40 protein-coding genes, 1 tRNA gene and 2 pseudogenes are annotated in these 44,367 nt (G+C 71.1%); 15 read left to right on the top strand and 28 right to left on the bottom strand.

All coding sequences use genetic code 11. The features are described from left to right. Positions 1-165: 165 nt before the first annotated feature. From ACGF2Y_RS32815 to ACGF2Y_RS32895, 17 genes are all read right to left on the bottom strand, one after another. A complete protein-coding gene (locus ACGF2Y_RS32815; RefSeq protein WP_392954992.1) occupies positions 166-1,371 on the bottom strand; it encodes a cytochrome P450 in 1,206 nt (401 codons plus the stop codon). Positions 1,372-1,454: 83 nt separating this feature from the next. Beyond that, entirely contained in the window at positions 1,455-2,123 is a 669-nt protein-coding gene (locus ACGF2Y_RS32820) for a response regulator (protein WP_392954994.1), read from the bottom strand. Further along, entirely contained in the window at positions 2,120-3,568 is a 1,449-nt protein-coding gene (locus tag ACGF2Y_RS32825; RefSeq protein WP_392954996.1) for a sensor histidine kinase, read from the bottom strand. The genes ACGF2Y_RS32820 and ACGF2Y_RS32825 overlap by 4 nt, the downstream gene beginning before the upstream one ends. Before the next feature lie 130 nt (positions 3,569-3,698). Further along, positions 3,699-4,526, bottom strand: a complete 828-nt coding sequence (locus tag ACGF2Y_RS32830; protein WP_392954998.1) for an SDR family oxidoreductase — start codon at positions 4,524-4,526, stop codon at positions 3,699-3,701. Positions 4,527-4,641: 115 nt separating this feature from the next. Continuing rightward, complete coding sequence (locus ACGF2Y_RS32835; protein WP_392955000.1) at positions 4,642-5,547, bottom strand: alpha/beta hydrolase; 906 nt, start codon at positions 5,545-5,547, stop codon at positions 4,642-4,644. A 123-nt stretch (positions 5,548-5,670) separates the two neighbouring features. Further along, positions 5,671-6,933, bottom strand: a complete 1,263-nt coding sequence (gene kynU / locus ACGF2Y_RS32840) for a kynureninase (RefSeq protein ID WP_392955002.1) — start codon at positions 6,931-6,933, stop codon at positions 5,671-5,673. After that, positions 6,926-7,774 (bottom strand): tryptophan 2,3-dioxygenase family protein, encoded by an 849-nt coding sequence (locus ACGF2Y_RS32845; RefSeq protein WP_392955004.1) that lies wholly within the window; start codon positions 7,772-7,774, stop codon positions 6,926-6,928. The genes kynU and ACGF2Y_RS32845 overlap by 8 nt, the downstream gene beginning before the upstream one ends. Positions 7,775-7,913: 139 nt before the next feature. After that, positions 7,914-8,327, bottom strand: a complete 414-nt coding sequence (locus ACGF2Y_RS32850) for a DUF3151 domain-containing protein (protein WP_392955006.1) — start codon at positions 8,325-8,327, stop codon at positions 7,914-7,916. A 226-nt stretch (positions 8,328-8,553) separates the two neighbouring features. Continuing rightward, a complete protein-coding gene (locus ACGF2Y_RS32855; protein WP_392955008.1) occupies positions 8,554-10,071 on the bottom strand; it encodes a DHA2 family efflux MFS transporter permease subunit in 1,518 nt (505 codons plus the stop codon). Between the two features lie 113 nt (positions 10,072-10,184). Beyond that, positions 10,185-11,348 carry a MalY/PatB family protein gene (locus ACGF2Y_RS32860; protein WP_392955010.1) on the bottom strand — a complete coding sequence of 388 codons (1,164 nt, stop codon included), beginning with the start codon at positions 11,346-11,348 and terminating at the stop codon, positions 10,185-10,187. A gap of 96 nt (positions 11,349-11,444) precedes the next feature. Then, complete coding sequence (gene fbaA, locus ACGF2Y_RS32865; protein WP_392955012.1) at positions 11,445-12,476, bottom strand: class II fructose-bisphosphate aldolase; 1,032 nt, start codon at positions 12,474-12,476, stop codon at positions 11,445-11,447. A 239-nt stretch (positions 12,477-12,715) separates the two neighbouring features. Further along, complete coding sequence (gene pyrE / locus ACGF2Y_RS32870; RefSeq protein WP_392955014.1) at positions 12,716-13,255, bottom strand: orotate phosphoribosyltransferase; 540 nt, start codon at positions 13,253-13,255, stop codon at positions 12,716-12,718. A gap of 43 nt (positions 13,256-13,298) precedes the next feature. Then, a complete protein-coding gene (locus tag ACGF2Y_RS32875; RefSeq protein WP_392955016.1) occupies positions 13,299-14,093 on the bottom strand; it encodes an aldose 1-epimerase in 795 nt (264 codons plus the stop codon). Positions 14,094-14,132: 39 nt separating this feature from the next. Beyond that, positions 14,133-15,134: an SRPBCC domain-containing protein gene (locus ACGF2Y_RS32880; protein WP_392955018.1), complete on the bottom strand. Its 1,002-nt coding sequence runs from the start codon at positions 15,132-15,134 to the stop codon at positions 14,133-14,135. A 135-nt stretch (positions 15,135-15,269) separates the two neighbouring features. Next, the gene (locus ACGF2Y_RS32885) at positions 15,270-16,868 is read right to left on the bottom strand and encodes a polyamine aminopropyltransferase (protein ID WP_392955020.1); all 1,599 of its coding nucleotides are present in this window, start codon (positions 16,866-16,868) and stop codon (positions 15,270-15,272) included. Between the two features lie 66 nt (positions 16,869-16,934). Then, positions 16,935-17,456: a DUF2617 family protein gene (locus tag ACGF2Y_RS32890; RefSeq protein WP_392955022.1), complete on the bottom strand. Its 522-nt coding sequence runs from the start codon at positions 17,454-17,456 to the stop codon at positions 16,935-16,937. Positions 17,457-17,777: 321 nt separating this feature from the next. After that, positions 17,778-18,074, bottom strand: coding sequence for a hypothetical protein (locus ACGF2Y_RS32895; RefSeq protein WP_392955023.1), 297 nt, complete (start codon positions 18,072-18,074; stop codon positions 17,778-17,780). Between the two features lie 138 nt (positions 18,075-18,212). On the opposite strand from ACGF2Y_RS32895, the gene ACGF2Y_RS32900 reads away from it, so the two are divergent. After that, a complete protein-coding gene (locus ACGF2Y_RS32900; RefSeq protein WP_392955025.1) occupies positions 18,213-19,469 on the top strand; it encodes a pyridoxal phosphate-dependent aminotransferase in 1,257 nt (418 codons plus the stop codon). A gap of 66 nt (positions 19,470-19,535) precedes the next feature. Here ACGF2Y_RS32900 and ACGF2Y_RS32905 read toward each other — a convergent pair whose 3' ends face one another. Both ACGF2Y_RS32905 and clpB read right to left on the bottom strand, forming a co-directional pair. Beyond that, positions 19,536-20,105, bottom strand: coding sequence for a YbjN domain-containing protein (locus tag ACGF2Y_RS32905; protein ID WP_392955027.1), 570 nt, complete (start codon positions 20,103-20,105; stop codon positions 19,536-19,538). Positions 20,106-20,308: 203 nt separating this feature from the next. Next, positions 20,309-22,894 carry an ATP-dependent chaperone ClpB gene (clpB, locus tag ACGF2Y_RS32910; protein WP_392955029.1) on the bottom strand — a complete coding sequence of 862 codons (2,586 nt, stop codon included), beginning with the start codon at positions 22,892-22,894 and terminating at the stop codon, positions 20,309-20,311. A gap of 187 nt (positions 22,895-23,081) precedes the next feature. Between clpB and ACGF2Y_RS32915 the strand changes: the two genes are divergently transcribed. Beyond that, entirely contained in the window at positions 23,082-23,483 is a 402-nt protein-coding gene (locus tag ACGF2Y_RS32915) for a pyridoxamine 5'-phosphate oxidase family protein (protein WP_392955031.1), read from the top strand. Between the two features lie 124 nt (positions 23,484-23,607). Here ACGF2Y_RS32915 and ACGF2Y_RS32920 read toward each other — a convergent pair whose 3' ends face one another. Next, positions 23,608-23,928: a hypothetical protein gene (locus ACGF2Y_RS32920; RefSeq protein ID WP_030588701.1), complete on the bottom strand. Its 321-nt coding sequence runs from the start codon at positions 23,926-23,928 to the stop codon at positions 23,608-23,610. Next, positions 23,925-24,236, bottom strand: a complete 312-nt coding sequence (locus ACGF2Y_RS32925; protein WP_392955033.1) for a 5'-nucleotidase — start codon at positions 24,234-24,236, stop codon at positions 23,925-23,927. Before ACGF2Y_RS32925 ends, ACGF2Y_RS32920 begins: the two co-directional genes overlap by 4 nt. Positions 24,237-24,337: 101 nt before the next feature. On the opposite strand from ACGF2Y_RS32925, the gene ACGF2Y_RS32930 reads away from it, so the two are divergent. After that, the gene (locus ACGF2Y_RS32930; protein WP_392955035.1) at positions 24,338-25,348 is read left to right on the top strand and encodes a helix-turn-helix transcriptional regulator; all 1,011 of its coding nucleotides are present in this window, start codon (positions 24,338-24,340) and stop codon (positions 25,346-25,348) included. A gap of 170 nt (positions 25,349-25,518) precedes the next feature. Beyond that, entirely contained in the window at positions 25,519-26,043 is a 525-nt protein-coding gene (locus ACGF2Y_RS32935) for a hypothetical protein (RefSeq protein WP_392955037.1), read from the top strand. Positions 26,044-26,143: 100 nt separating this feature from the next. Here the strand turns inward: ACGF2Y_RS32935 and ACGF2Y_RS32940 are convergent, their stop codons facing one another. The 4 genes from ACGF2Y_RS32940 to dnaK form a co-directional block, all read right to left on the bottom strand. Then, complete coding sequence (locus ACGF2Y_RS32940) at positions 26,144-26,596, bottom strand: heat shock protein transcriptional repressor HspR (protein WP_007452885.1); 453 nt, start codon at positions 26,594-26,596, stop codon at positions 26,144-26,146. Position 26,597: 1 nt separating this feature from the next. After that, positions 26,598-27,782 carry a molecular chaperone DnaJ gene (gene dnaJ / locus ACGF2Y_RS32945; RefSeq protein ID WP_392955038.1) on the bottom strand — a complete coding sequence of 395 codons (1,185 nt, stop codon included), beginning with the start codon at positions 27,780-27,782 and terminating at the stop codon, positions 26,598-26,600. 96 nt (positions 27,783-27,878) lie between these two features. Then, positions 27,879-28,529 carry a nucleotide exchange factor GrpE gene (gene grpE / locus ACGF2Y_RS32950; protein ID WP_392955040.1) on the bottom strand — a complete coding sequence of 217 codons (651 nt, stop codon included), beginning with the start codon at positions 28,527-28,529 and terminating at the stop codon, positions 27,879-27,881. Beyond that, positions 28,526-30,379, bottom strand: coding sequence for a molecular chaperone DnaK (gene dnaK, locus ACGF2Y_RS32955; RefSeq protein WP_392955042.1), 1,854 nt, complete (start codon positions 30,377-30,379; stop codon positions 28,526-28,528). Before dnaK ends, grpE begins: the two co-directional genes overlap by 4 nt. A 659-nt stretch (positions 30,380-31,038) precedes the next feature. On the opposite strand from dnaK, the gene ACGF2Y_RS32960 reads away from it, so the two are divergent. The 4 genes and pseudogenes from ACGF2Y_RS32960 to ACGF2Y_RS32975 all read left to right on the top strand — a co-directional run bounded on the left by ACGF2Y_RS32960 (position 31,039) and on the right by ACGF2Y_RS32975 (position 36,087). Then, positions 31,039-31,692, top strand: coding sequence for a sugar transferase (locus tag ACGF2Y_RS32960; protein ID WP_392955062.1), 654 nt, complete (start codon positions 31,039-31,041; stop codon positions 31,690-31,692). A 96-nt stretch (positions 31,693-31,788) separates the two neighbouring features. Beyond that, complete coding sequence (locus ACGF2Y_RS32965; RefSeq protein ID WP_392955044.1) at positions 31,789-34,056, top strand: (Fe-S)-binding protein; 2,268 nt, start codon at positions 31,789-31,791, stop codon at positions 34,054-34,056. 345 nt (positions 34,057-34,401) lie between these two features. Next, positions 34,402-34,809 (top strand): annotated as a pseudogene (locus ACGF2Y_RS32970) (hypothetical protein); the annotation flags it as partial. Positions 34,810-35,052: 243 nt separating this feature from the next. Beyond that, the gene (locus tag ACGF2Y_RS32975) at positions 35,053-36,087 is read left to right on the top strand and encodes a Yip1 family protein (protein ID WP_392955046.1); all 1,035 of its coding nucleotides are present in this window, start codon (positions 35,053-35,055) and stop codon (positions 36,085-36,087) included. 107 nt (positions 36,088-36,194) lie between these two features. Here ACGF2Y_RS32975 and ACGF2Y_RS32980 read toward each other — a convergent pair whose 3' ends face one another. Together ACGF2Y_RS32980 and dcd are read right to left on the bottom strand one after the other, a co-directional pair. Beyond that, positions 36,195-36,695, bottom strand: coding sequence for a phosphoribosyltransferase (locus tag ACGF2Y_RS32980; RefSeq protein WP_392955048.1), 501 nt, complete (start codon positions 36,693-36,695; stop codon positions 36,195-36,197). 6 nt (positions 36,696-36,701) lie between these two features. Beyond that, positions 36,702-37,277, bottom strand: a complete 576-nt coding sequence (gene dcd, locus ACGF2Y_RS32985) for a dCTP deaminase (RefSeq protein WP_007452873.1) — start codon at positions 37,275-37,277, stop codon at positions 36,702-36,704. A gap of 552 nt (positions 37,278-37,829) precedes the next feature. On the opposite strand from dcd, the gene ACGF2Y_RS32990 reads away from it, so the two are divergent. Then, positions 37,830-37,900: transfer RNA gene (locus tag ACGF2Y_RS32990), tRNA-Gly, on the top strand. An 85-nt stretch (positions 37,901-37,985) separates the two neighbouring features. Here the strand turns inward: ACGF2Y_RS32990 and ACGF2Y_RS32995 are convergent. After that, positions 37,986-38,828: a DUF1932 domain-containing protein gene (locus tag ACGF2Y_RS32995; RefSeq protein ID WP_392955050.1), complete on the bottom strand. Its 843-nt coding sequence runs from the start codon at positions 38,826-38,828 to the stop codon at positions 37,986-37,988. A 300-nt stretch (positions 38,829-39,128) separates the two neighbouring features. Here ACGF2Y_RS32995 and ACGF2Y_RS33000 point away from each other — a divergent pair, with 300 nt between their 5' ends. From ACGF2Y_RS33000 to ACGF2Y_RS33025, 6 genes and pseudogenes are all read left to right on the top strand, one after another. Continuing rightward, a complete protein-coding gene (locus ACGF2Y_RS33000; protein WP_392955052.1) occupies positions 39,129-40,358 on the top strand; it encodes a helix-turn-helix domain-containing protein in 1,230 nt (409 codons plus the stop codon). A 283-nt stretch (positions 40,359-40,641) separates the two neighbouring features. Next, a complete protein-coding gene (locus ACGF2Y_RS33005; RefSeq protein WP_392955054.1) occupies positions 40,642-40,860 on the top strand; it encodes a hypothetical protein in 219 nt (72 codons plus the stop codon). Beyond that, a complete protein-coding gene (locus tag ACGF2Y_RS33010) occupies positions 40,857-41,066 on the top strand; it encodes a hypothetical protein (RefSeq protein ID WP_097931949.1) in 210 nt (69 codons plus the stop codon). Before ACGF2Y_RS33005 ends, ACGF2Y_RS33010 begins: the two co-directional genes overlap by 4 nt. A gap of 97 nt (positions 41,067-41,163) precedes the next feature. Next, positions 41,164-42,395, top strand: a pseudogene (locus ACGF2Y_RS33015) (hypothetical protein). Between the two features lie 108 nt (positions 42,396-42,503). Continuing rightward, the gene (locus ACGF2Y_RS33020; RefSeq protein ID WP_392955056.1) at positions 42,504-43,826 is read left to right on the top strand and encodes a UDP-glucose dehydrogenase family protein; all 1,323 of its coding nucleotides are present in this window, start codon (positions 42,504-42,506) and stop codon (positions 43,824-43,826) included. Positions 43,827-43,852: 26 nt separating this feature from the next. Continuing rightward, positions 43,853-44,182 carry a MazG-like family protein gene (locus ACGF2Y_RS33025; protein ID WP_392955058.1) on the top strand — a complete coding sequence of 110 codons (330 nt, stop codon included), beginning with the start codon at positions 43,853-43,855 and terminating at the stop codon, positions 44,180-44,182. Positions 44,183-44,367 lie beyond the last annotated feature (185 nt).

A 44,367-nucleotide genomic window follows, 5' to 3' on the forward strand; every position in this document is an offset into this window, starting at 1 on the left:
GGGCGGGGGGGGGGGGGGGGGGTGTGGGGGTGGGGGGGGGGGGGGGGGGGGGGGGGGGGGGGGGGGGGGGGGGGGGGGGGGGGGGGGGGGGGGGGGGGGGGGGGGGGGGGGGGGGGGGGGGGGCCCGCCCCCCCCCCCCCGGCACCTCCGCCCTGCGCCTCCGCCCTACACCTCCGCCCGCAGCTCCGTCAGCCCCCGGATCACATACCCCGGCTGCCACTCCGGCTCGGCGGTCATCCGCAGCGCGGGCGCCTTCCGCAGCAGCTCGCCGAAGGAGGCGGTCAGCTCCAGCCGGGCCAGCGGGGCGCCCAGGCAGAAGTGGATGCCCGCGCCGAAGGTGATGTGCGGGTTGTCCTCCCGGGACAGGTCCAGCGTGTCCGGGCGCGCGAACCGCTCCGGGTCCCGGTTGGCCGAGCCGAACAGCAGCGCCACCTCCGACCCCCGCCCGATCACCTGGCCATCGATCTCGATGTCGTCCAGCACCCAGCGCTCGAACATCTGCAACGGGGTGTCGTAGCGCAGGAGTTCCTCGATCGCGGTGGGCAGCAGCGCGGGGTCGGCGCGCAGGGCGGCCAGCTGTTCCGGATGGTGGAAGAGCGTGCGCCAGCCGTTGACCGTGGTGTTCACCGTCGCCTCGTGACCCGCGTTCAGCAGGAGCACACAGGTCGAGATCATCTCCTGCTCGGTCAGCCGCTCGCCCTCGTCGTGGGCGGCGATGAGGGCCGAGATCAGGTCGTCGCCCGGGTCCGCGCGCCGCTCGGTGATGAGCCCGCGCAGATACGCGGAGAAGTCGACGGACGCGCGGACGGCGGCCTCCGCGGTGGCCTCGGAGGGGTTCAGCTCGAACATCCCGCAGATCGCCGCCGACCAGGGCCGCAGCAGGGCCCGGTCCGCCTCCGGGACGCCCAGCATCTCGGCGATCACCGCGACCGGCAGCGGCTCCGCGACATCGGCCAGCAGGTCCCCGCCGCCCTTCGCCACGAACGCGTCGACCAGCTCGGCCGCCAGCCGCCGTACGGTCGGGGCGAGGTTCTCGACCGTACGCGGGGTGAACGCCTTGGAGATCAGCCGCCGGATCCGGGGATGGTCGGGGGCCTCCAGATCGAGGATGCCCTGCCCGTTGAGCGTGGTGAACGGCTCGTGCGCGGCGGGCGGCGGGGTGCGGCCGAACTCCTCGTGGCTGAAGCGGTGCAGATACGTCCGGCCGAGCCGCCGGTCACGCAGCAGAGCCGATACGTCGGAGTGGTGCGGGATCAGCCACTGCCCCGTCGGCTCGAACCAGTGCGCCCGGCCGGCGGCGCGCAGCGCGGCGTAGGCGGGGTAGGGATCGGCGACGAACGCGGGCGACCAGGGATCGAAGGACACGTGCATGTCCTGACGCTACCCGCGCCCGCGCGCACCGCAAAGGGGTCGGCCCCTGTCCCGTAGTCGGCCCCTGTCCCGTATCCCGGCCGCTACCCCGGGGTGACCAGCCGTGCCTCGTACGCGAAGACCGCCGCCTGGGTCCGGTCGCGCAGCCCCAGCTTCACCAGGATGCGGCTGACGTGCGTCTTGATCGTGGACTCGGCGACGATCAGGTGCGAGGCGATCTCCGCGTTGGAGAGGCCCTGCGCGATCAGGACCAGCACCTCCGTCTCGCGTTCGGTGAGATCCCCGATCCGGGCCAGGGCGGGCGGCCGCGGGGCCTCCGCGAGCTTGGAGAACTCGGTGATCAGCCGCCGGGTCACCGTCGGGGCGAGCAGCGCCTCGCCCGAGGCCACCACCCGTACCCCGTCGGCGAGCTGCCGGGCGGAGGCGTCCTTGAGGAGGAAGCCCGAGGCCCCGGCCCGCAGCGCCTGGTAGACGTACTCGTCGAGGTCGAAGGTCGTCAGCACCAGGACCTTCGCGTCGGCGTCCCGCGCGACGATCTCGCGGGTCGCCTCGATGCCGTTCATCTCCGGCATCCGGATGTCCATCAGGACGACGTCCGGGCGCAGGGCGGCGACCTGGGCGAGGGCCTGGTGCCCGTCCACCGCCTCGCCCACGACGGTGATCCCCGGCATCGCGTTGAGCAGGACGGAGAAGCCCTCGCGGACCATCATCTGGTCGTCGACGATCAGGACCCGGATGTCGGTGTCGCTCATGCGCGGCCGTCCCGTTCGATGACGACCGTGTCGGCGTTGCTGCCGGTCGCGCCCGTGTGGCGGCCGGTCGTGTTGCTGCCGGTCGCGCCCGCGTCCGTGTTCGCGTCCGTGTGGCCGCCGGTCGTGTTGCGGCCGGCCGCGTCACTGCCGGTCGCGTCACCGCCCGTCGCGTCCCGTGTCTCCCGCTCCTCGGACAGCGGTACGGGCAGGAACACCGCGATCTCGTACCCGCCGTCCGCCGTCGTCCCGGCCGTCATCTCGCCGTTCAGCATCGCGACCCGCTCCCGCATCCCGGTGATCCCGTGCCCGGCCCCCGGCGAGGGCTTGACCAGGCCGCGCGGGGGTCCGTTGACCACCCGCAGTCCGAGCCCGCCGAGGACATAGCCGAGCTCGACCTTGGCGGAGGCGCCCGGCGCGTGCCGCAGGCTGTTGCTCAGGGCCTCCTGGACGATCCGGTACGCCGACAGCTCGACGCCCTGCGGCAGCTCGCGGACGGCCCCGGTGATCACCTTCTCCGTCTCCAGGCCCGTCTCGCGGACGTTGTCCAGGAGCCCGTCGAGCGCGGCGAGGGTGGGCTGCGGGGCGTCCGGGGCCTCGTAGTCCTCCGCCCGTACGACTCCGAGGACGCGGCGCAGCTCGGTGAGGGCGGCCACGGCGTTCTCCCGGATGGTGACGAAGGCCTGCTCCAGCTCCGGCGGCGGGTTCTCGACCCGGTAGGGGGCGGCCTCGGCCTGGATCGCGACGACCGACATGTGGTGGGCCACCACGTCGTGCAGCTCCCGGGCGATGGTGGTGCGCTCCTCCAGCAGGGTGCGCCGGTCGCGTTCGACGGCGGTGACGGTGCGCTGCACGGTGACCTCGCGCTCGGCGTCGCGCCGGATCTGGACCACGGCGACGACGAGCAGCGCGAAGGCGGTGAGGGTGGTCAGGGGCGCGGTGACGGACGGGTCGCCGCCCTCCGCCAGCATCCCGAACAGCAGAGTCAGCAGCCACATCCAGGCGGCGGTGCGGGGCCGGGTCCGGGCGGCCACGACCACCATGACCGCCATCTGCGCCCCGATGGTGCCCGCCCCCCACAGCTCACCCGTCAGGATCCCGCAGAAGACGGTCGCCAGCATCGAGCCCCAGAACGCGGCGACCGGCCTGATGAGGGTCATCACCACCGGAACCGCGGGCACCAGGCCCATCAGGAGGCGGAACTCCCACTCGGCGAAGCCGGCCATCATCACCAGGAAGGCGGCGAACAGCACCAGGGCGTGCGGGGTCCAGACAACGACCTTGCGCAGCCCCTCGGGCAGCCGCCGGACCATCCGTCCGTCGGGGTTCAGGGGCGGCAGGGGGCGGTAGTCGAGCGCCTGGCGGAAGAGGTCCTCCCGCAGGCCGTCCATCGCCCCTGCGGCCGCCCGGTACTCCGGGCCCTTGGTCTTTGTCTGGGTCTCGGTCACGCTCCCACGGTAGGCGGCGCCGGAGCGCGGGTCGTCAGCATCGCTACGGATTCCGGGGCGTCCCTCTCAGGGACTACCCGGCTCCGCCATGCCGCGTCAGGGACCGTGAAGCCCCTGTTCAGCGGTCTCTTCAGGCCTGCGCGCGGAAGTGGTCCGCGTGCTCCTCGGCCCACTGCGCGAAGGTCCGCGCCGGCCGCCCGGTGACCTTCTCCACTGTGTCGAGCACGGTCCGGCCCTCCGGCGGCGTGTCCCGGTAGACGTCGATCAGGAACGCGATCACGTCCTCCGGCATGCCCTGGCCCCGCCAGCTCTCCAGCGCCTGCTCCTCGGTGAGCTCGACCAGCCCGACGTGCGCGCCCCGTGCCGCGCCGATGGCCGCCGCCTTGTCGCGGACGGTCAGCACCTGCGGGCCGGTGACCAGGTACGCCTGGCCGCCGTGGCCGTCCTCCGTGAGGGCTGCGGCCGCCACCGCCCCGATGTCCGACTCGTGGACCATCGCGCTCAGCCGGTCGACGAAGGGCTCGCGGACCACGCCGTCACTCCTGATGCCTGGCGCCCACTCCAGGGCGTTCGCCATGAACTCCACCGGCATCACGACGGTCCAGTCGAAGTCGCTCGCGCGCACCGCCGTCTCCATCGGGGTGTCCCCGCCGCCGTGGAGCACGGTCACCCGGCGCACGCCCGCCTTCCGGGCCAGGCCGAGGATCTCCTCACCGGTCTCCAGCGGGGCGAAGTAGTCACCGCCGAAGGTGATGAGGTGCAGTCCGCTCACTCCGTCCAGCGCGGGCTCCAGCGACGCCGGATCCGTGAGGTCGCCGCGTACGACGTCGACGCCGGCCGGAAGTTCCGCACGCGCCGGGTCGCGGGTCAGCGCCCGGACGTGCTCGCCGCGCTCCAGCAGCTGCTCGACCACACGGCGGCCGACCGTTCCCGTGGCTCCGGTCACCAGGATCGTCATGCGGTTCTCCTTCGTCGGTTCCCACTCCGTCCGAGCGGCACAGGACCAACGTAGAGACCCTTGCGGACAGGTTCGGTCCGCAATTGAGGCCGGGGCCGATGGAAGCCGGCGGAACTCACCAGGCGAGCTGGGTGATCTCCTCGGCCACGACGGCGCAGGCGTCGGCGGCCGGATCGATCAGCGGGAAGTGTCCGACGCCGCCGAGCAGCGTCAGCCCGACCATCTCGCCGGACCTGGCCGCCGCGTCGACGTACGCCTCGGACAGGGCCTGCGGGACGACGATGTCCTCGACGCCCTGCACGATCGCGGTGGCGATCCCGGTCGGCAGCAGCACCCCGGGGTCGGCGTGCGCCGCCCGCTCCTCGAAGTCGACCTCCCCGCCCAGGAGTTGACTGACCGCGCCGCCGCACACCCCCCGCTCGACGGCCGCCGTGAAGTCCGCGATCGGGGCCAGTGCGACGACCCCGCGCAGCGGCGGCGGGGCGGGCAGCCGCCACGGCGACCCCTCGGGCAGGACGTGTCGCGCCGCCGCCCACAGGGCGAGGTGCCCGCCCGCCGAGTGCCCGGTGACCACGATCCGCCGCACATCGGCGCCCGGCAGCTCGCGGGCGGCCAGCGCGGGCATCGCGTCCAGGGCCGCGGCCACGTCGTCGAAGGTCTCCGGCCAGCGCCCCGCGACCGGATCGGCACCGCTGGGCCGGGTGTTCTCCTCGCCGCCGCGCTGCTGCGGGATGCCGTCGCCGCCGCGCCGGTACTCCACGCTCGCCACGGCGAAGCCCCGGCGGGCCAGGAAGTCCGCGAGCGGAGAGACATGGGCCCGGTCGTACGGGGCCCGCCAGGCGCCGCCGTGCAGGAGGACGACGAGCGGGGCGCCGGTGCGGCCGTCGCGCGGGGCGAAGAAGTCGACGACCTGGTCGGGGTGGTCACCGTAGGCGGCGGACCGGTCGGGGGCGACCTCCGGATGCGCGAACGCCGACTCCATCTCGGCGACGTCCTGATCACGCGCGGCAGAATCCGACATGCTGCTCAACCGTCCTATGCCTGTGCCTGTGCCTGTGTCCTGTGCCCAACTGGGCTGACCTGCGGGGACGGTACCAGGCACACGGCACCGCCCCCGCCCGGCCGAACAGACGGTGACGACCCGTCAGCCGACGGTGTCCCCCACCGGATCCCCGGCCGGATCCCCGACCCGGTCCCCGGCGGGCACCTCGGCCAGCACCTCGGCGAGAATCCGCGCCGCCCGTTCCGTGTCGGCGAATCCGACGTACAGCGGGGTGAATCCGAAGCGCAGCACGTCCGGCCGCCGCAGATCGCCGACGACGCCCCGCTCGATCAGCCGGCGCATCACGGGCTCCGCCGCGTCACAGCCAAGGGCGACCTGGCTGCCGCGTTCGGCGTGCGGGGCCGGGGTGACGGAGGTGACCCGGCCCGCCGGCGCGTACGCCTCGACGCACTCCAGGAAGAAGTCCGTCAACGCCAGCGACTTGGCCCGCACCGCGTCCACCGACACCCCGTCCCACACGTCCAGCGCCGCTTCCAGCGTCAGCATGGAGACGATGTCGGGCGTGCCGACCCGGCCCCGTACGGAACCGTCCGCCGGGGCGTAGCCGGGGGTCATGCCGAACGGGTCGGCGTGCGAGTTCCAGCCCGGCAGGGGCGAGTCGAAGGCGGCCTGGTGGCGTTCGGCGACGTACAGGTACGCGGGCGAACCGGGGCCGCCGTTCAGGTACTTGTAGGTGCAGCCGACAGCCAGGTCCACGCCGTGCTCGTCGAGCCCGACGGGCAGCGCGCCCGCACTGTGGCAGAGGTCCCACACGGCGACGGCCCCCGCCGCGTGGACGGCGGCGGTCAGACCGGGCAGATCGTGCAGCCGGCCGGAGCGGTAGTCGACGTGGTTGAGCAGGACGGCGGCCGTACGGGGGCCGAGCGCGTCCGGTACGCCGGCGGGCGCGACGGGCACGATCCGGTGACCGGTCAGCCGGGCGGCGGCGGAGGCGATGTACCCGTCCGTGGGAAAGGTCGTCGCGTCAACCAGGATCTCGTCGCGTCCCCCGCCCGCGAGCCGGGCGGCCGCGACGACGGCCTTGAAGACGTTCACGCTGGTCGAATCGCCGACGACGATCTGCCCGGCGGCGGCCCCGACGAGCGGGGCGATCCGGTCGCCGATCCGCTCGGGCGCGGTCCACCAGCCGCTCTCGTCCCAGGACCGGATGCGCAGCTCGCCCCACTGGCGGGTGAGGACGTCCTGCACCCGGGCGGGGACGTGGACGGGGAGCGCGCCGAGGGAGTTGCCGTCGAGGTAGACGCCGTCGTCGAGCGCGAAGAGCCCCCGCCGGCCGGCGAGCGGGTCGGCGGCGTCGAGCTTCAGCGCCCGCTCACGGAGCGTGTCACGGGAGGTCTCAGACATGGCTGCGCGCCGTCCACAGCTCGGGGAACACGTTCTTCGTGGCGCGCTTCTCCAGCCAGGCCACCCCGGCGGAGCCGCCGGTGCCGGTCTTGGAGCCCATCGCGCGCCGGGTGGCGACGAGGTGGTCGTTGCGCCATCGCCAGACGAGCTCGCCGACGTCGGTGAGCAGCTCGCCGAGGCGCACCAGCTCGTCGTTCTGGTCGTCGCAGGCGTAGATCTCCGCCCACACGGCCTCGACCTCGGGCGACGGCTCGTACCGCTGGGTCAGGTCCCGCCCGGTGACGGTCTCCGGAACGGCATACCCGCGCCGGGCCAGCAGGGCGAGGGTCTCGTCGTACAGGCTGGGCTCCCCGAGCGCCTTCTCCAGCTCGGCGTACACGCGGGGCGCGCCCCGGTGCGGCACCAGCATGGAGGCGGACTTGTCGCCGAGCAGGAACTCCATCCGCCGGTACATCGCGGACTGGAACCCGGAGCCCTCGCCGAGGGATCCCCGGTAGGAGTTGAACTGGGCGGGGGTGAGTCCGGCCAGCGGCCGCCAGGACTCGTTGAGCGCCTCCAGCTCGCGCAGCGAACGCTTCAGGGCGTCGCGCGCGACGGGTATGCGGTCCTCGCGCAGGGCGCGGGTCGCGGTCTCCCACTCATGGACGATGACCGTGAACCACAGCTCCATGACCTGGGTGGTGACCAGGAAGACCATCTCGCCGGGATCGTCCGAGCGCAGGTGCTGGAGGTGGGTCAGGACATCCGCCTGGACATAGTCCTCGTACGGAGTCGTTCCCGCGAAGTCCAGGTGCGGGGTGTCCGCACCGGTGGCTTCGGGGTCGGGGTGATTCGTCGACATTTCTGTCTCCTCGACACGAGCTTCCGGGTAGCGGTCCGCCCCTTCCGTGAGGTGATGGAGCTCCGGTCCCCTGCTCGCATACTAAGCCGGACCCGCGCTGTGTGAGCGTCGGGCCCGGCTCCGGAGTGCGCGGCCGGGGTCAGCTCAGGATGTCGGCGGCGGTCGGCGAGGAGTCCCGCAGGAACGTCGAGCAGCGCTCGTGCTCCTCGCTCTCCCCGATCGACCCGGCGGCCCGCGCCAGGGCGTGCAGGGCGCGCAGGAAGCCGCGGTTCGGCTCGTGCTCGAACGGGACGGGGCCGTGGCCCTTCCAGCCGGCCCGGCGCAGGGAGTCGAGGCCGCGGTGGTAGCCGGTACGGGCGTACGCGTACGACTCGATGACCCGGCCGCCCTCGTACGCCTCGTCGGCGAGCTGCGCCCAGGCGAGCGAGGAGGTGGGGTACTTCGCGGCGACCTCGGCGGGCGGGGTGCCGGCGGCGAGCAGCTCGCGCGGCTCGGGGTCGTCGGGGAGGTGGGTCGGGGCGGGGCCCCCGAGCAGGTTCTCGTGGATGGACATGGCTCAAGTGTGCCTGCCGCGACGACCCGGCGGCACCGCGCCCCGGACCACGCCATGCGCGGCGGTACGGGCTTCAGGGGCGCCTCACCGACCACGCCCGCCGCGCACGCCGGCACTCGGCCCACACCAACGCTCCGCGCACGCCACCGACCAGCACTCGGCCCGCACCAGCGTGCCGCGCACGCCACCGCTCACCGTCCGGCCCACACCAACGCTTCCGCGCACGTCACCGCTCACCGTCCGGCCTGTGCTCCGGCTCCAGCGGTGGGGCGACGGCCCCGCAGTGCACCGTGCACTCGGGCCGCTCGCTCCGGACGGCGGCAGCGTCGGCCGGGGTGCGCACCGTCGACCAGGCGATGACCGCGCCCGCCACCAGCAGCCCGGCGCACATCGGCATCGCCCGCCGGAAGGTCGCGGCGAACTCGCCCGCGTCCCGGTACGCCTCCGGCCCCATCCCGGCGAGCAGCGGCAGGGCGGCCACCGCGATCAGCCCGGCGGCCCGCGCGGCGGCGTTGTTGATCCCGCTGGCCAGCCCCTCCCGACCGGCGTCCACGGCGGCCAGAACGGTCGCGGTGAGCGGCGCGACGACCACGACGAGCCCGGTGCCGAGCACCAGGACGGCGGGCAGCACCTCACTGACGTACGAGCCGGCGGACGGGGGGCCGGGCCCGACCCGCAGCATCAGGAGCATCCCGGCGGCGGCGAGCAGCGGGCCCACCGCGAGCGGGATACGCGGCCCGATGCGCCGCCCCAGCTCCCCGGCCGAGGCGGAGAAGAGCAGCATGAGCACGGTGGTGGGCAGCAGGGCGGTGCCCGCGCCGAGCGCGGAGTACCCGGCGACGACCTGGAGCTGGATCGCGGAGAGGAAGAAGAAGCCGCCGAGGGCCGCGTAGACGCAGAAGGTCACCACGTTGACCGAGGTGAACAGGCGGGAGCGGAAGACCGAGGGCGGCAGCATGGGGTCCGCCCGCCGCCGCTCGACCTGCACGAACGCGGCCCCGAGGAGCACGCCGCCGAGGGCCGACCCGAGCACCAGCGGCGACGCGCCCCGCTCCGGGGCCTCGATCAGGGCATACGTCACCCCGGCGAGCGCCAGCGCCCCGAGCACGGCCCCCAGCACGTCGAACCGGCCGTGCGCCGCCGGATCCCGCGACTCCGGTACGTGCCGGAGCGCGACGGGTACGCAGAGGGCGGCGAGCGGCAGATTGAGCAGGAAGACCCACCGCCATCCGGGCCCGTCGACGAGCCAGCCGCCCACGAAGGGCCCCACGGCCGCCCCGACCCCGCCGAACCCGGACCAGAGCCCCACCGCCCGCGCCCGGTCGTCCGGATGAAAGCTGGCCTGGATGATCGCGAGGGACCCCGGCGTGAGCAGCGCCCCGCCGACGCCCTGGAGGGCGCGGGCGGCGATGAGAACCCCCGCGTTCGGCGCGATCCCGCAGAGCAGCGAGGCCACCGCGAACCACACCACCCCCACCACGAACACCCGCCGCCGCCCGTACCGGTCCCCGAGGGCCCCGCCGAGGAGGATCAGCCCGGCGAGCGTGAGCATGTACGCGTTGACGGTCCACTGGAGCGCGGCCATGTCGGTGCCGAGGTCCGCGCCGATGCGGGGCAGGGCCACGTTGATGACCGTGGAGTCCAGCATCGCCATGCTGGAGCCGAGCACCGTGGTGAGAACGACCCAACGCCCGACGGACGAGGCGACCCGAATCTCACCGGGCGCGGGGGCAGCAGCAGCCATAGGAGCAGCTTCCCCCGACTCGCCCCTCCCCGCACTCGACGGACCGGTGAAAGCTCAAGCCCCTCCGGCGATTGAGGAGCGGGGGCCCGGGGGCGGAGCCCCCGGAACACCGGCTACCGCACCGCCCCCACCGCCCGCACCAACGCCGCCACCCCCCGCACAACCTTCTCCCGAGGACACCCCACGTTCAGCCGGACGAACCCGGGCGCACCGTAGACAGCACCCCCCATGACCGCCACCTTCTCCCGCTCCACCAGCACCCGCTGCAACGCGGACTCCTCCACCCCCAGCGGCCGCAGGTCGATCCACGCCAGGTATCCGGCCTGCGGCGGCGTCCACCTCAGCTCGGGAAGGCCGGCGCCCAGCCGCTCCGCGACGTGACCCAGGTTCCCCGCGACATACGCCCGTACCGCGTCCAGCCACGCCGCCCCCTCCCGGTACGCCGCGATGTGCGCGGTCAGCGAGAGAACAGCCGGCGACGCCAGCCCCTCCCCCGTCTCCATCCGCCGCAGGTACTCCGCCCGGTCGGCCGGATCGCCGATCAGCCCGTACGAACCGGTCAGCGCCGGAAAGTTGAAGGCCTTCGACCCGGAGGTGATGAGCGCCCAGCGCCCGGCCCCCGCCACCCGTGTCCAGGGCACGTGGACGCGCCCCACACCCCCCTCGTGCACGAAGTCCGCGTGGATCTCGTCGCTGATCACCGCGACCCCGTGCCGCTCCGCGAGTTCCGCCGTCCGGGCCAGCTCGTCGGCCGTCCACACCCGCCCGGTGGGGTTGTGGGGCGAGCACAGCACCAGGACCTTCGCGTCGGGCCGGGACAGCTCGCGCTCCAGCGCCTCCTCGTCCCCCACCGGCACGCCCCGCAGCTCGCGCCCGAGCCCGGTGATCGCCTTGCGGAAGCCGTCGTACGTGGGGGTGTGGACGACGACGCCGTCCCCCTCCCCCGTCCACATCCGGAGCAGCTGGGAGAGCTGGTTGAGCACGGACGGGCCGTAGACCAGCTGCCCGGTGTCGATCGTGGTGCCGTACCGGGTGGCGTACCAGTGGGCTATCGCCGAGCGGAAATCGTCATGCTGCCAGGTGGTGTAGCCGAACACCCCGTGCTCCAGGCGGGCCCGGAGCGCGGCCAGGACCTCGGGGGCCGTGGCGAAGTCCATGTCGGAGATGGTGAACGGCAGCAGCCCGTCCGCCCCGAAGCGGTCCGCGACCCCGTCCCACTGGACGCACCAGGTGCCCCGGCGGTCGACGGCGGTGTCGAAATCGTACGGCGCACCCACAACAGGCCCTCTTCTCTCTCCCGGCACGGCAACGGGCCCGGCCCTCCCCTGAAGGAAGACCGGGCCCGGCACCGTACGTCCGTGACTACGGGGCGGCTACTTCAGCTTCGTACCGGTGGAGCGCAGGTTCGCGCACGCCACGGTGACGCGCGCGGCCATGCCGGCCTCGGCGGCCTTGCCCCAGGTGCGGGGGTCGTAGGTCTTCTTGTTGCCGACCTCGCCGTCGACCTTCAGGACACCGTCGTAGTTGCGGAACATGTGGTCCACGACCGGGCGGGTGAAGGCGTACTGGGTGTCGGTGTCGAGGTTCATCTTCACGACGCCGTTCTCCAGCGCGGTGGCGATCTCCTCGGCGGTGGAGCCCGAGCCGCCGTGGAAGACGAAGTCGAACGGCTGGCTGCCGGCCGGCTTGCCGTACTTCGCGGAGACGCCCGCCTGAAGGTCCTTCAGCAGCTCGGGACGGAGCACGACGTTGCCCGGCTTGTAGACGCCGTGGACGTTGCCGAAGGAGGCGGCCAGCAGGTAGCGGCCCTTCTCGCCCAGGCCGAGCGCCTCGGCGGTGCGCAGCGCGTCGTCGACGGTCGTGTACAGCTCGTCGTTGATCTCGTGCGTGACGCCGTCCTCCTCACCGCCGGTCGGGGTGATCTCGACCTCAAGGATGATCTTGGCGGCGGCGGCCTTGGCCAGCAGCTCCTGGCCGATGGCCAGGTTGTCGGCGAGGGTCTCGGCCGAGCCGTCCCACATGTGGGACTGGAACAGCGGGTTCAGACCCTTGGCGACGCGCTCGGCGGAGACGTCGAGCAGCGGACGTACGTAACCGTCCAGCTTGTCCTTGGGGCAGTGGTCGGTGTGCAGCGCGATGGTGACGTCGTACTTCGCCGCGACGATGTGCGCGAACTCGGCCAGGGCGACCGCACCCGTGACCATGTCCTTGTTGTGCTGGCCGCCCAGGAACTCCGCACCACCGGTGGAGATCTGGACGATGCCGTCGCTCTCGGCCTCCGCGAAGCCGCGCAGGGCGGCGTGCAGAGTCTGGGACGAGGTCACGTTGATGGCCGGGTAGGCGAACTTGCCCGCCTTTGCCCGGTCGAGCATCTCGGCGTAAGCCTCGGGGGTTGCGATGGGCATCTGACCGCTCCTTGGGATGTGCGGGTGTGCAGGCTTGAGTCCCTGACCTGGGGGCGACGTCATCGTCGCCCCCATCTTCCCAGACTCTCCCTCCGGCTCCACCGGGCGGACCCCTCCGGACAGGGACGGGATACGGAGCGGGGGCGGGGGGTTTCACGTGAAACCGCCCGCCCCCGGAGAAATCCGCAGGTCACACCCTGATCATTCCGAGCAGCCCGACCGGGCCGGGTCCTGCCGGGTCAGTCCAGGTCGAGATCGGCCACCGAGTAGACGTGGACGTACGGCAGACCGGCCTCGGCGATCGCCGGGGCGGCCCCGCGCTCGACGATCACGGCGACGGCGACGACCTCGCCGCCCGCTTCGCGCACCGCCTCGACGGCGGTCAGCGGCGAACCGCCCGTCGTCGAGGTGTCCTCGACGACCAGGCAGCGGCGGCCCTTCACGTCGGTGCCCTCGATCCGGCGCTGCATCCCGTGCGCCTTCTGCGCCTTGCGGACGACGAACGCGTCCAGGCTCGCACCGCGGGCGGCGGAGGCGTGCAGCATCGAGGTGGCGACCGGGTCGGCGCCCAGCGTCAGCCCGCCGACGCAGTCGTAGTCCAGCTCGGCGGTGGCGTCGAGCATGACCTGGCCGACCAGCGGCGCGGCCTTGCCGTCCAGCGTGATCCGGCGCAGGTCGATGTACCAGTCGGCTTCCAGACCCGAGGAGAGGGTCACCTTGCCGTGCACCACGGCCTTGTCCTTGATCTGCTGGAGCAGGTCAGCGCGTACGTCAGTCATGTCCACGAGGGTAAGCGGTACGGGCCGGGCCCAGGGCCTCGCCTCAGAGCCGCGTCCAGCTCCAGGTCGTCGTGATCTCCAGCGGATCGATCGGGGTCACCAGCCGGGGCGCGGTGTTCAGCCCGTCGGGCGGCCCGGACTGCGGCTCCACACAGACGGCCTCGTCCTGCTCGTCGTAGACGACCACCCACTCGCCGCGGCTCTTCACCGTCAGCTCCAGCCGTTCCGGCCAGGTGAGCTTCACGTCCACGCCGTCGGGCATGCCGAAGCAGTCGTCCCACGGGCCGGGCAGGGGGTCGATGCGGCGGCCGGTGGGCAGATGGTCCGCACCGCGCTCCTCCTGCCAGGCGGCGTCGAAGGACAGCTCGGCGTCCCGGCCGTCGATGCCGCGGTGGAACCAGGGGTGCCAGCCGGCCTGGGCCGGGAAGGAGTTGCCGTACGTCTCGACGGCGAGGCCGAGCGTCAGCGTGTCCTCGGCCAGCTCGAAGGTCTGCGTCACCCGGCCCGGGTACGGCCAGGGCTCGACGAGGTCGTAGTAGAAGGCCGCCCGGTCCCCGTCCGCGTGGACGGTGTGCCAGGAGGTGTCCCGGCCGGTGCCGTGGATGGCGTGCGGCGGGGAGTTCAGCGGCAGCTCGTGGAGCACGTCGCCGTTGCGGAACTGCCCGTACCCGGTACGTCCGCACCAGGGCACCATCGGGAAGCAGCCGTACCGGTCGCCCTGACGGAGCAGTTCGGTGCCCCCGATCCGCAGACTGCTCATCCGGCAGCCGTTCAGGGGGTCGACGGTCAACTCGGCGTCGCCGACGGTCAGCCTGACGTTCTCTTCGCTCCTGCTCACCCGACGACCCTACTGGCCGTCACCGCCCTCCGGCTCCCGCTACCTCCGGCGGCGCAGCGCCCGGCCCAGCACCACGGCGGAGGCGAGCGCGAGGGCGGCGGCCGGGGCGACCCACCGCAGGGTGGTGCTCACCCCGCCCGCCTCCGGGGAGGGCACGGGGGCGTAGCGGCCTCGCGGGGGCGCGTGATCGACCTCCTCGGCGCTGCGCCCGATCATCGTGCGGCGGGCGTGTGCGGCCTCGGCGGGCGGTTCGTCCGGAACGGTGAACTCCACCCCGGCGACGGGGTCAAGAGAGGGCGGCGGCACCGGCGAGTCGAACACGGACCCGGAGTCGTCGTCGCCCGCACCGGCATCAGCACCGGCACCGGCACCGGCACCGGCACCGGCACCGGATTCTGAACCGATACCGGCTTCGGCTTCGGCAGCGGCTTCTGACCCGGCACCAGCTTCGGCACCGGCTTCCGGCCCGGACACAGCCCCGGCCCCGCCGCCGCCCCCGGCCTCCTCGTCACCCGCAAGCCCCTCGGCGGCCACCGCACCGTCCGCGTCGCCGCTCTCCTCGCCCTCCCCTTCACCCTCCCCCGCGTCCCGCACCGCCAGCGACTCCGTCACCAACTGCTGGGTGAAGCGGTCCAGGAGCCGGTGGGCGGCCGCGAGTGCCGCGCCCTCCGCCAGCTCGACCAGCCGCCCGTTCCCGCCGGCCGTACCGCTGTACGCGAGCGTCGTCCCGCCGTCCGCCGCCGTGAGACCGATGACCAGGTCCAGCTCGACCGCACCGGTACCCCGGGCCTCCACGCCCTTCCCGGTCACCGAGAAGCGGTGCCCGTCCGAGCCGCCGCCCGCCGGGCCGGTGAGCCGCAGCTCGCCCCGGTAGGTGATGGTGTGGCCGCCGGCCCGGAGTTTCAGCCGGCCCGCCAGGGGCGACGCCGACGCGTCGGCGTCCTGCTGGAGGCCGGGGACGCAGCGGGCGACCCGGGCGGGATCGGCCAGCGTGCGCAGCAGGGTCGGGACGGGAACCGGAACGAACACCTCATGCTCCATGGAAACCGAGCCTAATCGGCCCCGGCCCGGACGTCAGCGCTTCCGCCCCCGGAAAGCCGGGCCCGCCCCCGGAAAGCCGGGCCCCACCCGCCGGGACGGCTCCCGGCCCGGTCCCCGAGCGGTCCCCGAGCGGGCTCACGCGTCCTCCCAGTACCGCGGGTGGATCAGCGTCGACGGGATCAGCCCCGGCAGCCGGGTCTCGTCCGCCGCCCGTGCCCCCTCACGCAGCTCCCGGCCCCCCAGCGACCGCGGTACGGGCCCCCCGGCGGCCAGCGCGGGCCGCGGCGCCGTGCCCGTACCGGCCAGGAGGAAGCCCCAGTCCTCCCGCTCCCGCTCGCCGCCGCCGACCCGGTCCGGGCTCGCGGCGAAGCCCGCGTACCGGCCGGTGACGTGGTACGGGCGGGTCGCGAGGCCGCCCGCGCGCACCGAGGCCTCCACCGTCCAGAAGGTCCGCGGCCGGGCCCCCAGCGGCCCGGCGTGCACCACGAGCCGCCCGTCCGGGGCCAGGGCCTCCGCGACCAGCCCGTAGAACTCGGCGGAATACAGCTTCGTACTGGCGGTGATGCCCGGGTCCGGGAGGTCGGAGACCACCACGTCGTAGCGCCCCCGGTCGGCCCGGAGCCAGGTGAACGCGTCCGCCCCGACCGCCCTGAGACGCGGGTCGCGGAAGGCGTGGTCGTTCAGCTCGGAGAGGGCGGGGTCCGTACGGGCCAGTCGGGTGACGGCGGGGTCCAGCTCGACGACGGTGACCGAGCGGACGTCCCGGTAGCGCAGCACCTCGCGGGCGGCGAGTCCGTCGCCGCCGCCCAGGATGAGCACCCGGGCGCGCGGCCCGTTCATCGCGGGGTGCACCAGCGCCTCGTGGTAGCGGTACTCGTCACGGGCGCTGACCCGCAGCCGGCCGTCCAGATAGAGGCCGAGGGAGTCACGGTCGGCGCCGGTCAGGACGACCTCCTGCACCCCGGTCCGCACGGCGACCCGCACCTGGTCCCCGTACACCGCCCGGCGCGCCGCCCGCTCGAAGTCGTCGACCAGCACCGTGGCGGTGCCCAGGAGCGCGATCACCGAGACGTTGGCCAGGACGAGGAGCCACCGGGAACGGGAGCTGAGGTCACGCCGGAACACCCACAGGACCAGCGCGCCGCCCGCCGCCGCGTTGACCGTGCCGGTGAACAGCGCACCGGTCAGCTGCCCCAGCATCGGCAGCAGCAGAAAGGGGAACGCGAGCCCACCGACCAGCGCGCCCACGTAGTCGGCGGCGAAGAGGTCGGCGACGGCCCCGCCCGCGTCCTGCCGGTCGACACGCTGGATCAGCGTCATCAGCAGCGGGATCTCCGCACCGATCAGCACCCCGATCGCCAGCGAGAACCCGACCAGTGCGTACTGCGAGTCACCGAGCCAGGCGAACGAGGCGTAGAGCACCAGCGCCGAGGAGCCGCCGATCAGCGCGAGGGCCGCCTCGACCATCCCGAAACCGACGGCGGCATGGCAGCGCAAACGTTTCGCGAGAAGGGAGCCGATGCCCATCGCGAACACCATCACGGACAGCACGACGGAGGCCTGCGTGACCGAATCGCCGATCAGATAGGAGGCGAGCGCGACCAGTTCGAGCTCGTAGACGAGACCGCAGGCGGCACAGACGAAGACCGCGGCCAGCACGAGGAACCGGCCGGTCCTCGGCCGTACGGGAAGCCGCGCCGCGCCCCCTCGCAGCGACACCTGCTGGTCGATCATGTGGCGAACGCTACGTCACGGCACCGTCGCGGCTTGTCACCCACACGGGTGCAAGTCCCCGGCCGCTCAGGCCGCGGGCGCGGGAATCCGCACCCCCACCCGGGTCCGGGTCACCACCAACTGGCCCTCCTGCGGATACGCGTGCCAGGTGCGCCACCGCACCTGGCCCTCGGTGCGCTGGGCGAGCATCGCGGTGAAGGCGTGCGGGCTGCCGGGGAAGGTGCCCGCCAGTCCGTGCGGGTGGTCGCTCACCAGGGCGAGCAGCTCCTGCGCCCGCCCGGCGAACTGTCCCTGGGTCAGAGTCTCGACGCGAGCCGCGAATTCGTACTCCCAGTCCCCGAGCCGCTTCGCGACGCCGAGGGGCAGGGGGGTGCTGCTGCCGGGCATACAGGCCACGGTCTCGGAGCAGACTCCGCGGTCCTCCTGGAGGAGGACCTGGTGGGAGGCGCCGAGCAGCCTCAACTGGAGTTCGGCGCCGTCGAGCCGGAGGTCGAGGACCGCCAGGGCGGGCAGCGGCTCCCGTCCCAGCATCCAGGCCAGGTCGGCGGCGCGGGTATCGGAATAGGCCGTCTGGAGGGTGGTGAGCATGGGTGGGCTCCGCAAACACACATGGACGCATGGACAGCAGAACGCCCCCGAATAGCTGCGTGTGGGAGGTGGGGAGCGCCCGATCTGGTCCAACTGGGGTCCGAGGGCTGAATGTTCTCTTCGACGAGGGAATCACGAAGTACGCCGCACTCACAGCGTTTTCGACCAACTTGCCGTGGTTTCCATCCCCTCGGGGGCCCACGGGTTCACTTGTTCAACCGAAAACGTCCGCGTCGCTCAACGAAAAGGCGTCCGGAGGGAGTTCACCCTCCGGACGCCCGGTGCCGGAGTCACTGTGGGTGACGTGCGGCGGAGGCCCGGTCAGTTGCCGCCCCCGCCACCCCCGCACGACGAGCCGCCGCCGCAGGAGTGGCCGCCCGCATGCCCGCCGGAGCCACCGCTGCCGCAGGACGAGCCGGAGCCGTGGTCGGTACCGCCCGCCCACCAGCCGGCACCGGCGCCACCGCCGAGGCTCTCGCCGCCGGCCGATGCCCCGCTCGTGGAGCGCCGGCGCCAGTTGCGGGAATGCGACGGCTTGCTCCCACCGGTGGCCCGCAGAACGGCCGGCAGCCCTCCGGCGACGACCACGGCGATCAGCACCGCGATGACGACGCCCATGCTTCCCACCTGCCTTTCTTCCCCCGAAGCGAGGTCCCCCTCCGCTTCCCCGTTGTTGTGTGACAGAGGGATTCCCCGGGCCTCCGCGTGTCAAAGCGGACTTGAGCAACTCCAGAGCTTCGGCCCAGGATGACGCCCATGACACAGGGACGAGCGACTCAGGGACGACCGCCTCAGAGCGATCCGGCGCAGGACGCCCCGACGCAGGACAGCCCGGCGCAGGACGGCCCGGCGCGGGGACGGCCGCTGCTCAACCGCCGCCTCGCCGCGTTCGGCACGACGATCTTCGCGGAGATGTCCGCGCTGGCCGTGCGGACCGGTTCCATCAACCTCGGCCAGGGCTTCCCCGACACCGACGGCCCCGAGGAGATCCGGGAGGCGGCGGTCCGGGCGCTGCGCGCCGGCCACGGCAACCAGTACCCGCCGGGCCCCGGCGTCCCGGAACTGCGCAACGCCGTCGCCGCCCACCAGGAGCGCTTCTACGGGCTGACCTGGTCCCCGGAGACCGAGGTCCTGGTGACGACCGGCGCCACCGAGGCGATCGCCGCCTCCCTGCTCGCCCTCCTCGAACCGGGCGACGAGGTCATCGCGTTCGAGCCGTACTACGACTCGTACGCCGCATGCGTCGCGATGGCGGGCGCGCAGCGCGTACCGCTCACGCTGCGTGCCCCGGACTTCCGCCCGGACCTCGACGAACTGCGCGCCCTGATCTCCCCGCGCACCCGCCTCCTGCTCCTGAACACCCCGCACAACCCGACCGGCATGGTGCTCACCCCCGACGAGCTGGCGGGGATCGCGGCCCTCGCGGTGGAGCACGACCTGCTGGTGGTCACCGACGAGGTGTACGAACACCTGGTCTTCGCGGGGGCGCACCATCCGATCGCCGCCCTGCCCGGGATGCGCGGGCGCACGGTCTCCGTCTCCTCGTCCGGGAAGACGTTCTCGTACACCGGGTGGAAAATCGGGTGGGTCACCGGGGACGCGCCGCTGGTGGCGGCCGTGCGTGCGGCGAAGCAGTATCTGACCTTCGTCAGCGGGGGCCCGTTCCAGTACGCGATCGCCGAGGCGCTGGCCCTGCCCGACGCCTTCTTCACCGACTTCCGCGAGGGCATGCGCCGCAAGCGGGACCTGCTGGCGAAGGGCCTGCGCGCCGCGGGCTTCCGGGTGTACGAGCCGGCGGGGACGTACTTCGTCACCACCGACATCGCCCCGTTCGGCGACGAGGACGCGTACGCCTTCTGCCGGGCCCTTCCGGAGCGGTGCGGGGTGGCCGCCGTACCGAACTCGGTCTTCTACGACGATCCGGAGGCGGGCCGGAGCCAGGTCCGGTTCACGTTCTGCAAGAGGGATGACGTGCTGGAGGAGGCGGTGGAGCGGCTGGGACGGCTGGGCTGAACGCGACGGCGGCCCGAGCGGCGGTCGTGGTGACCGCCGTCCGGGCCGCTGCCGTGGTTCGGGAGGTCAGGCGCCCGCGGACTCCGTGCCCTCGCCGTCCTTCTCGCCCTCGCCGTCCTTCTCGCCCTCGGCGGGCTGGATGCCGAGGCGCTCGACGAGCCACTTGTCGAACTCGATCGAGGCGCGCACCCAGCTCACCGTCGAGGAGACGAAGTGCTCCAGGCTGACGCCGGTGCCGATGAGCATCTGCGCCTCACCGATCAGCCGGACGGAACCCGCCTCGCCCTCCTCGCCCTCGTGGGCGTGGGTGTAGACCTTGGGCCACAGGGTGCGGCGGTTCCAGTCGTCGATGGCGTCCAGCAGGACGGGGCGCTGGTCGAGCGCGTGGGGGCGGTCGTAGAACGTACGGACCGAGAAGACCTGCTGCTCGTCCTCGCCCCGGAACATGAAGTATGTCCGGAACTCTTCCCACGGCGCCGCGAGGTCGCCCTCGTCGTCGACGACGTACTTCAGCTCCATCTGGTCCAGGAGCTGCTTGACGAGGTCCTGGTCAGGGACGACGGGGCCCTCCGGTCCTGCCGCCTGCGGTTCGGGCTGGCCCCCGAAATTAGGAATCGAGGACGGATCGATGCTCACCGTTATTTCCCTTCGTGACGAGTACGGCCATCCTCTCCCATGGCGGGCGGGGCATGGCAAGCCCGGACGGTCCCGATCCGCCACAAGCTGACAGACAGCGCGTGGGGACGGGATCCGCCGGGCACGGGCCGGACGTTCACCGACAGACCGCGACGCTCCGTGACCGTCGGCTACGGGACGCCGGGCCGCCGCCCACGAAGCGCCTACGAAGCGGGGCCGACGATCAGCCCGTCCTCGGCCCGCTCCACCCGTACGGTGTCACCGTCGCGGACCTCGCCGGACAGGATCTCCTTGGCGAGCCGGTCGCCGATCGCCGTCTGGATGAGCCGGCGCAGCGGCCGCGCCCCGTACGCCGGGTCGTTGCCCTTCTCCGCGAGCCAGGCCAGCGCCTCGGGCGTGACGTCGAGGGTGAGCCGCCGCTCGGCCAGCCGGGCAGCCAGCCGGTCGATCTGGAGCCCGGCGATGTGCGCGAGCTCGTCGCCGGACAGGGCGGAGAAGACCACCAGGTCGTCGAGCCGGTTGATGAACTCCGGCTTGAACGAGGCCCGCACCACGTCCAGCACCTGCTGCTTCTTCGCCTCGGGCTTGACCAGGGGGTCCATCAGGAACTGGCTGCCGAGGTTGGAGGTGAGGACGAGGATGGTGTTGCGGAAGTCGACCGTGCGGCCCTGGCCGTCGGTGAGCCGGCCGTCGTCGAGGACCTGGAGCAGGATGTCGAAGACCTCGGGGTGGGCCTTCTCGACCTCGTCCAGGAGCACGACGCTGTACGGGCGGCGGCGGACGGCCTCGGTGAGCTGGCCGCCCTCCTCGTAACCGACGTAACCGGGCGGGGCCCCGACGAGGCGGGCGACGCTGTGCTTCTCGCCGTATTCGCTCATGTCGATGCGGATCATGGCCCGCTCGTCGTCGAACAGGAAGTCCGCGAGCGCCTTGGCCAGCTCGGTCTTGCCGACGCCGGTGGGCCCGAGGAAGAGGAACGACCCGGTGGGCCGGTCGGGGTCGGCGATCCCGGCCCTGGTCCGGCGTACGGCGTCGGAGACGGCCTGCACGGCCTCGCTCTGCCCGATCAGCCGCTTGCCGAGCTCGGACTCCATCCGCAGCAGCTTCTGTGTCTCGCCCTCCAGCAGCCGGCCGGCCGGGATGCCGGTCCAGGCGCCGACGACGTCCGCGATGTCGTCCGGGCCGACCTCCTCCTTGACCATGGTGTCCTTGGAGGCTTCCTGCTCCGCCTCCGCGGCCTCCTCCAACTCCCGCTCCAGGCCCGGGATCTCCCCGTACAGCAGCTTGGAGGCGGCGTCGAAGTCACCGTCGCGCTGGGCGCGTTCGGCCAGGCCCCGCAGTCCGTCGAGGCGCTCCTTGAGCTCACCGACCCGGTTGAGGCCCTGCTTCTCCTTCTCCCAGCGGGCGTTGAGGCCGCGCAGCTCCTCCTCCCGGTCGGCGAGGTCGCGGCGCAGCTTCTCCAGACGCTGCCTGGAGGCGGGGTCGGACTCGTTCTTGAGAGCCAGCTCCTCCATGCGCAACCTGTCGACGGAACGCTGGAGTTCGTCGATCTCCAGGGGCGAGGAGTCGATCTCCATACGGAGCCGGGAGGCGGACTCGTCGACCAGGTCGATGGCCTTGTCGGGGAGGAAGCGGGAGGTGATGTAACGGTCGGAGAGCGTGGCGGCGGCCACCAGCGCCGAGTCCGCGATCTGCACCTTGTGATGGGCCTCGTAACGGCCCTTGAGCCCGCGCAGGATGGCGATGGTGTCCTCGACGGAGGGCTCGGCGACCAGCACCTGCTGGAAGCGCCGCTCCAGGGCGGGGTCCTTCTCGATGCGCTCGCGGTACTCGTCGAGCGTCGTCGCGCCGACCATCCGCAGCTCGCCGCGGGCCAGCATCGGCTTGAGCATGTTGCCCGCGTCCATGGCGGAGTCGCCGCCGGCGCCCGCACCGACGACGGTGTGCAGCTCGTCGATGAACGTGATGATCCGGCCGTCGCTCTCCTTGATCTCGGAGAGGACGGTTTTCAGCCGCTCCTCGAACTCACCGCGGTACTTCGCCCCCGCGACCATGGCGCCGAGGTCCAGGGAGACCAGCCGCTTGTTCTTCAGGCTCTCGGGAACGTCGCCCTTGACGATGCGCTGGGCGAGCCCTTCGACGACGGCGGTCTTGCCGACACCGGGCTCGCCGATGAGGACGGGGTTGTTCTTCGTCCGGCGCGACAGCACCTGCACGACGCGGCGGATCTCCTGGTCACGGCCGATGACCGGGTCCAGCTTGCCCTCGCGCGCGGCGGCCGTGAAGTCGGTGCCGAACTTCTCCAGGGCCTTGTACTGGCCCTCCGGGTCGGGTGTGGTCACCCGGCGCCCTCCCCTGCTCGTCTCGAATGCGGCCAGCAGCTTCCTGGCCCCGGCGCCCTGCCCGTCGAGGATCTCACCGGCACGGCCGCCCTCGGCCGCGATGCCGATCAGCAGGTGCTCGGTGGAGATGTAGTCGTCGCCCAGCTCCTTCGCCCGCCGGGCGGCGTCCTGGATGACGGCGAGCAGCTCACGGTTGGGCTGCGGCGGGGCCACGGTGGAACCGGTGACACTGGGCAGCGTCCCGAGCAGCCGCTCGGTCTCGCCCCGTACGGCGGCCTGATCGGCCTCGACGGCGGCGAGCAGGTCGGTGATGTTCTCGTTGTCCTGGCCCTCCAGCAGCGCGAGAAGCAGGTGCCCCGGCGTGAGGTCGGGGTGCCCGTCCTGCACGGCCCTGCCGGTGGCCGCGTTGATGGCGTCCCGGCTCTTGTTGGTCAGCTCGGCGTCCACGTGGGTTACTCCTCCTCGCAGCTGGCGGGTCATACGTCCGTCACGTATTGACCTGGTCAACGTGCACAAAGTTGAGTCTATTCCACTCAAGGCGGTACGCGCACGCGCTGCGGGCCCCTTCCCGGTGACGGCGTCCGTACGCACCCGCGCCGCCGGCCCCCGGCACCGGTGCTCGTACGCTGCCCCCATGGCAGACGTACACGATCCCGCTCCCGCATACGTCGCGTTCTGGCGCGAGAGCCACCTGTCCACCCTGACGACCCCCCGCCCCGACGGCACGCCGCACGTGGTGCCGGTGTGCGTGACGTACGACCCGGAGGCCGGGGTGGCGCGCGTGATCACCGACGGGGGCAGCCGCAAGGTCGCCAACATCCGCGCCGCCGGCCCCGGCGGGGCCCGCGTGGCCGTCTGCCAGATCGACCGGGCCCGCTGGGCGACCCTGGAGGGCCTCGCGGTCATCCGCACCGAACCGGAGGCCGTCGCGGACGCGGAGGCCCGCCACCAGGAGCGCTACGGCCGCGCCCCGCGGATCAACCCGACCCGGGTCGTCATCGAGATCACCCTCGACCGGGCACTCGGCAAGGCCTGACCACCCCGGGACGCCCGCCCGCACCCCGGACGGGAACAGCACAACGGCGCCACCGTGTTCAGGTCACGGTGGCGCCGCTGTGTGGGGGAAGCGCCGGAGCGATAGGTGACGACGGGGGAATCGCTCAGGCACTGCGGGGGGTGGCGGAAAGGGGTTCTGCGTCGAACAGCTCGTGGTCCCGCTGATCGAGATTGACGAAGATCATGCCGTACCTGACGGCACAGCGGACCGGCTGCGGCGCGCCGCGGGGACGGCGGAGACAGCGATAGGCGCGGACATCCTCGTCCTCTTCCATCACCACGACGATCGGCTCTCCGAACAGGGTGACCATCAACGAGTCGCCACGGCGGGGGAGGGCCGTGAGCAGATCGATGAAATGCCACCCTGAGCGATAGGCGGTTGCCATCTCGCGCCGGAAGGTGCGGTCGTCCGGCGGGGTGGTCATGCGACCGTGCGGGCCGGAGCGATCCAGCCGATGTCGCCTGGGGTCCCGGCGGGCGAGACCCAGCCGATGTCACCCGGGACCGCGGCGGGCGAGACCCAGCCGATGTCGCCCGGAGCTGCGGCGGGCGAGACCCAGCCGATGTCGCCCGAGCCCGCGGCAGACGCGACCCAACCGATATCACCGGGTGCCGCAGCCTGAACAGCCTTCTGCTCGCCGCTGCCGCCCATGACGCCGACGCCCGTCAGCCCGAGTCCAAGGGCCGCGACGAACGAGGCGGCAAGCGCCGAGCGAAGCATTCGCTTGTACATAGTCGGCTTCGTCCTCACTTGTGGATTCTTCTCCCCCGCACTTAAGACGATGTCCCACCTGGGCACGTGAACACCACTGGGTCGATGCATCATGTTCCTGAATGTTCAGGAACCTGGGGGGTGGAGAAATGACCACAAGCCACATAAAGACGACACATCCTCACGGGATCACCGAACTATGCGAAGCAGGGGGGCGTCTTTACGCCACCGCGCTCCGGTCCGGCCGCATCGCCCGATCCGAGCTGGAACCCGCTCCGTGCCTGATGGAGTTCGCCCTGCTCCATCCCGACCCGGACGACCCGGGCTGGCTCCGGCCGGTGCCGCCGTCAGCGGCACTGGCCCAGCACCTGCATCCCATAGAACGCGAGATCCAGGAACGCCGACGGCATTCGGTGGAACTGACCGAGTCCTTCGAGCCTTTTATGGACATCAGCGCCCAGGGGCCGCCCACCACGCATGCCATCACCGTGCTGGAGGGCGTCAACCGGATCAACGCCGCCCTCGACCTCGCGACCACGGAATGCCGGACCGAGGTGCTCACCGTCCAGCCGGGCGGCGGACGGAACGAGGACCAGCTCAGCAAGTCGCTGGAGCGCGGGCTGTCCGTCGTCCACCGCGGGGTGCACATCCGCACCCTCTACCAGCACACGGCGCGCCACAGCCCCAGCACCCTGGCCTACGCCGAGCGCATAGCCAACGACAACGTGGAGATCCGGACGCTCGAAGAACTCATAGAGCGCCTGATCGTCTTCGACCGCACGGTCGCTTTCATCCCGGCCCAGGACGACCGCCAGGTCGCCCTCGAACTACGCCACCCCGGCCTCGTCGAATATCTCGTGAAGGTCTTCGAGCAACTCTGGACCCGTGCCGCGCCTCTCCTCGAAGAGGTCAAGTACGACCCGATGCCGCAGGGAATCAGCGGCGTCCAGCGTTCCATCGCCCAGCTTCTGGTCGAGGGGCATGTCGACGATTCCATCGCCCGCCGACTCGGCATGAACGTCCGGACCTGCCGTGCCCACGTGGCGAAACTCTCCGCCGCCCTGGGCAGCAGCAGCCGCGCCCAGCTCGGCTATCTGATCGCACGTTCGGGAATTCTGGACCAGAGCTCCTGAACCGCCCGGCCCTATCCCGCTTCCGGGCCGCCCAGGCGTCGTCGCCGCGATCCGCCGGGTTCTCCTCCGCTGATGACACCACCGACTCCCGTGTGGTGACGCCCACTCAGCAAGCCTTGACAACCAACCACCGACAACGCTCCGCGCGACCGAAGGACCACGAAGCCCAGATGACCGACGCCACCCCCATACCCGCCGCCGTGGAGGACGACCACCACGGGGACATCGTGGTCGAACTCGCGGGCGAGCACAGCGAGACGCTCGTCGTGAGCGGCGGGAGAATCCCCCGCGTCGTCCTCACCCGCGCACCCGGCGCGGAAGTCGACGACCACATCGTCATCGGCACCCGCGACCCCCGCCACCTCACCCTCACGGTGGACGGCCGGGAGGCGACGATCACGCCCGGCAAGGGGAAGCTCCGCCGCCGCTCCTACCGGGTCGACGTCCGCTGCGCGGGTACGTCCTACCGGCTCGTGCCCGACTCGATCCCGGGCAGCCGGCTGACCCGCGACGGCACGCACATCGGGGACTTCTCCTCGGACGGCGACCGGCGGGTGATCGCCGAATGGCGGGAAGGCGCCGCGGTCGAGCCGCTCGACGCGGCGATCGGCTACGCCCTGGCCGCCGCGTTCGGCACCGGCGGCCAGCCGATGTGGATGATGGCGGTCGACGCGGTCAGCGCCGCCCTGCCGTAGGCCCCTGCCCGTGCTTGGGGCGAAACGCGAAAGGGCCGGGAGAGCGGATGAACGCTCTCCCGGCCCCGTAACGCGAAGGCAGGTACCCGCCGGGCGGCTCTCAGTCCGTCGGCCGCTTAGGCTTCGGCCGCCAGACCACCAGCGCGCTGGTCTGCTGCACGTCCTGGTACGGCACCAGGTCCCGGCGGTACGAGGCGTGCACCTGGGCCTCGCGCTGCTGCATGGCGACCGCCGCTCCGTCCACCGCCGCCGAGAGCTCGGCGACGCGCTGCTGGAGCGCGGCCACCTGGTTCTCCAGCTCGATGATCCGCTTGATGCCCGCGAGGTTGATGCCCTCGTCCTGCGACAGCTGCTGCACGGTGCGCAGCAGCTCGATGTCGCGGGCCGAGTAGCGCCGGCCGCGCCCGGCCGTACGGTCCGGGGAGACCAGGCCGAGACGGTCGTACTGGCGCAGTGTCTGCGGGTGGAGGCCCGAGAGCTGGGCCGCGATCGAAATCACGTACACCGGGGTCTCATCGGTCAGCTGGTACGGATTGCGTCGACGGCCGTCCATCTCAAGCTCCCTTCGCGGCCTGGAACAGTTCCGCCCGCGGGTCCTCGTCCGCGGTCGCCTTCCGGTAGGCCTCCAGGGCGTCCCTGGCCTCCTGGCCCAGGTCCCTGGGGACCGCGACCTCCACGGTGACCAACAGGTCGCCGCGGGTACCGTCCTTGCGCACCGCGCCCTTGCCCCGGGCGCGCATCGTACGCCCGTTGGGGGTGCCGGCGGGAAGCTTCAGGGTGACCGGGGGTCCGCCGAGGGTCGGGACCTTGACCTCGCCGCCGAGCGTCGCCTCCGGATAGGTGACGGGCACGGTGACTGTGAGGTTGTCGCCCTTGCGGCCGAAGACCGGGTGGGCGTCGACGTGGACGACGACGTACAGATCGCCGGCCGGACCGCCGCGTTCGCCCGGACCGCCCTTGCCGCGCAGCCGGATCCGCTGGCCGTCGGAGACGCCCGCCGGGATCCTCACCTGCATGGTGTGCGCCGACTTCGCCCGGCCGCTGCCCCTGCAGACGTCACAGGGGTCCTGGGCGATGAGGCCCCGGCCCTTGCAGTCCACACAGGGATCGGTGAGCGAGAAGCCGCCGCCGCTGCCGCGCGAGACCTGGCCGGTGCCGACACAGGTCGGGCAGACCCTGGGGGTGCCGTTCTTGTCGCCGGTACCGGAGCACGCCTTGCAGGGCGCCTGGCTGGACATCCGCAGCGGGACCGTGGCCCCGTCGACCGCCTCGGTGAAGCTGAGCGTCACCTCGGACTCGATGTCCTGGCCGCGCTTCGGCTGGACGCGGGTGCCCGCGCCGCCGCGGTTGAACAGCCCGCCGAAGACGTCGCCGAGACCGCCCCCGCCGCCGCCGAAGCCGCCGCCCTGTCCGCCGCCCGGGGCGCCCCCGCCGAAGAGGTCGCCCAGGTCGAAGTTGAAGTTGCCGCCCGCACCACCGGGGCCGGGGCGGAAGCCGCCGTTGCCGAAGAGGGCGCGCGCCTCGTCGTACTCCTTGCGCTTCTTGGGGTCACCGAGGATGTCGTTCGCCTCGGAGATCTCCTTGAAGCGCTCCTCCGCCTTGGCGTCGCCCTTGTTGGCGTCCGGGTGGAACTCGCGGGCGAGCTTCCGGTACGCCTTCTTGACCTCGGCGTCGGTGGCGTCCTTGGGGACGCCGAGAACCTTGTAGTAGTCCTTCTCGACGAAGTCCTTCGTGCTCATCGACGTCCCTCCTTCCGGACGATCGGCCGAGCGGCCGGCCCGTGGGCCGGCCGCCGGGCCGGTCGGTGTGCACCGTGGTGGTCGGACGCGTTGCCGTCAGACCTCCTCGGTGCCACCGCTCTCCTCGTCGTCTGTCTTCTCTTCCTTGGCCGCGGCGGGCGTGGCGCCCGGCTGCGGCTCGGCGACGGCCACCCGCGCGGGGCGGATGGTGCGCTCGCCGATGCGATACCCCGGCTGCAGGATCGCCACGCAGGTCGTCTCGGTGACGTCCGGCGCGTAGCTGTGCATCAGGGCCTCGTGGATCGTCGGGTCGAAGGGCTCGCCCTCCTTGCCGAACTGCTGGAGGCCCAGCTTCGCGACGATGGTCTCCATCGATTCGGCCACCGACTTGAAGCCGCCGACCAGCTCGCCGTGTTCCCGCGCGCGGCCGACGTCGTCGAGCACGGGCAGGAGCTCTGACAGGAGGTTCGCGACAGCGATCTCCTTGACCGTGACCCGGTCCCGCTCGACGCGGCGGCGGTAGTTCTGGTACTCGGCCTGAAGCCGCTGGAGGTCCGCGGTGCGCTCGCCGAGCGCGGTGCGTACCTGGTCCAGCTGTGCGGTCAGACCGACGGTCGGATCGGTGTCCCCGGCCGGGGCCGCCGCCGCCTCCTCGGAGGGGGCGGCAGCCTTCGGCTCGGCGTCATCAGGGGTGGCGCCGGAGGGGACGTCGGGCTTCTCCTCGAAGCCCGGAGTCTCCTCTGTCACGCCGCACCTCCCTTGGTGTCCTTCTCGTCGTCCACGATCTCGGCGTCGACGACGTCGTCATCGGCCTTGGCCCGAGCGTCGCCCGGGGCCTCCGCGCCCGGGGTCGCCCCCTCGGCCTGGGCGTTGGCGTACATCGCCTGGCCCAGCTTCTGGGAGACGGCCGCGACCTTCTCGGTGGCCGTGCGGATCTCGGCGGAGTCCTCGCCCTTGAGCTTCTCCTTCAGCTCGCCGACAGCGGTCTCCACCTCCGTCTTCACGTCAGCCGGAACCTTGTCCTCGTTGTCCTTGAGGAACTTCTCCGTCTGGTAGACGAGCTGCTCGCCCTGGTTGCGCGACTCGGCGGCCTCGCGGCGGGCGTGGTCCTCCTCCGCGTACTTCTCGGCCTCTTCGCGCATCCGGTTGACCTCGTCCTTCGGCAGCGAGGAGCCGCCGGTGACGGTCATCTTCTGCTCCTTGCCGGTGCCGAGGTCCTTGGCCGTGACGTGCATGATGCCGTTGGCGTCGATGTCGAAGGCGACCTCGATCTGCGGGACACCGCGCGGGGCCGGCGGCAGACCGGTCAGCTCGAACATCCCGAGCTTCTTGTTGTACGCCGCGATCTCGCGCTCGCCCTGGTAGACCTGGATCTGCACGGACGGCTGGTTGTCCTCGGCCGTCGTGAAGATCTCGGACCGCTTGGTCGGGATCGTGGTGTTGCGCTCGATGAGCTTGGTCATGATCCCTCCCTTGGTCTCGATGCCGAGGGACAGCGGGGTGACGTCGAGGAGCAGGACGTCCTTGACCTCGCCCTTGAGCACACCGGCCTGGAGCACGGCGCCGATGGCGACGACCTCGTCCGGGTTCACACCCTTGTTGGCGTCCTGGCCGCCGGTCAGCTCCTTGACGAGCTCGGCGACGGCGGGCATACGGGTGGAGCCACCGACGAGAACGACGTGGTCGATCTCGGAGAGCTGGATGCCCGCGTCCTTGATGACGTTGTGGAACGGGGTCTTGCAGCGGTCCAGGAGGTCCGCCGTCAGCTGCTGGAACTGCGAGCGCGTGAGCTTCTCGTCCAGGTGCAGCGGACCCTCGGCGGACGCCGTGATGTACGGCAGGTTGATCGTGGTCTCGGTCGAGGACGAGAGCTCGATCTTCGCCTTCTCCGCGGCCTCACGGAGACGCTGGAGAGCCATCTTGTCCTTGGACAGGTCCACGCCGTGCCCGTTGGCGAACTGCTTCACCAGGTAGTCGACGACGCGCTGGTCCCAGTCGTCACCACCGAGGTGGTTGTCACCGTTGGTGGCCTTCACCTCGACGACGCCGTCGCCGATCTCCAGGAGGGACACGTCGAAGGTGCCGCCACCGAGGTCGAAGACGAGGATCGTCTGGTCGTCCTTGTCGAGGCCGTACGCCAGGGCGGCGGCGGTCGGCTCGTTGACGATGCGCAGGACGTTCAGGCCCGCGATCTCGCCGGCCTCCTTCGTCGCCTGACGCTCGGAGTCGTTGAAGTACGCCGGGACGGTGATGACCGCGTCGGTCACCTTCTCGCCCAGGTAGGACTCGGCGTCGCGCTTCAGCTTCTGCAGGATGAAGGCGCTCATCTGCTGCGGGTTGAAGCTCTTGCCGTCCAGGTCGATCTTCCAGTCAGTGCCCATGTGGCGCTTGACGGAGCGGATGGTCCTGTCGACGTTGGTGACCGCCTGGCGCTTGGCGACCTCGCCGACGAGCACCTCGCCGTTCTTGGCGAAGGCGACGACGGACGGCGTGGTCCTGGCGCCTTCGGCGTTGGTGATGACGGTGGGCTCGCCGCCTTCGAGAACGCTGACGACGGAGTTAGTCGTGCCCAGGTCGATGCCGACCGCACGTGCCATTTCAATTCCTCCAACTGACTACTTGAGCGGATCTGACTCAAGAATGCATGACACCCGCCCCGGAGTCAACAGACCTGAGTCACTTACGCTCAACTTAAGTGCTCACACAGAGCACACCCAGGGCTCACCGGGCCATCCCCACCACCCCACGGCCGCACCCGCACACGCCACACCCCTCGCGCACCGCCCGCCCCACGGTCCCAGCATGGGATCGTTCTGTCACAAAATGCCGCGAGACAGTCGCTATCGTCATCGACCGGCAGGTTTCACCGTGGATCGTCACACCATCGAACCTCGAACCCCGGGCGGGCGCGATGCAGAACGCGAGGAAGCCGCGCGTACGGCAGAAGAACCAGAAGAGCCAGAAGAGCTCGCAGGGCTTGGAGGGCCGGAAGAGCCTCAAGAGCAAGAGCCAGAAGAGCCAGAAGAAAAATCGCAGGAACCGGCAACTCCAGCCCCCGGCCCAGACCCCGCCCCAGCCCCAGCCCCAGCGGCAGAACCGGACAGAGGCGGCACAACCGGAACAGCGCCCCTCCTCGCTCCCCCGCCCACCCCGCCCCCGCCCGGCGACGCCCGAGCCGGCGACGCCCAGCCGGCAGCCGTACGCGACGGAATCACGCCGCCCGAATCCGTACCCGCATCAGCACCAGCACAGGCCGCTGAGCGGAACGGCCAGAGGGCACTTCCCCTCGCGCCCCGCGGCACACCTGGCCGGACTCACCGACCGGGCCGGGCGCCTGGCGGACCGCTTCACCCCGCGTACGACAGCCGAACGGGCCCTGGACCTGACCCTGGGCACCGCCCTGCTGGTCCTGACCGCCCCCGCCGTCGCCGTGGCGGCCCTCGTCCTGACCGCGAGGCACACCCCGGGCGGCGCCTGGGACCGCCGGCCCAGGGTCGGCCTGGGCGGCCGGGTCTTCGCACTGCGCACCCTGCGCACCCGGAGGCTCCGGCTGGACCTGTTCTCCCGGCTGCCCCACGTCGTACGCGGTGATCTGTCCCTGGTCGGCCCCGCCCCGCTGGCCCCGGGCGACCCGCGCGCCGCGGGGCCGGGAACCCGGCAGTGGCGGCAGGAGCTGCGGCCGGGCCTGACCGGTCTTGCGCAGGTGCGCGCCCGCTCCGGCCTGCCGTGGGACGACCCCGCCCTGCTGGACCAGCACTACGCAGAGCACCATGGAGTGGTGCTCGACCTGACGATCCTCGCCGAAGCCGCACGCGGTCCCCTGCGGACGCGGCTCCGCAAGGTCCGTCGAACCAAGGCACACCTGAGCGACGCAGATCACCGCCCGCCCGGCTGCGGCGGGGTGGACTAAGTGGATAGTGTCAGCACAGACTAATTAAGTTACTGCTTAGTAGTTGCGGGCAGTAGGAACTGGACCCCGCTCTCGCAGGCCCGAGGAGCCCCCAAAATGCAACTCGCCGCGATCATCGTGTCGCTGGTGCTGACGGTCGTCGGCGTTGCGCTCATCACCCGAGCCGTCGCGCAGATCTACCGCTTCGTCCGTCTCGGACAGTCGGTACCAGCAGGCAGCCGCACCGACGACCCCAAGCAGCGAACGATCACCTTGATCAAGGAGTTCGTCGGCCACACCCGCATGAACCGCTGGGGAATCGTGGGCGTCGCCCACTGGTTCGTCGCGGTCGGCTTTCTGACCCTGGGTCTGACGATCGTCACGGCGTACGGCCAGCTGTTCAAGGCCGACTGGGTGCTGCCGTACATCGGCACGTTCCTGCCGTACGAGGTCTACATCGAGTTCATCGCGCTCGGCACGACCCTCGGCATCCTCGTCCTGATCGCGATCCGCCAGCTGAACCTGCCCTCGCGGGCGGGCCGCAAGTCGCGCTTCACCGGTTCGAAGATGGGCCAGGCGTACTTCGTCGAGGCGATCATCCTGATCATCGGCGCCGCGATCATGGTGCTCCGCGGTCTGGAGGGCGCCCTGCATGACGTGGACAGCTACGGGCCCGCGTACTTCGCCTCGTACCCCCTGGTGCTGGCCTTCGAGGGGCTGAGCGTCGAAACGCTGCAGAACCTGGTCTACCTGTTCGCGATGATCAAGCTCGGTACGACGATGATCTGGGCGATCACGGTCGGGCTCAACACCAACATGGGTGTCGCCTGGCACCGCTTCCTCGGCTTCCCGAACATCTGGTTCAAGCGGAACGCCGACGGCGACGTCGCACTCGGCGCACTCCAGCCGATGACGTCGGGCGGCAAGGAGATCGACTGGGAGGACCCGGCCGAGGACGCGGTCTTCGGCGTCTCCCAGGTCGAGCAGTTCTCCTGGAAGGGCATCCTCGACTTCTCCACCTGCACCGAGTGCGGCCGCTGCCAGTCCCAGTGCCCCGCCTGGAACACCGGCAAGCCGCTCTCCCCGAAGCTCCTCATCATGTCGCTGCGCGACCACGCGCACGCCAAGGCCCCGTACCTCCTGGCAGGCGGCGGCAAGGACATGGAGGGCAACGAGAAGGCCACCGAGGAGCAGCTCAAGGACGTTCCCGCGGCCGCCCTCGCCGAGGCCGAGCGTCCGCTGATCGGCACCGCCGAGGAGAACGGCGTCATCGACCCGGACGTCCTGTGGTCCTGCACCACCTGCGGTGCGTGCGTCGAGCAGTGCCCGGTCGACATCGAGCACATCGACCACATCGTCGACATGCGCCGCTACCAGGTGATGATCGAGTCCGCGTTCCCGTCCGAGGCGGGCACGATGCTCAAGAACCTGGAGAAGAAGGGCAACCCCTGGGGGCTGGCCAAGAAGGCGCGCGTCGAGTGGACCAAGGAGGTCGACTTCGAGGTCCCGATCGTCGGGAAGGACGTCGAGGACCTCACCGAGGTCGACTACCTGTACTGGGTCGGCTGCGCGGGCGCCCTGGAGGACCGGGCCAAGAAGACCACGAAGGCCTTCGCGGAGCTGCTGCACATCGCGGGCGTCAAGTTCGCGATCATGGGCGGCGACGAGAAGTGCACGGGTGACTCCGCCCGCCGCCTGGGCAACGAGCCGCTGTTCCAGCAGCTCGGCCAGGAGAACGTGGCGATGCTGAACATGGCGTACGGCGAGGACGACGACGAGCCGGGGACGAAGAAGCCCAAGGCGTCGAAGAAGATCGTCGCCACCTGCCCGCACTGCTTCAACACGATCGCGAACGAGTACCCGCAGCTCGGCGGCGAGTACGAGGTCATCCACCACACGCAGCTGCTCCAGCACCTCGTCGACGAGGGCAAGCTGATCCCGGTGACCCCGGTCGAGGGCCTGATCACGTACCACGACCCCTGCTACCTGGGCCGTCACAACAAGATCTACACCCCGCCGCGCGAGATCATCGCGAAGGTCCCGGGGCTGCGGAACGAGGAGATGCACCGCCACAAGGAGCGCGGTTTCTGCTGCGGCGCCGGTGGTGCCCGGATGTGGATGGAGGAGCGGATCGGCAAGCGCGTCAACAACGAGCGCGTCGACGAAGCCCTCGCCCTCAACCCGGACATCGTCTCCACCGCCTGCCCGTTCTGTCTCGTCATGCTGACCGACTCGGTCAACGGCAAGAAGAACGACGGCCAGGCCAAGGAGTCCATCCAGGTCGTGGACGTCTCGCAGCTCCTCCTGGAGTCGGTGAAGACCCCGGCGGACCCGGCGGGCGAGCCGGAGCAGGTGGACGCACCGGAGCCCGAACCGGCAAAGTGACGTAACCGTTCGCGCGATGAGCGGCCGGACCTGCCTCGGGGGCAGGACCGGCCGCTTTTCCGTGCCCGGTCCGTCGCGTCACGACGCCGGGTGCCGTCCGGGTGCCGTCCGGGACGTGACGACCGCCGCATGTGAACTCGGACATGTACGCGACGACGCATCTGCGTGCATCATGTGCCCCGGAGAAACCCGTGAAGGGCCAGGAACCACTCCGAACCCGCCCAGGATCCGCCTGAGATCCGGCGGACACCGGCCGACAATCGCCAACGCGGCAACGCGGCAACGCGGCAACCGAGGACAACCGACGGCACAACGCACACACCGACGAGCGACGAACGAGGCCCCGTGCGTCCACGCATCACGCATCTCACGCACCCGAAGGCGCCGGTCACCACCAAGGCGACGGCCGCCCTCGCCGTGGGCTGCGCGGGCCTGCTGCTCGCACTCGCGGGCTGCGGGAGCCCCTCGCCCGCAGACGGGCCGTCGTCCTCCTCCACGTCCTCCTCCGCGTCCGACGGCAAGAACGGCGACACCCCGCCGAAGGCACAGACCCGCCCCCAGGCCCAGGCGGGCACGGCACGCGTCCCCGTCCCACGCGGCACCGGCAGCCGTGTCCCGTACGACTTCAACGGCGACGGCCACCGCGACCTGGTCATCGACGACCTGGTGAAGGCCCCCGAGGACAGCCACGGCGACGACGCGGGCATCGGCATCGTGCCGGTCTGCGGCGACTTCGACGGCGACCAGAAGCCGGACACGGTGGTGCGGACGTACCGGGGTGAGCGGCAGGACCTGATCGCCCTCTACCCGGCGGGTACCACGGACGAGCCGGTACTCACCTTCTCCACGGCGCTGTTCCTCCCCTGAACTCCCCCTGAGCTCCCCCTCCCCCGGGGGCCCCGGGCAGCCCTTAGGGGATGTCACAGGTCGGCCGCAATGGCGGACGGGTTCCCCCGGCCCCCACTGCCCGCCCCCGGGACCAGGTACGTTCGACGGGTGGCTGGATTCAGGATCGGACGCGGCCGGGACAACCGCACCCCGCAACAACCGCAGCAGCAGCGGCAGCAGCCGTACGGAGGGCAGGCACCACAGCCGCCGTACGGTGCTCAGCCTTGGCCGACGGCAGGAGGCCCCGGCAACGGCACGGCGCCTCCGCCGTACGGAACCCCGCAGGCCGCCCCGTACGGCGGCGGAGGCGGCTACGCGGGACGCGGGCAGGGCGGACAGAGCGGATACGGAGGCCACGGACAGGCCCCTCACGGACAGGCCCCTCACGGACAGGCCTCTCACGGCCACGGCGGCCACGGCGGCCACGGCGGCCACGGCGGCCACGGCGAGCCGGAGTACTTCGGCGACCCGTACACCGACCCCGCGCCCCACGACCCGTACGCCAACAACCCGGGTCACACACAGGCGTTCCGCGTCGACGAGGACCCCTACGGCGACGGCAACACCTACCGCGCCGGTTCCGGCCCCGCCCAGCCGGCGGGTCCTCGGCTGCGCTGGAAGGAACTGCTGACCGGCATCGTGACGCGCCCGGGGCCGACGTTCTGGCAGATGCGGGACTACCCGGTCTGGGGCCCGGCGCTGGTCATCACCTTCGTCTACGGCCTGCTCGCGCTCTTCGGCTTCGACCAGGCGCGCGAAGAAGCGATCAACGCGACGATCTCGACGGCCATCCCGTACGTCCTGTTCACCGGCGTCGGCTTCGTCATCGGCGGCCTGGTCCTCGGCGCGGTGACCCACACCCTGGCCCGCCAGCTCGGCGGCACGGGCTCGTGGCAGCCGACGGTGGGCCTGTCGATGCTGATCATGTCGATGACCGACGCCCCCCGGCTGCTCTTCGCCCTCTTCCTGGGCGGCGAGAACTCCCTGGTCCAGATCGTGGGCTGGCTGACCTGGCTGGCGGCGGGGGCGCTGTTCACGTCGATGGTCAGCAAGTCGCACGACCTGCCGTGGCCGAAGGCGCTGGGAGCATCGGCGATCCAGCTGATCGCGCTGCTGTCGATCATCAAGCTGGGCACGATCTGACAGCCCTGTAAGCACGAAAAGGCCCCTGGAGCAGAAAAACCGCTCCGGGGGCCTTTTCACATTCGGGCTCTCGTTGAACAGGCAACAGGCAACAGACAGGCAGCGCCCTACGCGTCGAGAACCTGCCCGTCCCGCCGCACGACGGGCTTCTCCACGCTCCACGGGAAGTTGATCCACTGATCGGTCTTCTTCCACACGTACTCGCACTTCACGAGGGAGTGGGACTTCTCGTAGATGACGGCGCTGCGCACCTCGGCGACATGGTCGACGCAGAAGTCGTGGACGAGCTTGAGCGTCTTGCCGGTGTCGGCGACGTCGTCGGCGATCAGGACCTTCTTCTCGGAGAAGTCGATCGCGTTGGGCACGGGCGCCAGCATGACGGGCATCTCCAGGGTGGTCCCGACACCCGTATAGAACTCCACATTGACCAGATGGATGTTCTTGCAGTCCAGGGCGTACGCGAGCCCGCCCGCGACGAACACGCCACCGCGCGCGATGCTCAGCACGACATCGGGCTCGTACCCGTCGTCGGCGACGGCCTGCGCCAGCTCGCGCACCGCCCGCCCGAAGCCCTCGTACGTAAGGTTCTCCCGCACGTCACCAGTCATGGTCGATCACACCTGAGTCCGATGGAAGTTCTGGAACGACCGCGAGGCCGTCGGCCCCCGCTGCCCCTGGTACCGCGACTCGTACCGCTCGGAGCCGTACGGGAACTCGGAGGACGAGGTCAGCTTGAACAGGCACAGCTGCCCGATCTTCATGCCCGGCCACAGCTTTATCGGCAGGGTCGCGAGATTCGACAGCTCCAGGGTCACGTGCCCGGAGAACCCGGGGTCGATGAACCCGGCCGTCGAGTGCGTCACCAGACCGAGCCGCCCGAGTGAACTCTTGCCCTCCAGCCGCGAGGCCAGATCGTCGGGGAGCGAGATCACCTCGTACGTGGACGCCAGCACGAACTCCCCGGGGTGCAGGATGAACGCCTCGTCGCCCTCCGGCTCGACCGTGCGGGTCAGGTCGGGCTGTTCGACGGCCGGATCGATGTGCGGGTACCGGTGGTTCTCGAACACCCGGAAGTAGCGGTCCAGCCGCACGTCGATGCTCGACGGCTGCACCATCGAAGGGTCGTACGGATCAATACGGACGCGGCCGGTGTCGATCTCGGCCCGGATGTCCTTGTCTGAGAGAAGCACATCCCGAGGATACGCAGAACGCGCGAGCCCGCCCCAACCGGACCACCCGCGCGCCTGCCGGACGCCTTCCGCCCCGACTGCCTACGACCTCATCCCTGCCACCTACAGCCGCTTCCTTACAGCCGCTTCTTACAGCCGCTTCCTACCGCTTCTCGAACGCCACCGGCACGGCCTGCCGCAACCGGGCACACCGAGGACACCGGATCAGCCGCCCTGGCCCGATCCGGCCGGCCCCGAGCTGCTGCATCGGGAACGACGAGGTAGCGAAAACATGCCCTTCGGCACAGCGGACGACGGTGCGCTCCATCGACTCCATCAAGCCCCTTCCCCAACCACATATGGACGAGAAAGCCACATTAGGGGATGAACAGGACGCCGCCGCACACGGCACTCCGGCCACCCACGCTACGCCCCCAACTCCCGCCCACCACACCCCCGTCCACCCTCCCCCTCCACCCGGGCGCACAACACGAAGGCCCCACGGCTCATCCGCCGGGGGCCTGGCATGGGGTAGAGTGTGGAACGATGCAGCGCCGGTGATCGGCGCGCTTCGCGGGTGTAGTTTAATGGTAGAACATGAGCTTCCCAAGCTCAGAGCGCGAGTTCGATTCTCGTCACCCGCTCTTTGATGAAGGCCCTGGTCAGTGACCGGGGCCTTGTTTGTTGTCTGGATCTATCAAGGTATCGCGCGCCCTCAGCATGAACGAATCAACTGCTCCTTTCTGACCGGAGCTGGGAGAGGGTGTGCACGACCGGCAAGTCGTACTGGTCCTTGTCCTGCTCCCAGAAAGCGAGTACCCGAGCCGTGGCCTCGGCCATGTCCGGGGGCAGGTCGGCCGCGCGGAGGGTGTCGGCGACCTCTTCCATCTCAGGTGCCCAGCGCCAGGCTCGGGCTGCAACACTCGGCAGGTACTCCGGATCGGAGAGGATCGCGGAGATCATGATCTCGGCTTCGGCCGTGAGCTGATCACCGACTCCATGGGCGTCGGCGAGCGCGTGAGCGATGCCGGCGAGGGTGCGAGCGGCCTTCTGGTAGCTGGCAAAGGCCATCTTCAGCGCGGAAGCGGAACCGGGTGTGTCCCCGACCCGGCACACGTGCAGCGCGGAGTCCGTGAACAGCGACGCCACCAGCTCGACGGGAGAGTCGGCCCCTGCGAGATAGAGCCGTGTGGCACGCCCCTCGCCTGGCGGCTGACCGAAAACGGCACCGTCGACAACTGCGGAGCCGGGGCGGATCTCGTCGGCGATGCGCCGTACGCGTTGCGGGCTGATGGCGTTCACATCGGCGTACACCCCCGCGAAGCCGTGCGCGGCCACCGCCGCCGCAACGTCCTCCGCCGCCTGTGGTGGGCACACCGAGAGAACGACCGCGCTTCGGGACAGCGCTTCCGCGAGCGAGTCGTACGCCGTGGCACCGGCTTCCCTCCCGCGGAGCCAGGTGTTCTCACTGCGGCCCTTGGTCACCGACAGTGCCTCATGGCCGCCGGCGACAAGCTCGGCGGTGATCGCCGCGCCCATGGTTCCAGGGTGGAGGACGGTCACGGTGATCACTGGCTGCCTCCGGCAGTAGGCGACATGGGGTGTTCCTCATCCCCATGATCCGCTGCCGCTCGGCATCGGCGGCTTCGGGATCAACACCTGGTGGCAGTCCGGGCACTGATGGCGGACGGAAGCGCCTCCGGCCCTGGACCGGCCGTTCAGGACGGGACAGCGGTACACGGCCCGTCGCCGCCACCGTCCTGGCAGCTCGTCTCACGCTGAAGCCGCGTCATGGGTACCGTGCAGGAGACGAACTCTGTACGGACAGACCGGCGGTCGCGCCGGATCGTCCGGCGGCCGGGAGGTGTCCTGATGCTGGAGGAAGCCGAGGAGATCGGCAAGCGCGCTCGCAGGGCAAGGCTGCGACTGGGCATGCCGCAGGCCGACCTGGCGACGGCCCTCGGAAAGTCGCAGGGCTGGGTGTCGAAGATGGAGCGCGGCCTGATCGAGCTGGACCGGGTCGGGCTGCTCAACCAGGTGGCCGCAGAGCTGCACGTCCATCCGAACGACCTGATCGGACGCCCGTACAGCAGCTCCCCCGACGACAGCCAGTGGCAGATCGCCGCCTCGTCGATCCTGCGCGAGCTGCGCCGCTACGACCTCGTTCCCGTCTTTGACGGGGTTCCGCGATCGGCATCACAGCTATGGCGTGAGGTGACCCGGCTGCACCGCCTGCGGGACACCGCCTCCAACGTCGCGATCCTCCGAGTTCTCCCGGACCTGTTCCGGGAAGCGCGCGCCCTGGCGGAGGAATCGGACGGACACGATCGGGAGGAGGCGTACGCCATTTACGCCGTGTGCTGCAAGTTCGCACACACCGCCGCACACGCCCTCGGACACCCCGAGCTGGTGGCCATGGCGTGCGAACGGGCCGCGTGGTCGGCCAGGTTGTCGGGAGATCCGGTGCTGCCTGCCGTCGCCGACTGGATGCGCGTCTGGGACATGTGGGCGACCGCTGACTGGACCGACGCTCTGACCCTCTCGGACAAGGCGATCGCCTCGGTGCAACAGCCGTACGAGCAGGGTGACCCGCTGGCCGTGCGGGCTTGGGGCACGCTTCAGCTTCGGGCAGCCATCTCCGCCGCTCGGGCCAACCGCCCATCGGAAGCGGAGGACCGTATCGGACACGCGAAGGACGCGGCGGAACGCATGGACGCGTACGTCGGCGCACCGGTGTACGACCGGCATTCGCTGACGTTCTCCGCCGGGAACGTGCAGATCCACGCGATCAGCGTGGCCCTGGAAATGGGCAAGCAGGGCAAAGCTCTGGAGATAAACCGCCGCACCAGCCCGAGCTTGATCGGTTCACTGCCCAACTCCCGTCAGGGACACCACCACATGGACGTGGCGCGGGCCTGGCTGTGGGACGGGAACCGGGCAAAGGCCCTGGCCGAGCTGGAGGCGGCTGAACGGATCGCGCCGCAGCTCGTACGTAACCACCCCATCGCCCGTTCAACGCTCCGCAGCATCGTCTACGCCGAACGAGCAGCCACAAGGGAAAAGCTGCGGCACATGTCCGACCGCTTTCACCTGGACGGATAGGGGCCGTATTCCTCCGGCTCATATTCGAGGCTCGTCCTGTCCCTAACTTCGGGGCATGACGCGACGACACTCTTCTCATCTCCCTTCGCAGGGTGCCGAGTTAGGTACGGCAGCACCGTTCGTTCCACGACTCGGCGACCTCGCCACGGACAGCGCTCGCGATGGCCGTGTCGGGGTCGTGGTCGCCCTCCCCGGTGAGGGCTCCGCTACGACGTACCACCTGCGTCCGCCTGGGGGCGGGGCCCCCTGGTCCGCGCCCGCCGACGGAACGACGCTCAGTCCCGTGCCGGTGAGGGCCACCCACGCCACGCTCTCGGCCGGACGGGACGCGGTCTACGACCCGCGGGCCAGGCAGGGATCGGTTCCCATCGAGTTCCACTTGGATGACGGCTCGACCCTCGATGGCGCGCTCATCCTCACCTCTGCCGAGGTGGTGTGGCTGCACCAGCAGACCAGCCGCCTCGTCGACGCACACGGACGGGCCCTCGGCGGCACCCCGTGACCGGGCCTCGGCGACGCCACGCCCGAAAAGCCGCGCCGCGCTCCGTACGCCCCGAAGGCGGAGGCATCGCGCTCACGCTTCTGGCGGTCGTCGGCCTGGTGGGACCGGCCTGGGCACTGCGTGAGCAGGCCGTCCCGCTCCTCAACGGCCTCGGTCACCAGCCCGCCGCCGTCTCAACGGACGCGAGCCCGCCCTCCGACCGCTGACTCCGCTCCGCCGTCCGGGTCGTTCACCCCACCTTCCCGGCCAACGGAGCCTGCCATGCACCCGGAACATCCAGGCGTGATTCTCCAGGGAGAGATCATGGACATCCCGTACATCGTCATCGACCAGCTCACCCCCGACCAACAGCAGGTCTGGAAGACCTACTTCGGCGACGCCGACCGACCCCGCTACATCGAGGAAGGCATCTGGCGCCGAACGCAGGAGAAGGCCACGGCCGAACAGAGCGGCTGGGCGGCCGCCGACGACGCCCGGCGGCGGATCATCCACTACCGCTACCGGTACAGCCTGGTCCCCACCACCGCCGCGCCGGCCATCGGCCTGACCGACCTGTACCTCTACCACTCCGCTACCGCTCCAGCGGACGAGATCGACGCGCACCACGACGCCCTGTGGGACTCGCTGGCCACCGGCGGCTGGAAGGAGGCTCCCGGTGGATTCTTATGGACACGTCGGGATCTGAAGTGCCGCATCACCGAGCACGACGTCCACCCCCAGGACGCCGCTGCGGGCCGCACCCTCCCCGTCGGCTACCGGAGCCTGGACGTGCAGATCGCCTCGGTGTCCTACGCACCGCCTCCCTCGGTCCGGCAGCTGCCGTGGAACGTCCTCTCCACCGGGATCAGGTGCAAGGACCGCCCCGGTACGCCGACCCGCGTCCCGGACCTGTCCGTCCTCGCGGACCTGCTGCCGTTCCAGGTCGAGATCGGCTGCGGCACGTCGGTCGAGGCGGGTATCCCGCCGCTGCACCGGCTCCACGAGATCTACCGGGTGACCGACCGCCAGGGCCACGAGCCTCGGGAACACCGCTTCACCCTCTCCCCGACAGCGGACACGCTCCTCCACGAGGTTCTGACGAGCCGGAGGAGAAGACTGCGGAATTCGTGGAGATGTTCCGCGCCTGCTTCCTGGCCGAACCGACTCCGGCCATGTGGGCGCTCAAGGAACTGAAGGACGCCGGGCACCTCGTCGGCCCTGTCATCACCAACAACTTCGACGTGCTCGCGGCGCGCGCCGGGCTCGACGAGTGCTTCATGCGCCGCTACGACCAGGCCGTACCCGACGTCGAGTGGGTGGACGGCGCCAAGGCCCTCCTCGTCGTCGGGCTGCACGCCGACCGACGCAAGGTCCAGGCACGCGCCCGCGCTCGCGGCATGAAGGTCGTCTACCTGGACCCGGAGGGTTTCTGGCGCGACGGCCAGTTCATGCCGTACCCGCTGGAAGGGCCCCAGGACGGCGACCTGGTGTGCCGGGCGACCGCCGCCGAGGAACTGCCCTCCCTCGTCAACCTGCTGAAGCAACAGGCCGGTTGATCCACCTGCACGAAGAGGGCTCTGCCGGGTGTTGGCGCTAGCGTGACGCACCCGGCCGGCCCGGACTCCTCTGGGCGGGCGAGAGGCAAGGAAAGGAGCGTCGACCCCATGCGCGTATCCGTCATCGGTTGTGGTCACCTGGGCATCCCCCACGCCGCTGCCATGGCCGAGATCGGCCACGAGGTCATCGGCGTGGACCTGGACCAGGCGAAGATCGACCGCCTCAACGCCGGTGAGTGCCCCATCTACGAGGACGGTCTGCCCGAACTCCTCAGCGCCCACACCGCCACTGGACGCCTGCGGTTCACCACCAGCCTCGCAGAGGCGGCCGAGTTCGCCGACATCCACTTCCTCGCCGTGGGCACGCCCATCGACGCGGACGGACGAAGCTACGACACCGGGCAGGTCTTCGGCGCCGCCCGCGCGCTCGCTCCGCACCTGATCCGCCCGACCGTCATCGTCGGCAAGTCCACGGTCACCGTCGGCACCTCCCGCGACCTCGGTGCCCTCCTCGCCCGTCTCTCCCCGGCCGGTGAGGACGTGGAGGTCGTCTGGAACCCCGAGTTCCTGCGCGAGGGCCACGCCATCGACGACACCCTGCACCCCGACCGCATCGTCGTGGGCGTGCCCTCGGCCCGCGCTGAGGACGCGGTACGCCAGGTCTACGCACCACTGCTCGCGAACGGCATCCCGCTGTTCGTGACCGATCCCGCCACGGCCGAACTCATCAAGGGCGCCGCCAACGCCTACCTCGGCATGAAGATCTCCTTCATCAACGGCGTCGCCGACATGTGCACCGCCGCCGGAGCCGACGTCCAGCAGCTCACCGAGGCCATCGGCCTGGACCCCCGCATCGGCCGCGGCGGCCTGAACGCCGGCCCCGGCTACGGCGGCGGCTGCCTCCCGAAGGACGTCCGCGCCTTCACCGCCTCCGCCCGTGCCCTGGGCGCCGCCGAGGCAGCGACCATGCTGCGCGCCGCAGAGGAGGTCAACGAATCCCGCCCCACCGCCGCGCTGAGGCTCATCGAGCAGACGCTCGGCCGACCCGTCGACGGCGTACGGATCACCGTCTGGGGCGCTTCCTTCAAGGCCGGAACCGACGACGTCCGCGAATCCCCGGCCCTGGCGATCGCCGCACTCATGCACCAGCGCGGCGCGACCGTCACCGTCCACGACCCGCACGCCGTGCCCACAGCACTGCGCCGCCACCCCGAACTCGACTACTGCGAAGACCTCGAAGACTCCCTCGCGGCAGCCGAGCTGATCGTCCTTGCCACCGAATGGCCCCACTTCCGCGAGGCCGACCCCAAGGCCCTCGCACCACTGGTTGCGGACCAGGTCCTCGTCGACCTCCGCAACCTCATCGACGCCGACGCCTGGCGCATGGCTGGATGGACCGTACGCCAGCTCGGACGACCCGCACAGGAATAGCCGAACCCATCGACCGGAGGTCCGACGTGGACACCCTGTGGGACAACATCGAGAAGCTCTCCGCCGTCTGCCGAGCGGCAGGCACCCACCTCCCCGACGAGGAGCTCAAAGCCCTCCAGGTCGGCAAGGTCGCCGAGGAAGCGGGCGAGGCGATGCACGCCCTCCACGGCCTGAAGGGCCTCACCACCTGCGGCGACGACCACACCTGGTCCGAGGTCCAGAACGACCTGGTCGGCGCCGTCATCGCAGCCCTCCTGGCCATGCACTACATCGACCCCACGGGCGCCCGCGCCACCTTCGACGAAATCCTCCACCGTCGGACGCGCAGGGGCCGGGAGGTCGCCGCTGCAGCCTGACGGCCTCCGGGATGTGGCCGTCGACCGCTCCGGTTGGGCGCGGGCGGCGGGCACGTCCGGCACTCAATCTGCGCCGGGAACCTGCTACCAGCGCACTAGGGCCTGTATCGAGTCGTGATCAATCTGCGGGATTCGCCCTCGCTTCGGGGGTGGATCGTGTAGTCCGGTGTGCATGACGCGGAGAC

Source organism: Streptomyces sp. NPDC048142 (assembly GCF_043202835.1).
Lineage (GTDB): Bacteria > Actinomycetota > Actinomycetes > Streptomycetales > Streptomycetaceae > Streptomyces.

What these genes read in the sequence shown, in the direction of transcription:
- ACGF2Y_RS32815 (WP_392954992.1), bottom strand. Translation starts at nt 1,371, where the DNA reads ATGCACGTGTCCTTCGATCCCTGGTCGCCCGCGTTCGTCGCCGATCCC.
- ACGF2Y_RS32820 (WP_392954994.1), bottom strand. Translation starts at nt 2,123, where the DNA reads ATGAGCGACACCGACATCCGGGTCCTGATCGTCGACGACCAGATGATG.
- ACGF2Y_RS32830 (WP_392954998.1), bottom strand. Translation starts at nt 4,526, where the DNA reads ATGACGATCCTGGTGACCGGAGCCACGGGAACGGTCGGCCGCCGTGTG.
- ACGF2Y_RS32835 (WP_392955000.1), bottom strand. Translation starts at nt 5,547, where the DNA reads ATGTCGGATTCTGCCGCGCGTGATCAGGACGTCGCCGAGATGGAGTCG.
- kynU (WP_392955002.1), bottom strand. Translation starts at nt 6,933, where the DNA reads ATGTCTGAGACCTCCCGTGACACGCTCCGTGAGCGGGCGCTGAAGCTC.
- ACGF2Y_RS32845 (WP_392955004.1), bottom strand. Translation starts at nt 7,774, where the DNA reads ATGTCGACGAATCACCCCGACCCCGAAGCCACCGGTGCGGACACCCCG.
- ACGF2Y_RS32850 (WP_392955006.1), bottom strand. Translation starts at nt 8,327, where the DNA reads ATGTCCATCCACGAGAACCTGCTCGGGGGCCCCGCCCCGACCCACCTC.
- ACGF2Y_RS32855 (WP_392955008.1), bottom strand. Translation starts at nt 10,071, where the DNA reads ATGGCTGCTGCTGCCCCCGCGCCCGGTGAGATTCGGGTCGCCTCGTCC.
- fbaA (WP_392955012.1), bottom strand. Translation starts at nt 12,476, where the DNA reads ATGCCCATCGCAACCCCCGAGGCTTACGCCGAGATGCTCGACCGGGCA.
- pyrE (WP_392955014.1), bottom strand. Translation starts at nt 13,255, where the DNA reads ATGACTGACGTACGCGCTGACCTGCTCCAGCAGATCAAGGACAAGGCC.
- ACGF2Y_RS32880 (WP_392955018.1), bottom strand. Translation starts at nt 15,134, where the DNA reads ATGGAGCATGAGGTGTTCGTTCCGGTTCCCGTCCCGACCCTGCTGCGC.
- ACGF2Y_RS32885 (WP_392955020.1), bottom strand. Translation starts at nt 16,868, where the DNA reads ATGATCGACCAGCAGGTGTCGCTGCGAGGGGGCGCGGCGCGGCTTCCC.
- ACGF2Y_RS32890 (WP_392955022.1), bottom strand. Translation starts at nt 17,456, where the DNA reads ATGCTCACCACCCTCCAGACGGCCTATTCCGATACCCGCGCCGCCGAC.
- ACGF2Y_RS32895 (WP_392955023.1), bottom strand. Translation starts at nt 18,074, where the DNA reads ATGGGCGTCGTCATCGCGGTGCTGATCGCCGTGGTCGTCGCCGGAGGG.
- ACGF2Y_RS32900 (WP_392955025.1), top strand. Translation starts at nt 18,213, where the DNA reads ATGACACAGGGACGAGCGACTCAGGGACGACCGCCTCAGAGCGATCCG.
- ACGF2Y_RS32915 (WP_392955031.1), top strand. Translation starts at nt 23,082, where the DNA reads ATGGCAGACGTACACGATCCCGCTCCCGCATACGTCGCGTTCTGGCGC.
- ACGF2Y_RS32920 (WP_030588701.1), bottom strand. Translation starts at nt 23,928, where the DNA reads ATGACCACCCCGCCGGACGACCGCACCTTCCGGCGCGAGATGGCAACC.
- ACGF2Y_RS32925 (WP_392955033.1), bottom strand. Translation starts at nt 24,236, where the DNA reads ATGTACAAGCGAATGCTTCGCTCGGCGCTTGCCGCCTCGTTCGTCGCG.
- ACGF2Y_RS32930 (WP_392955035.1), top strand. Translation starts at nt 24,338, where the DNA reads ATGTTCAGGAACCTGGGGGGTGGAGAAATGACCACAAGCCACATAAAG.
- ACGF2Y_RS32935 (WP_392955037.1), top strand. Translation starts at nt 25,519, where the DNA reads ATGACCGACGCCACCCCCATACCCGCCGCCGTGGAGGACGACCACCAC.
- ACGF2Y_RS32940 (WP_007452885.1), bottom strand. Translation starts at nt 26,596, where the DNA reads ATGGACGGCCGTCGACGCAATCCGTACCAGCTGACCGATGAGACCCCG.
- dnaJ (WP_392955038.1), bottom strand. Translation starts at nt 27,782, where the DNA reads ATGAGCACGAAGGACTTCGTCGAGAAGGACTACTACAAGGTTCTCGGC.
- dnaK (WP_392955042.1), bottom strand. Translation starts at nt 30,379, where the DNA reads ATGGCACGTGCGGTCGGCATCGACCTGGGCACGACTAACTCCGTCGTC.
- ACGF2Y_RS32965 (WP_392955044.1), top strand. Translation starts at nt 31,789, where the DNA reads ATGCAACTCGCCGCGATCATCGTGTCGCTGGTGCTGACGGTCGTCGGC.
- ACGF2Y_RS32980 (WP_392955048.1), bottom strand. Translation starts at nt 36,695, where the DNA reads ATGACTGGTGACGTGCGGGAGAACCTTACGTACGAGGGCTTCGGGCGG.
- ACGF2Y_RS33000 (WP_392955052.1), top strand. Translation starts at nt 39,129, where the DNA reads ATGCTGGAGGAAGCCGAGGAGATCGGCAAGCGCGCTCGCAGGGCAAGG.
- ACGF2Y_RS33020 (WP_392955056.1), top strand. Translation starts at nt 42,504, where the DNA reads ATGCGCGTATCCGTCATCGGTTGTGGTCACCTGGGCATCCCCCACGCC.